Raw genomic sequence first — 57671 nt, forward strand, 5'->3', positions numbered from 1 at the left:
TAAAAAAGCATTTTATCAAAATACCGATTTACGCCTGCATTTGGGTAAATTAAAGACGGGTATTTTTCCTTCATCCATTGGGGTTTATGGTGGTTTCGATTATGGGCGTGTGTGGAATCCCAATGAGGATTCAAATATATGGCATACCTCTTATGGTGGAGGTGTTTTTCTTAATGCCTCAGGTTTAGCCTCCTTGCGAGTGGCGCTTTTTAATAGTGTTGAAGGCCCGCGCTTTTCTTTTGGTTTAGGATTTGGATTTTAGTTAAAGCAGCCATTATTTTAATTTATAAAAGTATAAATTCCCGCCAGTTTTTTTTACCCGCTCATCTGATATGAGAAGGGTTTTGGGATCTTTAAAACATACAGACTCTAGTTGTGAATTTATGCCTAAATCTATTTCGGTGATAGTGTATGCTTTAAAATCACTTAGCGAAAAATCTGTAATCAGTCTTAGTGTTCCACGACTTAAAAGTACTAGAGTTTTGCCATCTGGTGAAATATCAGCCGAGGTGATTTGTGATGTTTTTTTATTAGAAGGCATCTTTATTGTTCCTAAAAGCTTAGCCTCGTGACGCCCTTTAACAGCTGGTATTTTATAGATTAGTGCTTCGCCTGTGTTAGGCTTGGATCGATTTCGAGTTATGATATATAAATGGTTGCTATAATAGAAAAGCGACTCGGCATCATAGAATAAATTCGCCTCACTAGGTGGGAACTCTTTTTGTTCTGGAAACCAAAACTCTATGCGTTCTGAGTTTATAACGTTATTTGAAGTCACCTCATTTGGATTGGGAGTTTTGTATATCACCAAATCTTGACGATCATTATTGTTGTTACCAAAATCGCCAATGTACAGTTGTCCTTGGTTATCTGTAGTTAAATCTTCCCAATCCACATTTTTTGAGTTTCGAACTTTTAATTCTTTTAGGATATTTCCCTTGAAATCAACTTCATAAATACTGTTTTTGTTACCGCTATCTTCAACAAACCAAACAGACTCTTGATTGTAGTAAGCGATACCAGAATTTTCCTTAAGTTTTTTTGGTAGCTCGGTAACAAATTCCAGTTCATGGCTGTTTGGGCAACTTAAAAATAAAAGCATTGAACAGGTGATTATAACTTTGTTGAATGGTATTGTTTTCATTTTAAGTGGGTACTAATTGTTTTATGGTGATTTATGGAGGCGATCTCTATAAGCTTATATTAAATTACAAAATAAGCCTCTTGGTTTGCTTTTTCAAAATGTAAGAGATGAAAAATTTAAGCAAAGCTAATGTTTTTACAGCCCTAAGGCATTTGGCTTATTTGAAATTAAAATTTTATTTCAGTGGTTAAGACAAAATGATATAATGGGTCTTTTTGATGACCTGCTTTTAGAAATGTACCAGGGTAAATAATATTTGATTCTAGTTCAATACTAATAAACTGGTTTACTTTATAGCTTGCAATAGCGCCTATTTGATTTGCAATAAACCGTTTGTTGTTGTTAGATGGGTATTCTAAAATCAAAGCTGGATTGTAAAGGCCGTCGTGCTTCGAAAAACGCCAAAAAGCAACATAGTCTAGCTCAATATCGATAGGACCAATTTTAGAAGTTAAATAGGGGTGTATGTCAATTAAGTTAGATGGGCCAAAACGCGCTACGCGTCCAAAATAAGCGCCTCTAGGGTATAAGGCATCAAAGGTGTTTATCGCGTTGTTATTCGTATTCTTATCGCCACTAATCGCTTCGGTTTTTAGTCCTAAACTGAGATGGTTAAAGGTTTTAAAAGCTTTCTCTATATGGAATGATATGGTCCATGCAGAGATATTTTGATTGCCAAATTTTCCTGCTTGATAGACAAATTCGTTGTTATATGTTAATCCTTTCCATGTTCCAAAATGGCGCAAACCTAGTGATGCTCTTTTATCATGAGCCATTCCAGAGTTCCAAATTTTATTAAGTTCTTTCTTGTACAACACATAAATATCGGTGCTTGTACTTTTGGTCCAATTTTGGGTCCAGTATAAAGCAGATAAGGTCTCAGAGGTGTTGAAGGCATTATTATCCCAAACACCTTGTTGTTGTTGCACAGGTATGGCATAAAAGCCAGTTATTTTAGTGTTGTAATCTTTATACTTTAGTTGTAACATATCGAATGATAAGCGCACATTTGGACCTTCACGCACATCAATTAATCTACCGCTTCCTAAACGCATGTTCTGCCTTCCTATGAGATAACTAAAATGGTTGTTAATTTGATAGTTGACAAATAGTTGATTGATATTTAACGCATCTTTTTGCACTGGACTTATATTTTCTTTACCGGTAATTAAGCTGGAATTTAGTTCACCAAAAAATTCAAATTTAGTGCCTAATTTCAAGTGTGTGTGAAACATGGCACGGCTTAAGAACCAGTAGTCATTTTGGTTTTCTTTGTTATTAAATTGCTCGTTTATATAGGCTTCGGTTTGAAAACGAAAACTACCCCCGAGGCTTAGTTGGTTTTCTTTTCCTAATGCGATTGATTTAAGATTTTGATAGTTGTTTTTAGTTTCAGTAATAGATATACTATCGTTTTGGCGCAGTAAGCTAAACTTTAAAATATTGGGGTTTGATTGCCCGTTTGCAAAAGTAAAAACACTTATAAAACATAGTAATAAATAGATTTTCATGGTGTTCTAAAATTTTCGAATAAGCAGCACTCCACCTATTAAAAAGCCTATACCTAGCAGCCGTTGCCAATTTATTTGTTTAATAGGAAGACCCATTAAACCAAAATGGTCAAGAATTAATGATGCGCTCATTTGTCCTGCAACAACCAATACAAAGGTTAATGCTGTACCTAATTTTGGTGCGAGAATAATAACAGCTGCTACATAGAAAGCACCTAATAAACCTGCTAGCCATACTGCGGGTGAAACGTTTTTAACTTGAATCACCGATAGAAAATCAAGTTTTAAAATAACAAGATAAATGAGCAAGCCAATTGTACCCACTAGAAATGAGGCAAAGGCCGCAAATATGGGTTGTTGCACAGATTTACCTAGTTGTACATTTAGTCCAGCTTGCAAGGGTAAAACAGCTCCAGCCAATACGGCTAAGATTATGAGAGTAAATTGGGTTTTCATTATAAAATCTATGGTTTAGTTAATTGTTTTATGATGCTGAAAAATTAGCCATTAAGTGTTTAGTGAAGTTTATGGAGTGCTTGTCTAACTGACAGCGAAATTGTTTTTGTTGTTTATTTTAACGAAGGCTTTACTTGAATAAGAGAATACACCGCTAGCTTTATTTGAGAATAGAATAAAAATTTAAAATATTGGACTAAAAAATAAAGCTCTGTTATTTCATTTTTAAAAGGGGGGAAACTATTTGAATTCCTGGGGGTTTGTCATGAAAATATTCGGTGTATTTTAAAAATTACACAGTTTATGAGATAATGTCTATTAAATTTAAAAGGCCACCCTTTTAAAGGCAGCCTTTTTGAAAAATGTTTTAGCTTTGTTTTGTAAACTGGGCATCAATTACTAAGGCTACCGTATCAGACACTACTATGCTACCTGCTTCGGTTACGGCATTCCAAGTTAAATTAAAATCTTTACGGTTTATTTTTCCTTGCAGTTCGAAACCCGCTTTTGTTTGTCCGTATGGATCAACTGCAACCCCGTTAAAATCAACATCTAAAACAACTTCTTTGGTAATATCTCTTATGGTTAAATCGCCTGTAAGCTTGTTCCCATCAAAAGACTTAGATTTAAAAGTCATTTCAGGATATTTTTCTGAATTGAAAAAGTCATCAGATTTTAAATGGTTGTCTCTATCGTTATTTTTGGTGTTTATCGAGGCGGTCTTAGCTGAAAAGCTAAATTGTGCATCGATAAAGTCTGCTTTACTGGTTTCAATTGAAGCTTTATAATCTTCGAAATGTCCTTTAACGGTAGAAATCATCATGTGCTTTACTTTAAAGCCTACTTCTGAGTGTGAATGGTCTATGTTCCATTTGGTGTTTACTGTTGTCTCCATGTTTTTAGTATGATAAAATTAATTTTTGATTTATTTGTTTTGATAGCCTCCAAAATATTTCACTGGTGACCATGTTGGTATTACTTCTGGTAATGGCGGGTTCAAGTCTTTATAATCTTCACTGCCATAAACTACTTTGCCATCAACTACGGTAAGTACAGATTTTATATGGCTTATTTTTTCTTCTGGTACTGTAAAATAATCATCAGAAAGTATGGTGAAATCTGCAAACATGCCATTTTCAAGAGTTCCTTTTACATGTTCTTCTTTAGATACCCAAGCGCTGCCTTTTGTATATAAATGCAGGGCTTCTTCTCTGGTTAATTGGTTAGAAGGTTCAGCCAATTGGAAATCGCCAACCGTTTTTCCAGAGATTAACCAGTACAATGCGGGCCATGGGTTGTAACTAGCTACACGTGTACCATCAGTTCCGGCACCTACGGGTATTCCTGCATCAATAATCTTTTTAATAGGTGGGGCTTGTTTGGCTTTATCTGCACCGTAACGCTCAACAAAAAACTCTCCTGCATAAGCCATTCTCGCTTGAATAGCAATACCACCATTTAAAGCTTTAATGCGTTTTAGATCTTCTTCTTTTACGGTTTCTGCGTGGTCAAATAGCCAACGGTTTGCCGTTAGTTTGCCATTGGTTTCTTGGTTTACTTCTTCGATAAGATCTAACATGTGTTTTATGGTCTCTCCATAGGTAGCGTGAATTCTAAATGGCCATCCGTTTTCGGCATGCAGCGTTAAAATTTGTTTCAAGTCTTTTCGCCACGTTGGTCTGTTTTCTAGTAGGGGTTGTGGTGCTAAAAAATTTTCAAAATCTCCTGCGCTCCACGCTAAAAATTCTCCACCACCTTCTAGCTCATAACCGTGATCTAAATGAATTTCACCATTGTGGCCTACTTTATTATTGGCCATCCATTCTTGAAATTCGGCATATTCATTCCCTTTATTTTGTGGGAATAGGTAGTATGATAAACGTAATGGCATTTCACCTTTATCTGCAAGAGCCTTTGTGCCAGTATAGTCTTTAGGGAACTTGTGTCCGCCACCACCAGCGTCAATTCCGCTGGTAATTCCGAAGCTGTTTAATTCTCTATAAAACTGTTTAGTGCCATTTATCATCGCCTCTTCGCTTAGTGGAGGTAAGGCACCAATTCTCGCATATAAAATAGTTGGGTTAGGCTCAGCTAATAGTACACCGGTTAATTTTCCGTCAGGCCCTTTTTCAAAAGTACTACCTTCTGGAGCTTTGGTGTTTTCGTCTATGTTTAAAGCGTTCAAACCTGCTTGGTTTAACCAACCTCTACTGTATAAAAATAATACAAAAGTAGGCACATCTCCGGTGGCTTCATTGATTTCTTCTGGAGTAGGAAATCTTTTTTCTTCAAATTGATACGGACTCCAACCACCAATAACGCGCACCCATTGGCCTTCTGGTGTGCGCTGGGCTTGTTCTTTTAGCATTTCTAGCGCACGCTTTAGTGTTTTTACACCATCCCAACGCAACTCGGCATTATAAAATCGACCGCCTCTTGTAAGGTGTAAATGCGAGTCGTTAAGTCCAGGGATAAGAGTTCTTTTGTTGGCGTCTATAGTCTTTGTGTTTGCGCCTTGAAGTTTAAGAACTTCTTCTGTGGTGCCTGTTTTTAAAACTTTGCCATCTTTTACAGCGATAGCTTCTGTAATTGTTCTGTAGCTATCCATAACAGCAACCTTGGCATTGGTTACTATTAAGTCGGCTGTAACCCCAGATGTCGTCACTTCAGCATTCGACTTTTGTTCCTTTTTACAAGAAACGAAAGTGATAGCCAATGTTAAAAGTAATATAAATCGTTTCATATTGTATGGTATTTAAAGCCCTTCTCTTGTGTTAAGAATGAAGGGCCTTGTTAATGTTATTCTAGTGCTTTAACATTTTACGAGCGTACTGGATTCCTAAACCGTATCCGCCACCAAAACGTATGGCTAATTGGTTTACTGCTTCGTAAGTTTCACTTCTTGCCCAATCGCGTTGTAGCTCTAATAAGTACTGTAGAGATGTGATTGGTTTAGCACCTGCTTGCACCATTCTGTTAACCGCCATATCGTGAGCTTCTTTAGAGATATCTCCAGAGGCGTCTGTGATAATGTACACGTCGTAGCCATCATTAATGGCAGACATTGCTGGGCCAACTACACAAACACTTGTCCAAAGTCCTGCCATAACAATTTTTTTCTTGTTTTTACTTGTAATGGCTTTAAAGGCGTTTTCATCTTCCCAAGTATTCATGGTTGTTCTGTCTATGTATTCTTTATGGTTTGGGAAAAACTCTATAATCTCTGGAAACACAGGGCCGCTAAAAGATTCTTCGGCAACCGTGGTGACAACGGTAGGAATGTCAAAAATTTTGGCTGCTCCAGATATTAAACCTACATTATTACGTAATTCTACGGGGTCTATACTATTTGTGGCAAAAGCCATTTGACCTTCGTGATCTATTAATACTAACGCGTGGTTTGTAGGGTCTAATAATTCTGGACTTGGTTTTTGAGCAAAAGTGCTGAATGTGATGGTTAAAAATAATACGAATGTTAGTTTTATGGTTTTCATTTTTATAATTATTAATTGATTGTTGTTTTTTTTTGATTTTTTATTTAAAGCCCTTCTCTTGTGTTAAGAATGAAGGGCTTTGTTAATGTTATTTTAGTGCTTTAACATTTTACGAGCGTACTGGATTCCTAAACCGTATCCGCCACCAAAACGTATGGCTAATTGGTTTACTGCTTCGTAAGTTTCACTTCTTGCCCAATCGCGTTGTAGCTCTAATAAGTACTGTAGAGATGTGATTGGTTTAGCACCTGCTTGCACCATTCTGTTAACCGCCATATCGTGTGCTTCTTTAGAGATATCTCCAGAGGCGTCTGTGATAATGTACACGTCGTAGCCATCATTAATGGCAGACATTGCTGGGCCAACTACACAAACACTTGTCCAAAGTCCTGCCATAACAATTTTTTTCTTGTTTTTACTTGTAATGGCTTTAAAGGCGTTTTTATCTTCCCAAGTATTCATAGTTGTTCTGTCTATGTACTCTTTATGGTTTGGGAAAAACTCTATAATCTCTGGAAACACAGGGCCGCTAAAAGATTCTTCAGCAACCGTGGTGACAACGGTAGGAATGTCAAAAATTTTAGCTGCTCCAGATATTAAACCTACATTATTACGCAATTCTACGGGGTCTATACTATTTGTAGCAAAAGCCATTTGACCTTCGTGATCTATTAGTACTAACGCGTGGTTTGTAGGGTCTAATAATTCTGGACTTGGTTTTTGAGCAAAAGTGCTGAATGTGATGGTTAAAAATAATACGAATGTTAATTTTATGGTTTTCATTGTTCTTAAATTTTGTCTTTACAGACGGTTATACTTATTGTTGTTTATAATTATTGTTTTACTGGAACTTCCATTAATAAAATTTCGGTATCGCTATCTGCTTTAATATCGAGTGTCTCAATATCCCAGATGCCAAAACCATCTCTTTCGTTTAGTTTTTGGTTGTTAATTGAGGCATCACCTTTTAAGACAAAAGCATAAACACCATTGTTTTTTGGGTCGTTCAGGCTGTATTTAACTTCTTTGTTTTGGTCTAAATTAGTCATGTTAAACCAAGCGTTTTGATGTATCCAAACACCAGAATCATTGGGATTGGGTGATAAAACTTGCTGTAATTTGTTGTTGCGGTCTATCGTGTTTAACGTTATTTGATCGTAGCGCGGTTCGACATCTTGCTTATTTGGGATCACCCAAATTTGTAAAAATTTCACAGGTTTGTCTGGGTTGTTATTGTATTCAGAATGCATGATTCCGGTACCGGCACTCATAACCTGTATATCGCCAGCTTTAATAATAGCTTCGTTACCCATATTGTCGCGATGTTTTAAATCGCCTTCAAGCGGAATGGATACAATTTCCATATCTTTGTGTGGGTGCGTTCCAAAACCCCTACTTTCTGAGACCGTATCATCATTTAGAACTCTTAAAGCTCCAAAGTTCATGCGCTCTGGGTCGTAGTAATTTGCGAAGCTAAAGGTGTGTTTGGAATGCAGCCACCCATGATTAGCATCGCCTCTTGTGTTTGCTTTGTGCAGTATTGTTTTCATAATTTTTCTTTCTTTGGATAAATCTTCCTGTATGAGAGGTCGATGGTTTTATCCTTAGTTGTTATTAATTGTTAATAAATTGCTTGGTTTCTCATGATCTTGCTTTGCTAAGGCAGTAGCACCTAAAAGTGATGCGACAGTAACAAAGTTTCAAGTTTTTTAGAAGTCCTCACATTTCATTGTTTTGTTTTTTAACTCGCAAACTAATAGGCTAATCCTGTGCCAAAGCCATAACGCATTGTTTGTGAGGTATTTACATTGTTGTTAAGAAAAACATATAGTCTATTTTATGAGAAATTTCTAATATTTGAGAAATATTTTATTGTTTTTAACACGTATTAAATAAATGTAATGACCGAAGAAAAAGAAATAGGATTTATTAAAGCGTGGTTAGTCGACGCCTTACCGTATGAAGTGTTTTGGGCTAAAGAAGATGGTAGTCTGGTTTATGGTAATCCAAAGCTTTGTGAACGACTTGGTTATAAAAGAACTGAGCTTACTAAGCTTACTATATTTGATATAAACACTACCGTAACTCCAGAAAGTTGGCAGCGACATTGGGAGGCTTTAAAGCGTAATAAGATTGAAAGTTTTCAAGCTGTCCATAAGAATAAATCTGGTGCTTTTTATGAAGTTGAGGTTTATGCTCAATTTTTCTCAAATAACAGAAAAGAGATGGTATGTGCTATTATGCGCGACATTACATCGTCTAGTTTTTATAAAAATTTGGTTAATAATGTCGAATCCATGGCTAAAGTAGGTGGGTGGGATCTTAATCTTCAAGATGGTTCTATATTAGTAACTCCCGAAGCTTTTAGGATATTTAATACAGAAATTAAGGAAGATTTTCACCCTAGCAAAATTGTCCAGTATTTTAAGGATGGAGAACGTTTTAGAAAACACATTATTGAAACGACTAGAAACGCTGTACCTTTTGATGGAGTTTTTGAGACCAAAGAAACGCCTAGTAGATTTATACGCTCTATTGTAAAGCCCTTATTAAAAGGTGATAAGGTTTATAAGGTAGTGGGTATTTATCAAGATTTAACAGAGCAAGTAAAACGGGAAAATAAGCTTAATTTCTTTAAAGACGTTATCGATAATGCGCAAGATTTGATTTACGTCTATAACAAATCTGGTAAATTGTTAGAATACAGCAACTCGGTTTCAAGCACATTAGGGTTTTCTAAAAAAGAATTAGACCGTGCTACTGTTTTTGATTTAGATACGAGTGTTACAGAGGCATGGTGGGAATCACATTTCTCAGAGATTAAAAAAAACGGCTCATTACAAATGGAATGGTTGCTTACTAAAAAAGATGGTACCAAGTTTCCTGCAGATGTAGTGGCTAACTATATGCATTATGAAGGTCAAGATATAAATTGTGCCGTGGTGCGCGATATTACCACTAGAAAAGAACGAGATGTAAAACTTTTTCAAGCACTTGAAGAGATAAAGTCTTTAAAGGATAAGTTAGAAGTTGAAAACGAGTATTTACAAGAAGAGATAAGTAGTAGCATAAATGCAGGTAATATTAAATGTAAAAGCGAGGTTTATGCCAAGGTTTTAGAACAAGTATACCTTGTTGCTCCAACAGATACTACCGTTTTAATTACTGGCGAATCGGGTACAGGAAAAGAATTGTTAGCCACTGCAGTACATGCTAATAGCTCGCGGAAAAACCGGCCTCTTATAAAAATTAACTGTGCCACCTTGCCAAAAGAGCTTATTGAAAGTGAGTTGTTTGGTCATAAAAAAGGGGCTTTTACTGGAGCTGTGGCCGATAAAGTTGGTAAGTTTACTCTGGCCGATGGCGGCAGCATTTTTCTAGATGAAATTGGTGAAATGCCTATAGATTTGCAATCTAAATTATTACGGGTTCTACAAGAAGGTGAATTTGATGAATTGGGCGGGTCTAAAACCATTAAAGTGGACGTAAGAGTAATTGCTGCAACAAATCGGGATCTTGCAGAAATGATAAAAGAAGGTCGTTTTAGAGAAGATTTATATTACAGATTAAATGTCTTTCCTATTTATAATATACCCCTTCGAGAGCGAAAAGAAGACATCCCGCTTTTAGCCCAATTTTTTTTAGAAAAATTTTCTACAAGAGCAGGTAAAGCATTTAAACGACTATCAAAAAAAACGGTAGCGGCTCTTATGGCGTACGATTTCCCTGGTAATATTAGAGAGCTAGAAAATTTAATAGAGCGCGCCGTAATTATTGAAAATGGCACAATATTAAATACAGGAAGTTGGATGCCCACCGTTTCAAAAAACACAAAAGCCTCTGAGCTGCTCACATTTGAAGAAGCTCAAAGACAACATATTATAGCTGTTTTAAAGCGCACTAAAGGTAAAGTGAGCGGCATAAACGGTGCCGCTGGTATTCTTGATATGAATGCTAAAACCTTATTTGCAAAAATGAAAAAACTAGGTATCGAAAAAGAAACTATTTTTAAAACTTAAAACCGATGCGCTATCATCTTTAAATTTTATTTCATTCATGTTTGATTAAAAATTTTATAATGCTTTCAATCCATTTAAAATAACAAGCTTTGCACATTTTTTTAAATGTCACCTTGCTTATTTCAAACAATTATTAAAATTTAAAGAAAATATGTTGTTCATTAAAGCACTTCTGGCTATCAGTTAGTTAGAATCAAGTCTTTGTTCTTGATTCTAAAAGCGCAGCGGTCTTGTGTCTTTTGTCGGAAATTAATGATTTTATTTAATGCTTAATGCTCCCGAAGGGCATTTAGATACTTGATCTATTAATTCATCGGTTTTAGCATTTTCAGGCTTTACCCATGGTCTTTCTTTTGGATTGTAAACCTTTGGTAATGTTTTTACACAAATTCCCGAATGGGTGCATTTATCTGGTTTCCATAAAATTGTTATTTCACCGTTTGAATATTTTTTAGTCTTCATTTTTTTTGTTTTTTTATGTAATACCAAATTAGCCATGTCATGCCGCATATAATTCGTTTATTCACATCTTTCTATTTTATAAATAGGCTTTCATGATGTGCTTCGCAGTTCTTTTTTGCCCATATTTCGGTATAAAATAAAACCGTAACTCAGGCTATGCTTTAATTTTAGCTCACGCCCATATTACAATAATATAACGAGTTCGTGAATCTGCGATTTCTATCTCGTCTGAACAAAAAATAATTCAAATTAACAATACGACATTTCAAAACTAAATTGGCATAATAGTAAGATAGCTAAATATTTTTTTGGCCTGTAAGACTTTGGTCTCGATATGATTTTTTGTTATTCGTTAATCGTTTTTTCAATTCTACGATCTGGTACTACCCACATTAGTGCTACAACTAAATAGACAATAAGGCTAACAATAGGAAAAAAGAAAGATATTACTACACCAGCAAAATATAAAAATAGAGAAAGATTCATTCTTTTATCTTTTTTATACACTTTGCCAACATTAGATTCTTTCCCCTCGTTTTTTATAACGCAATACACCAGAATTTTGAAGGCTATTGCGGCCATAAATAATACGGTGCCATAGATGGCTGTTGGGTTGTCTTCAAAATGATTTTTTCCCATCCAATCTGTTGCAAAAGGTAGGAGGGAAAGCCAAAACAATAAATTTAAATTGGCCCACAGTATTTTCCCGTTAACTTTGTTAACTGCTTGCAATAAGTGGTGGTGGTTGTTCCAGTAAATACCTAAATAAACGAAACTTAAAACATAAGTTAAAAAAATGGGTAAAATAGGTTTTAATGCCTCGAAGGTATATCCTTCGGGCGCGCTCATACCCAAGACCATGATGGTAATAATAATGGCTAAAACACCATCGCTAAAGGCTTCTAATCGTCCTGTTTTCATATTTTTCTTGGTTTTGGTAAGGGTACGTATTCGTTTTCATCTCCAGGTACTTTAGGAAATGCATTTAGGTTTTGGTTTTCCCAATCTTTCTTAGCTTGTTCAATAATGTTCTTATCAGAATTTACAAAATTCCAATGAATATAGCGCGCTTCATCAAAGGGCATTCCACCAAAGATATATACTGTGGTGTTAGTGTCCATCTCAAAGGCGCACAATTTACTGTCTTTAGCGACTAATATTTGTTTGTTTCCATAAGTATGTCCGTCGGCACTAATGCTTCCTTCAAGAATATACAAGGCGCTTTCGCCATAAAGGTCATTACCAATGTTTATTTGCTGTTTGTCTTTACTTTTTATTTCTATAAAATAAAGTTCGCTATGTACGGGAACTGGCGATGTTTTATGAAATGCTTTTCCAGCAATTAATTTAAAGGCTACACCCTGTGTGTTCCATTTAGGGATGTCTTCTTCCTTAATATGGGCAAAACTTGGCGCCGACTGTTCTAAATGTTTTGGCAAAGCCACCCAAATTTGTAAACCGTGTAGCGTTTTTTCTTTATTTCGTAAATATTGGGGTGTTCGCTCCGAGTGTACCACCCCTTTACCGGCAGTCATCCAATTTACGGCTCCTGGTTTTATTTCGATATTAGAACCCAAGCTATCCTTATGTTGAATAGAACCTTCAAACAAATAGGTTAAGGTGGATAATCCAATATGTGGGTGCGGAGGGACATCAAGATTTTCTTGGGGACTCATTTTTGAAGGCCCCATATGGTCAATAAAAGTAAAAGGTCCAACGGCTCTTTTTTGACGGAAGGGTAATAAACGACCTACCATAAAATTACCAATGTTGGCTGCCCTTTCTTCAATAATTAATTCTGTGTTTGACATTTTTTTTAGGTTTATATTTTTTAGGATAAAGCTTGTTCTTTCAATAAGAGTCGTTTTATGTTCTGGCAAAGGCCGCATTAAACCGTTTTTTAAAGTCATGCCAAATTAGCCATGTCTCCTATATTTGGTTTACTCACATCTTTCTATTTTATAAATAGGCTTTCATGATGTGCTTCTCAGTTCTTTTTTGCCCATATTTCGGTATAAAATAAAACCATAACTCAGGCTATGTTTTGATTTTAGCTCACGCCCATATTTTAGTACAATAACGAGTTCGTGAATCTTCAATTTCTATCTTATTTTAACAAAAAATAATTCAAATTAATCATACGACATTTCAAAATTAAATTGGTAAAAAACGTTCCATAAAATCTTTTTTAAACGCTCTGCCTATTGGAATGCTATTGTTTTTTTCTAAAAATATTTGATTTCCAGAAACTTTTATAATCTTCTTCGTATTTATAATGTATGACTTATGAACGCGTGTAAAGGTATTTTGAGGTAAAAATTCCTCCCAGTAGCGCAAGGACTCCGAAGATAAGTATTTCTTATCATGAACATGTATTTCGGTATAATCAGAATCTGATATGATATATAAAATATCTTCAGTCTTAATGCGTATATGGTCGTAACCGCTTTTTATATAAATATCTTCTACGGTATTTTTTTGATGGATATCTGCATTTGCAATCTTATTGTGTTGCACATGGCTAACCTTTGAAACTGCTTTTACAAAACGCTGAAAAGAAAAAGGTTTTAGAAGATAATCAATTACATTAAGTTCGTAACTTTCAATCGCGTAATCTTGAAAAGCTGTCGTTAAAATGACTTGTGGTGGATGCGATAAGGTTTTTAAAAACTCAATTCCAGATAATTTTGGGAGGTGAATATCTAAGAACATCAAATCTATTCGTTTAGAGTTTAAAACGTTTAAGGCGCTAAGGGCATCAGTGTAACTTCCTACCAAGGTTAACGACCCAATATCTTCTATATATTTTTTTAAAATACGTTGAGCGGGTAATTGGTCTTCTATGATAATGCAATTCATTCTTCTTGGCATTTACTTAAATCTATCTTTAAATCGACTAAATAAAAGTCGTTTTCGGTTCTAATCTCAAGCGTATGGGCCTTAGGATAAATTAATTCTAAACGTTTTTTAACGTTTTTTAAACCTATTCCGCTATCCAAACTAGTGGTATTGCTCTGTTCTAGAAAGTTGTTTTTACATGTAAAATGAAGCATACCATGCGCATCTAGATTGGCTGTTATGCTAATAGCAATGTTATTGGTCTGGCTAGAAGCGCTATGTTTAAAAGCGTTTTCAATAAATACGGTAAGTATTAAAGGTGCTATTCTAAAATTAGAAGGCGGAATTTCTAATTTAAAATCTACCACACCACGCCCTTCAATGTGCAGTTTACTTAAGTTAATATAGTTTTCTATATGCTCCATTTCTTTTTTAAGTGGCACAAAACGCGCTTTGCTTTCGTAAAGCATATAGCGCAGCACAGAGGCAAGTTCGAGAATTATCTCTGGCGTTTTTGGCGATTTTTCCACAGCATAAGCATACATATTATTTAAGTTATTGAATAAAAAATGCGGGTTAATCTGCGATTTTAAAAATTGCAACTCACTTTCTTTTACCGAGTTTCTCAATTTAATAACTTCTTGCTGTTTTTTAAGCGCATCCCAAGCAAATTTAAAACCAACTAATATGGTTACGGTTGGCATCGTACTTAACAAATTATAGAATACACCCATAAATTTTTTACCCCGTGTGTCAGGATAAAACAACTGTTCTAAAATGGCTTCTTCTACATAAATAACAAGCGCTACAATAACTAAGGTATAAATAGAAAATTGTAAATACCGATTTTTATAGAGATAATACGGTAATAACACATAATTAATAATGAGTGCTGCTAAAGCATAGTTAAGAAAAAAGTACACCTGGTGCGATTCTATTCCTGGCAAGCGTCTATCAAATCCAAAAAATATAAACACCATGATATGAAGCAAGATTTGAAAAATAAGCTCTTTTAGATTGACATGCGAGGTGTATATTTTGTTCTGCATGGTATAAAAGTAATTAATTTTTAGAATTATGAGTTCAAAACATGTCTCACCAACACTATTAATACGGCAAACAGCAAGTTAATGACTGTAAAAATATTTGTATTTGAAGGTAAAAGATAAGTCGTTTGCGGGATAATATTTTAATTATATAGATAATCGATAGTTCTTTGCACTATTCCATTTGAAATAAAATTTAGTGAACATTTAAATAAAACAACAGTATGATTAAAAATTCAGTAAAGGCCACTTATCATGATTTTGGTCTATTAATTTTAAGATTGTTTTTAGGTCTTGCCATGTTATTTGCCCACGGTCTAGGGAAATGGGAGCGACTTTTTGGCGAAGAAGTCATTCAATTTGCAGATCCTTTTGGTATTGGGGCGATACCTTCTTTGGCTTTAACTGTTATTGCCGAAGTTATTTGTAGCATATTACTAGTTTTAGGTTTGTTAACGCGATGGGCTTTGCTTCCCCTTATTATAACTATGTTCGTGGCTGCGTTTGTGGTGCATGGCTCAGATGGTTTTGGTGGTATGGAAAAAGCCTTGCTTTTTGGTGTTAGTTATTTGACCTTGTTTTTTACTGGTCCAGGTAAATATTCATTGGATTATGTCTTAAAAAGTAAAAACAAATAGTTAATCAATAAAAAGATTGTAAAAAAAATAGAATGATGAAAAAATATTTGAGTACCCTTATTGGTTTGTGTATTGCCATGGTTTCGTTTAGCCAAAACCCAAACGAAAACAGAAAAGAAGTCACCATAACAGGGAAAATAATTGAAGCTTCTACAGGCGCAGCTTTAGAGTATGCAACCGTGGCCTTTACAAATAAAAAAGGTGAAATTGTAACTGGCGGTATTACAGATTTAGAGGGAAATTATGCCATTAAAGTACCAGCTGGTGTTTACAAAGTCACCTTTGAGTTTATTGGTTTTGCCACAAAAACATTAGAGAATGAAAACCTGACTACAAACACAAGACTACCTACAGTGAAATTAGCTGAAGATTTACAAGCACTTGATGAGGTGGTAATACGCGCTGAGACTACCGAAGTTGTAGTACGGCTAGACAAGAAAATATATAATATTGGTAAAGACCTTACCACCAGTGGTGCCAATGTTGGTGACGCCCTTTCTAATGTGCCTTCTGTTACGGTAGATATGGACGGTGCCATTGCATTAAGAGGGAATGAAAACGTAAGAATTTTAATAAACGGCAAGCCTTCTGCCATTGCAGGTTTTGGATCTACTGATGCTTTACGGGCACTACCTGCAGATGCGATTGATAGGGTAGAAGTTATTACCTCACCATCGGCGCGATATGATGCCGAAGGAACTGCAGGAATTTTAAATATCATACTGCGTAAAGAAAAAACTTTGGGTTTAAACGGCTCTGTACAAACCAATGTAGGAGATCCTTCCAGCGCCAGTATTAGCGGAAATATTAATTTACGCACCGATAAATTCAATATTTTTAATACCACGGGTTGGCGCTATCGCGAGTCGCAAGGATACGCTATTTTTAATAACCAATACCGTTCTAATACTATGGTTAACCCTTTAGTTACAGAAACGAGGGACATGGACCGTATAGGTAGAAATTTTAATACCAATTTAGGTATGGAGTATTTCTTTTCAGAAAAAACATCTCTTACAGCTTCTGGTTTTTACTCGCGTGGTAGTGGTGATGATGAAACGCTTAATATGGCTAGCGAATATGATAGGTTAAATGTATTGGCTATACAAAGAAGCCGTATTGAATACGAGTCTGAAACCGATGAAAACTATCAATTTGCATTAAATTACATCACAAAATTTAATGATGATGGCCATGAACTAAAAGCCGATTTGCAATATGAAAACGGAAAAGAAACAGAAACCTCGCTCATAGAAGAACGCAATACATTTCCGAGTGCACAACTGCTTCCATCAGAATTTATAACCATCGATGAGAACCAAGAAGAATATTTAGCTCAAGTGGATTATGTGCTTCCCATTGGGGAAAACGCACAATTTGAAGCGGGTTATCGCGGAAATTTTTCAGAAACCACAACAGATTACGAGCTTACTGAGCAAGAGATTGCTGGCGGTATTTTTGTACGGGATAATGGCTTGTCTAACATGTTTACTTATAACGAGAATGTGAACGCACTGTATACGCAATATGGCAATAAGTTTGGTAAATTTTCATTTTTGGCAGGTTTGCGGCTAGAACACACCCAATTAAAAGGTGAAGTAGATGCAGTGAATACTGAGACCAGTCAAGATGAGGCACTCAATATCGATTTCGATAAGTCGTATACCGGTTTATTTCCAACCTTAAATTTAACTTATGAGCTTAATGAAAGAGAAAATATTACTTTAGGTTATAACCGACGAATTAACAGACCGAGAGGCCGCTGGATTAACCCGTTTCCTTCGCGTTCTAGTGAAGCTAATATCTTTCAAGGGAACACCAATTTAGATCCCGCCTATTCTAGCACCTTTGATTTGGGGTATTTGAAACGATGGAACAAGCTCACTTTAACCACCTCTGTTTATTACCAGTATGAAACAGATGCTTTTGAACGCATACAGGAAGACACAGGAAACGAAACTCCAAATGGCATACCAATTATTAGAATGTTACCAATTAATTTAAGTACGAATGAACGAATTGGTTTTGAGGCAGGCGTGTTATACAATCCAGCCAAATGGTTAAGATTTAACGGCAGTTTTAATTTCTTTCAGTTTAATACAGAAGGCGCTTTTAATGGCGTAGATTATGGCGCAAAAAACACGAGTTATTTTGCTAGAGGTAGCGCTAAGGTTAGCTTACCATACAAAATAGACTGGCAAACTAGTGCTTTTTACCGTGGCCCATCGAATAATGCACAGACCGAAACAGAAGATATATTGTCTGTTAGCCTAGCTTTTAGTAAAGATATATTTAACGATAATGCCACCATTGGTTTTAATATAAGCGACTTGTTTAATTCGCGTAAAAGAAATTCGCTAACAAACACCGATACGTTTATTAGCGAGAGCGAATTCCAATGGCGTTCACGCTCATTCAATTTGTCTTTTACGTATAGGTTTAACCAACAAAAGCAGAGACGCCAGCAGGGTAATCGAGAAAATGATGATGACGGGGAATTTTAAGCAATTTAACTTTTGAGTAGACAAAAGTTGTGATCTTTTTAAGTTTTCTTAAAACATTGATTTTCATATAATTAGTTTCTAAAGGGGTGTAGGGTAATTTGATGAGTAGCAAAACCCGAAATCAGTAAAAATCATGGTTTTTGATGATTTTAGCACCTCTTACCCTGAAGTTGATAACCCAAAGGTCACAGATTCGAGTGCTGTTCCTCACTATTAAAAAAGATAAGCCTTCACAGCAATGTGAGGGTTTTTTTATGCAGTAAATTTAAGGTTTACTGGACATTTTGAAATTTGTTAATTTTCATATTCTCACAGTTTTTAAATTAGAACCAAAAATTTTTATTAACTTAATCTTGTTTAAAAGGTAAATTAGTTTGCTGAATTTGCTCCCAAAACCATATTAATGCAAAAGTGATTACAATTAATTAAAATCAACATTATGCCTTTAACTAACGTTGAAACAGAATTACCCATCATTAATACGCACACCCATACGTTTACCAAAGATCATACACCAAAATATATTTCTAAGCGTTTTGTTGCTTGGCCTTTGTATTGGATTTTAGAAACTAACTTGGTGTTGGCCTTGATTAAGGCTTATCTGGATAGAGACAAGAATGACTTTACATACAAAGGAAAAAATATGAAGAGGCGGGTTTATGCTTCCATGAAGTTTTTTAGAGATACTCCCGTAATTAATGTCCTTTATCCGCTTTTTAAAACTGCGATTTGGTTGGTTTTTTTTCACTATTTGCTTAATTTACTCAGCTCATTGCTAAAAGGCACCCTACTATTCGGGTGGTTGTGCGATTTAAACAGTCTGTACCTTTATCCGCCCATGCCCAAAATAGATAATACTTGGAATACCATTTTTTTGTTGTTGGGAATTGTTCTTGTTTTTAAGAATATTAGACAACGACTAGGCCGTTATCTCTGGTCGCGTATTCAAAAGATGATTGGTGAGGAACGCCTTGAGTTTTTGTTGCGCTATATCAAAATCATTCGATTTACGGGCAAACTTAATCAAGCTCATGTTTTTAACGATTTAGAACAACAATATCCTGAGGGATCAAAATTTGTCATTCTCCCTATGGATATGGAGTTTATGCATGCTGGACCCGTAAATATTTCTTATCTGGAGCAAATGCAAGAAGTGTTGCGCTTAAAAGCAAATAATCCAAATACGGCTTTACCTTTTATTTTTATAGATCCGCGGCGTGTTAGAGCACAAAATGCAGACGATCCTTTTTTAAGTTTTAATACTTCAAAACCTAACGCTATCACACTAAATGAGTGCAAGGTTGATGCTTATTTTAAAGGCGGTTGTGTTGGTATTAAAATTTATCCGGCCTTGGGTTACTATCCATTTGATAAGGATCTTTTAACACTTTGGCTTTACTGCGCTCAACAAGATATTCCAATCACAACCCATTGCTCTGTCGGGCCCATCTTTTATCGCGGAAAACTTAAAGACTTACACTTGGATATAGGAAAGGAGGTCAACAAAAAATTCGACTACCACCCTGTATTTAATGAAATTATCGACAACGATGCTCATGGAAAACCTATTATTGAGCGTCTGTTATTAAATCAACTCAAGAATAAGGACTTTCAAAGTAATTTTACGCATCCTTTAAATTATTTATGCCTGCTCCATGAGCCTTTTTTAAAAGCCACTCTTGATTATCATAATGATCGAGACCTAAATACATTATTTGGTTATAAAAATGGTAAATTACAACGCAACTTAAGCCGACTTAAAATAAACTTAGCGCATTATGGAGGTTCAGAGTACTGGGATCAATTCCTATCTCAAGACCGCTTTAGGGATGCCAATGCGATAATTAATAAGCCGGAAATTGGTTTAGATCTTACCAACCGCTTAGATAATTTAACCATCCTTTATAATACTTGGCATCATGTGGATTGGTTTTCTATTATTTCGTCTATGATGCTAAATTTTGAAAATGTTTATGCAGATATCAGCTATACTTTACACGATTTGAAATATTTGAATCTGCTCTCTGAAATTATGGACAATCCAAATATTACAGAGCGCATCCTTTTTGGCACCGATTTTTATGTGGTTAGTAATCATAAGACTGAAAAACAATTTTGGATGGATATGCAAAACACGCTTGGGTTAACCAAATGGCAACAAATAGCGCACTATAACCCTAAGCGTTTTTTGAATTTACCATGATTAGATAATACGCTGTTTTCAAACACCTATTATAAACAACTCATCTAGCTACATTTTTAATGTACGTTATTTTCAACATTGAAAGTATCGTATTTTTAAAATAGAACTGTTTTTAAACCGTTATAATTAAGTGTCTTGACTGTGAAATTTTGCTGTAATCACTGAAAATAGCCTTACCTTAGTTTTATTAAATTTAAGAGCTTCAGTAAATTGCTGGTATTTAGGTTTTTTGCAAGACTAATTTTAACAAGAGGTTAATATTGCAGCACAAAAAAGTATGAATATAAAACTTCAAAAAAATGATTGTACTTCTAGATAATGGCCATGGAGGAATAATTAATTCAGATTATCAAACCAAAGGAAAAAGAAGTCCTATATGGAATGATGGTTCGCAACTTTTTGAAGGGGAATTCAATAGAGCTATTGTTAATGGGATAGTTGAAAGATTAACAAAGCTCAAAATTCCCTATGTTAATATAGCTCCAGAATATAGAGATGTGCGTTTAGAAACACGAATTAACAGAGCAAATAAATACGCTTCAGATAGCAGTTTTTTTCTAAGCATCCATTCTAATGCAGGTGGCGGAAGAGGTTCTGAAATTTTCACCTCTCCTGGAAACACAAAAAGCGATAAAATAGCTACGGTTTTTGGAAATGCTTATAAAAATGAATTTCCCAATAGAGTATTACGGACCGATTTTACAGATGGGGATTTGGATAAGGAACGTCGGTTTTATGTTCTAACCAGAACGCAAATGCCAGCGATTTTAACAGAGAATTTCTTTATGGATAATGAGGAAGAATGCAAGACCATTTTAATGACCAAAGAAGGCAGAGAAAGAATTATTAAGTACCATATAGAAGCAATCTTACAAGTAAAATTAAGATTGTTTTAAACATTAAACAAACTAAAACAGACGAATTATGGCAAATTTAAATTGGTTTCCGATTAACCCTTTACGGAAAGAAGACGGCTCTTTTTATGCATTAGCTTTAATGGAAAATGCAGAGGAATTAAAACCTGTTGCATTAGATGCTGATGATGATCCTTTTGCGCAATTTAAAGTTATTCAAAGTACTTTAAATATTCAAACAGCTTTAGATCTGGGTATTGGTATTGGATCTGTTTATGGCAGTTTTAAATCTTTTGTTTTAAGTTATGAAGCCATGTTGTTTACAGAAAAAATAGTAACAAACCCTATTGGAGGAAAGATTTATGGAACGCGTTGGGGCGCAGGCTTAAGAGTTGTTTTGAAAGTAAGTGATATTCAATCGAAAACAAGTTTTAATTTTGGTGCAATAGCTGCTGCTGCTGAATTAGGATTAGCAAAAGTAGAATATGAAATAAACGGCATAGGAATTAACTCTCCCAATATTTTAAAGATACTTCCAGGGCCGGGCGAGTTTAGTTTTGAGAATTACACTAAAATTTTGGAGGCGGCAGAAAAAGTGAAGAAGTATATGGCAGATAACTCCGATAAATTAACGCCGCAACCATTTCAGGTTTTCATGTCTGATGAAATAAATAAAGATGTTTTTAAGGATTCACAATCCGTTCTTTACGCCGCTAAAAATGTTGTGAGCAGAAACACATTAGGTGAGGCTTTGTCTAAGTCTGCAGGAAAATACAGTTCTGATATTATAGAAGGCTTTTACGCCAAAATGGGTATTCTTGACGACCATGTTAAGCCCTCAAGAGACGATAGAAGGGAAGCTTCAGATTTTTTAGACGTGTAAAGCGGCCTTATAAAGCTGACAAAAGATTAAGGTTTTATTTTAGAATTTATAAGCCCAGTCCAAATTTATTGAGGCTAAACTATCTCACAGCATTATGGTTTATGAGCCATGTCGGATCTCAAAATTAAATTGGTGTCAAAACTAAAATAAATTACAAAAACAACGGTAATTCATGTTCAGAAAGAATTTTAGTCAGATTTCAGTTAAACCTTATTGAAGTTGTATGTGCATAATCCTCTTTATAATTTAGAGAACTCTAATTTATTTTGTAATTATGATACACTTCCAAAATTTTAATGTAACGCTTAAATATTTAGTCCGATACTAACGCCTTAACCCCATAATTTTGCTTTAATGAATCTCGCATTCATTTCTGCAATATTGCTCATGGAGATTTCTGCTGGACATTCTATTTCGCAGGCACCAGTAAAGGTGCAACTGCCAAAGTTTTCGAGTTCCATTTGTCTTATCATTTCAATAACACGACGTTGGCCTTCTGGTTCGCCTTGAGGCAATTGGTTAAGATGGTTTATTTTTGCCGAAGTAAATAATACGGCAGAGGCATTTTTACAGGTGGCCACACAAGCACCACAACCAATACAGGCTGAGGCATCCATAGCACGATCTGATATGTCTTTAGAAACAAGAATGGCATTCGCCTCTGGTGCTGTGCCTGTTTTTGCAGTTATGTAGCCGCCTTGCTCTATAATCCTATCGAAGGCTGAGCGGTCTACTATAAGGTCTTTTATAATAGGAAAAGCGGTGGCTCGCCAGGGTTCTACTATAATAGTATCCCCGTCTTTAAAGCTTCGCAGGTGTAATTGGCAGGTGGTTATATTATCGTGTGGGCCGTGTGCTCGTCCATTTATAAACACACCACATTGGCCGCAAATGCCTTCTCTGCAATCATGCTCGAAAGCAATTACTTTTTCATTTTTTAAAACGAGTGTTTCGTTAAGGTGATCTAAAGCTTCTAAAAACGACATGTCTGCATGAAGCGCATCAACCTCATAAGTTTTGAATACACCTTTTGATTCTGGCCCGTCTTGTCTCCAAATTTTAAATGTAACTTTCATGTGTTTATATGTATTGCTTTTTCATTGGGCGCATCCTTCATCCTTTTAATCCTTATTCTTTGGTATCAATTTTTGTTCCGGATGTTTTCATATGCCTATTTATTTGTAATCTCTTACAGTGGGCTGTTCGAACTCAAAATGTAATGGTTCTTTATGCAGATTAAAATTACCATCATTGTATTCCCATGCCGAAACATAGGCGAAATCCTTATCATTACGTTTGGCTTCTCCGTCTTCGGTTTGGTATTCTTCTCTAAAGTGTGCTCCACAAGATTCTTCACGTTGTAAAGCGTCTATACACATTAGTTCTGCTAATTCTAAAAAATCGGCTAGACGTAGGGCTTTTTCTAGTTCAGTGTTCATTTCATTGTCGTTTCCTGTCACTTTTACATCATTCCAAAATGCTTTTCTAATGCTTTTTATTTGCTCAATAGCTCTCTCTAATCCTTTTTTATTGCGGCTCATGGCACATTCTTGCCACATAACCTTACCGAGTTCACGGTGAAAGTCGTCTACGGTTCGGTTTCCGTTTACTACTAATATGTTGTTGATTTGCTGCTTCACTTCATATTCAATTTTAGCAAACTCAGGGTGCTCTGTGCCAGGGTGGTTTTGGTCTAATTCACCCTGCAAATAATTGTTAATGGTATTGGGCAACACAAAATAGCCGTCAATACAGGTTTGTAATAATGAATTAGCACCCAATCGATTCGCACCATGATCGCTGTAATTGCATTCTCCAATGGCGTATAAACCAGGTATGGTAGTCATTAACTCGTAATCTACCCATAGTCCACCCATAGAGAAATGTGCTGCTGGCGAGATTTTCATGGGTTCGTTGTAGGCATTAATACCCGTAATTTTCTGGTACATGGTAAACAGATTTCCGTAGCGGTCTTCTATCACTCTTTTGCCTAGCCTTTCTATGGCGTGCTTAAAATCTAAATACACCGCATTTTTTAACGGGCCAACACCGTAACCATTGTCTATGCGCTCTTTGGCTGCACGCGAGGCAATATCTCTTGGAGCTAGGTTGCCATAGTTGGGGTAACGTCTTTCTAAATAATAATCCCTTTGGTCTTCTGGTATCTCGTTTGGTGCTCTTGTGTCGTTTTGTTTTGTAGGAACCCAAATACGTCCGTCATTGCGCAGGGATTCAGACATTAAAGTGAGTTTAGACTGGGCATCACTAGACTGCGGAAGGGCAGTAGGATGAATTTGAGTAAAGCTAGGCGCTGCAAAATAAGCACCACGCTTATGCGCTTTCCAAATCGCGCTGCCGTTACAGCCAATGGCTAAGGTAGATAGTCTAAAAACGCGGGCATATCCTCCCGTTGCAAGAACCACGGCATCGGCAGCAAAGCGTTTAATAGCTCCAGTTGCCAAATCTCTGGCGATAACACCTTTTGCTTTGCCTTTTATTAGAACGATATCTAGTATTTCATGCCTTGGTAGCATTTCCACCTTTTTAGCTCTAACCATTTTATATAATTGAGAATAGGCTGCTAGTAATAATTGCTGGCCAGTTTGACCTCTGGCATAAAAGGTACGCTGCACTTGTACGCCGCCAAAGCTTCGATTTACCAACACACCGCCGTATTCTCGTGCAAAGGGTACACCTTGCTGCACAAAATGATCTATTAAAGGAGCCGATAGTTCGGCAAGCCTGTAAGTGTTGGCTTCGCGCGACCTAAAATCGCCACCTTTTAGGGTGTCCAAAAACATGCGATAAATACTATCGCCATCATGCTGATAGTTTTTTGCCGCATTTATACCGCCTTGTGCTGCTACCGAGTGCGCTCTTCGAGCAGAATCTTGATAACAAAAGCATTGCACATCGTACCCCAACTCTGCCAATGTCGCGGCTGCTCCTGCACCAGATAATCCAGAGCCTACCACAATAATATTTAATTTCTTTTTATTCGCTGGATTTATTAATTGCGATTTTAGCTGGTAGTTTTTCCATTTATCTTCTAGTCTGCCTTCTGGTATTTTCGAATTTAATTTCATGTAGTAGCTACTTTAATCAAAATGGTAAATTAATGACTCTTAAATCAATCCTCAATAATATTCTAAAAATGGATGAGATTTTTATACCAACATTTTATATTACTTCATTTGTTTTAAAGCGTTATGCACTTCTTTGTCGTTGAGTTTCTCGTCGCTTAAACACCCAAATTATTTGATTAGTTTTGCGGTGTATTGAGGAGTCATTAAGTTTTCTGGACTTAAAATTTTATCAAGTTCTTCTTCAGAAAGCAACTTTTTTTCCAGCACAAGTTCCCTAATGTTTTTTCCTTTTGTAATGGCTTCTTTACCTATAACATCACCCATATGATGACCAATATAAGGGTTTAGAAAGGTTATGATGCCTACAGAATTATAAACCATGTCTTTGGTGCGCTCTGTATTAGCTGTGATGCCAGAAATACATTTTGTAGCCAGGGTTTCAACGGCATTAGAAAGCAATTCGATCGATTCAAAAATACACTGTGCCATAACGGGTTCGTGAACATTAAGTTGTAATTGTCCAGCCTCGGCAGCAAAGGCCACCGTGCTGTCGTTACCAATAACCTTAAAACAGACCTGATTGACAACTTCTGGAATAACAGGATTCACTTTTGCGGGCATAATAGAAGAGCCTGCTTGCATTTCGGGTAGGTTAATTTCATTAAGTCCGCAACGGGGTCCTGAGGATAATAATCTTAAATCATTACATATTTTTGATACTTTAATAGCAGTTCTTTTTAAGGCTCCCGAAATCATTACAAAATCCCCACAGTCTGAAGACGCTTCAATAAGGTCTTCTGCTTCTTCAAAATCTGCTTGGGTGAATTGTTTTAAATACGAAATGGAAAGCTCTGAAAAGCCGTTAGGTGCATTTACTCGTGTTCCAATGGCAGTACCTCCAAGATTTAAAGTGAGAATAAGGTCTCTGGTATGTTTTAAAACTTTAATCTCTTCTTTCATGGTTTCTGCCCAGGAAGAAAACTCGTCTCCTAAAGACATGGGTACGGCATCTTGAAGCTGCGTTCTGCCCATTTTTATAACATTTTTAAATTCGCTGCTTTTTAAATTAAAAGCATTAATAAGTATGTTTATTTTTTCGAGGAGATGTTCAATATAGTTGTATATAGCCACACGAAAACCAGTGGGATAGGCATCGTTTGTCGATTGCGATCGGTTTACATGATCATTTGGGTTAATAATGTCATAACGCCCCTTTGGGTAACCGTTTAATGTTAGAGCCACATTGGCAATAACTTCATTGGTGTTCATGTTTACAGAGGTGCCAGCACCACCTTGAAAAGCATCAACAGGGAAATATGTTAAGTATTTTTCTAAATTATTAAGAATCTCGTCACAGGCCTCAATAATCATATCTGCTTTTTCGCTCGAAACCGTTCCTAATTCCTTGTTTGCACAAGCACATGCTTTTTTAGTAAGCACCATCCCTGTAATAAAAATAGGGTAATCGCTTATTTTGAATTTGGAAATTTGAAAATTGTTAATAGCGCGTTGGGTATGTATACCGTAAAAGGCATCGTTGTTAATATCTAAAAAACCCAATAAATCTTCTTCTTTTCTAGTGCTCATAGGTGATTATTTTTTTATTTTCGGGCCTTGCCCTTGTTGGTCTTAAGTTTGTAAAAGGATATTTTTTATTCATTTATTTCTCCCACTAGCACCAGTTGATAAGGCAAAGAATACCGCCTCTAGTACAAGTGGAGCCGTGCAGATTATGGAATCATATTTAAAATGAGTTTTGATGATTTTAACGCATATTTTAAAAAAATTAAAGCGTAATTGAATACCGCGGTGATTAAGTAATAATGTATATCTACTCAAAAATAAACAAAAGCAGTTATTTTAACTCTATGAAAACAAATATATCTGATGACTATTTGATAAAGGATGATATATGTCATTTAATGTAATTGCTCTTGTAAAGATGGTGTTTTTTTGCGAATTCTGTTTTAAAGGGTGTTAAATTTTAAGTTATTCGAAAAGCCAATACATGATTTAAATATTGTTGTAAGTTAATAGTAACGCTTATTCTAATTTGCAAGCACGCAGCATTTCGCGTTTTCCTGGTGGTCCAGGTAAGCGTTCTACCTTAAAACCTACAGTTTCCATGGCACGTCTAACACTACCTTTTGCCGCATAGGTTACCAAAACCCCATGGGGTAGAAGTGCATTAAACATGCTTTTAAAAATGTCTTCCGTCCATAATTCTGGTTGAACACGCGCACCAAAAGCATCAAAATATATTAAATTATAATGTTCTTTTTCTTTAATATCTGCAAAGAATCGGTTTTGTTTTGTTAAAGAAAAATACGGTGTTATTTTATGGTGCTCCTCCCAAGAAACCTGGTGTAACTGGTTAAAGACGGAAGCTTTATTAGAATTGTGTAATACTTCCGAGTAATTTAACTGATGAATTTCATCTATTAACACAGGATAGCCTTCTACACCGTAATAATTGATAGGAGTTTTAAATTTTTCGGCCTCTAATAAGGTGATAAATGCATTTAAACCCGTGCCAAAACCTATTTCTAATATCGAAAGACATTGAGGTTTTTTGGCCGTATTTAAATCATTTGGTGCTGAGGTGTTTTTGCTTACTGTTGTAGCCTCATGTTTCCCCTCGTAAGTACTAAGCACATGTTGCAATCCGTGCTTAATAAACACGTGATAGGCCTCCTGAATAGCCCCGTGTTTGGAGTGGTATTGCTCGTTCCATTCGGGTATATGAATGGTGGTCGAGCCATCTGCTGTTGTTATAATTTCTCGCTTCAAATTATTGTTTTAAAAGTACACCATCGGCCTCAAAAGACAGGGTGAGTTTTGGTTGGGTAATGCGATCAATGTCTTCTTGAGATTGGCCTTCATCCTCGGCATAATGCCGTTGCTCGTCGACCGAAACTTCAGTCACATAGGCTTTTCCATTTAAAATCACTTCTTTTCCAGCGATGTCTTTAGGCATAAAAATGGCATAATCTTTAAATTTTACCATAACCTCTTCTGTATCATCGCCTAAATCTAGTGTCATCCAACAGCCTTTAGATTGACAAACTTTTTTAATGGTTGCTTTTATTTTTGTATTCACACTATCGCCAACTTTCATGGTTTTATACTGGGTAGCCATAGTTTTAGCCTCTATCGCACCCGATGCCATGATGCTGTCTCCAAAAATGGCGTAAGGGGTCTCCGAAATTTTTTCTGGTTTACCCTCTTTATTTTTGCACGACATCAAAAAGAATAAACAACTAATACTCAATAGGAAATATTTCATATTTTGAAATTTTTAAATGATTGTAACAAATATATAATTTTTATAATAAGGATTTTTAGTTAAATTTGTGTTTAATAAAAAAGCAGATTATGGATACTTTAACCAATAATATTGAGGTTGTAAAAACAAAATCATCTAAAATTGAAGAAGTCGATTTTGATAATTTAACCTTTGGGCAAACCTTTTCAGATCACATGTTAGTGTGTGATTATAAAGACGGTAAATGGCAAGCACCTAAGGTAGTGCCTTACGGTCCTATTAGTCTAGATCCTTCGGCCAAGATTTTTCATTATGGTCAATCTGTTTTTGAAGGTATGAAAGCCTATAAAGATAAAGATGATAACATTTTGTTATTTAGACCTTTAGATAATTTTAAGCGACTAAATATCTCGTCTAAACGACTTGCCATTCCGGAGTTGCCAGAAGCCTATTTTATGGAGGGTTTAAAAACCTTACTGAAAGTTGATAGTGCTTGGATTCCAAAAAAGGAGGGAAGTTCGCTCTACATAAGACCTTTTGTTTTTGCTTCGGGTGAAGGTTTTCATGCTTCACCAGCCGATGAATACAAATTTATAATATCTACAGCGCCTTCTGGGTCTTATTTTGCTGGAAAAATAAAGGTTTTAATTGAAGAAAAATACTCGCGTTCTGCCGATGGGGGTGTTGGTTTTGCCAAAGCGGGAGGAAATTATGCTGGGCAATTTTATCCTACCCAATTAGCAATAGACAGAGGGTACCAGCAGGTGGTATGGACCGATGCTACCACCCATGAGTATATTGAAGAAGCAGGAGCTATGAATGTTTTTGTGCGTATTAACGATACGCTTCTTACGGCACCAGTTAGTGATAGAATCTTAGATGGAATAACGCGTAAAAGTATTATTGAGTTGGCTAAAAGCGAAGGCATTCCAGTGGAGGTTAGAAAAATCTCTGTAACAGAAGTGGTTGAGGCTGCTAAAAACGGAACTTTAAAAGAAATGTTCGGTGCTGGAACCGCCGCTGTGATTTCGCCAATATCTGGATTTGGTTATAAAAACGAAGACTACGATATACCTGAAATTGAACAGCCTTATGCAGATACACTAAAAAAACGCATTACCGATATACAAACCAATAAAAGTGAAGATCCTTTTGGATGGCGTTATAAAGTTTAATTAGTTAACATCACTTGTAAATTTTAAAGAAGGAAGAAGAGCTAGTATCGCTTCCTTTTTTTTTATGTTTTATTGATAAGAGATATTCCAAGCGTAAGAAAAGCTGTTTTTAGTTAAAATCAGTTAAATCTGTTAAACCAAATATAAATGTGTAGCTATTAGACATCACATTTTGTAGATTTAAATAAAAATAAATTATGCGTGTTTTAATAACTGGGGCTACAGGACTTATTGGGCAAGAGATCGTTAAACACTGTCACGAACAGAACATCGCTGTAAACTATTTAACCACGAGTAAATCTAAAATAGAAAACACCGAAAATTACCATGGTTTTTTTTGGAATCCAAGTACTAAAGACATTGATAAAAACTGTTTTAACGGTGTAGATGCTATTATTAATCTTGCAGGGGCTAGTATTTCTAAGCGATGGACGGCAGACTATAAAAAAGTAATTTTATCGAGTAGAATTGAAGGCACACAATTGTTAATTGATTCGCTTAAAGGGGAAACACATAGCATTAATCAAGTGGTTTCGGCTAGTGCGATTGGGGTGTACCCCGATTCTCTGATACATTATTACGATGAAACTTTTAATGATTTTGACGATTCTTTTTTAGCTGAAGTCGTAAAAGCATGGGAGCTTTCCGTTGATGGTTTTTCACAGCTTGGTATCACCGTTTCTAAAGTTCGAATTGGTTTAGTGCTATCCAATAAAGGTGGTGCTTTACAAGAAATGGTAAAACCCATAAAACTTGGTTTAGGTGCACCTTTTGGATCGGGAAAGCAATGGCAATCATGGATTCATTTAAACGATTTAGCTCGTGTGTTTCTTTATGTTTTAAAGCACAAACTTCCTGGGGTTTATAATGGTGTAGCGCCAAATCCAGTAACAAATACAGAGCTAACAAAAACTATAGCGAAGGTATTAGACAAACCTCTACTGCTACCAAATATACCTAGGTTTGCCATGAAACTTGTTTTGGGAGAAATGCATACTTTATTGTTTGATAGCCAAAGGGTGAGCTCAAAGAAAATTGAAGATAAAGGTTTTGAATTTGTCGACTACCATTTGCAGTCTGCCTTGCAGGATTTATTAGCAAACAATTAAGTTGGTTTTATTATATCAAATTAACATTACGGCATTTCAAAATGAAATTGGAAGCATACATAATAGTTTCCAAATTACTTAAACTAAAGGTTATGAGATATAAAATAGCCCTGCAAAGTCGTCTGCTCTGCAGGGCTTAAATTGTTATTTAATAAAATTCCCTATTTTAAAGCCTAAGTAAACGGTCCTCGGATTTAGGGTTCCGTAAGTATATCCAGGATCGCGGTCAATCCCCTTATCGAAATCACTCTGATACGAATTGAAAATATTTTTCATACCTCCATATAATTGAAAAGTAGCACCATTTAATGCAATGTTATATCGGGCTTTTAAACCAAGATCAAAAAAGGACTCTGTGTTTCTTAAAACACCTTGCTCTGGATTTGGTATTTGCAATCCGAAATAAGGAACAAGCATTTTACCTGTATAATTTGCTGTTGACGATATGCCAAAGTTTTGCGTAGTTTGCCAGTCTAGCGTTAAATAACCGTACTCCTCGGGAGTTCTAAAAAAGCTTTTTTCATTAAACTCTTGTGCTTCTTCGTATTCACTTTTTTGAATAGTAAAACCGGCATTAAGTGTTATATTATGGGTTGGTATCACATTTAATTCTAGATTTACCCCTTGTACTTTTGCACCTTTATCGGCATTAATTCGAGTATATACAACTGTACCATTAGCATCGGGTTCGTTGTATTGGTTTGCGAACGGATTATTTAATTTGGTATAAAAACCTTCCATTAAAAAGCCTACAGACACCTTACCTAGTTTTTTATTCAAATTTAACGATGCCATATAGCTGTGGCTGGTTTCTTGTTCTAAATTTGGGCTGTTTTCATGAATTACTTTTCTAGATCCAGAGGTTTCAATATGGAGGTCTTCATCAAAAATTTGTGGAGCACGATAGCCTTGCGAATAACTTATTCTGGCTTGCATATCTTCTTTGATGTCATATTTAAAGGTAAGTCGAGGACTTAAAACATTTCCAGATTTATTAGAATTTAAATGCTCTTTATCATTTACCTCGTAGTGGTCGAAACGAGCACCCGCCGAAACTTGAAAGGCACTCCAAGTTAATTCATATTGGGCAAAAATACCTGTGGTGTTCGTGGTTTGGTCTGCAATGGTTACATTATCGGTATGTGGTATGCTAATAATTGCACTATTTTCAATTATGGCATTATCAATATCTGCGTATCCCAGTTTTTTATCTTTTAACCAAGCACCGTTGTTTTCTATTCCAGCTGTTAAATTCGAATTTTTAAATTCTGCATAGTATTGAACACCTGTGGTATACGAGAAATCTTTTGTGTTTCCGTAGTCGCTTAGCGATTTTTCGGCACTATAATAAGAATCTCTATTGATGCTTTGTCCTGAAACATATACCGATAACAAATCATTTTCTCTTAAATATTGCTCGTATGTTAGTGCACCAGTTGTAAGGTTGTGGTTCACCGCTTCAGCAATATTAGCTTCATGTAATGGATAATCGAAACGGTCTCCGCCGCGACGGTCTTCTTTGATGTTAAAAAAATCGGCGGTTAGTTTATTTCTTGCACCAAATCTATGGAATAATCGAGTACCTATGGTGGTATTTTTTAAAGAGGCGACTTCAGAAAAATCATCGTTATTGGCATCAAAGGGTTTTCTGTCGCGGTAAAAGCCATAAAGAGCCATACCTGTTTTGCTATCAGAAGAAATTAAAGAGGTGTTAAAATTAACCGAATAATCTTCGGCGGTACCACCAGAATTATCCAGACCTACACCGCTTAGCCCTGAGTTAGCACCAAACTCGTAGGTATTGCTAATAGGGTCTTTAAGTATGAGGTTTATGGTGCCTGCAATGGCATTACTGCCGTATAAAGCAGATCCGCCTCCGCGAATTACTTCAACACGTTCTATCATGTTAGAAGGAATTAATTCCAGACCATAAACACCTGCTAAACCACTAAAGATAGGACGACTATTTATCAATATTTGAGAATAAGGTCCCTCCATGCCATTCATTCTAACTTGTGTAAAACCACAGTTTTGACAATTGTTTTCTGTACGTAAACCAGGAATAGAATTTAAACCTTCGCTTAAGGTAATAGACTGTGTATTGGCCAGCATCTTAGAAGTAAGTGTGGTAACAATGGTTGAAGATTTTTTTCGGTTTGTGGCATTTCTGTCTCCAGTAACTACAACTTCTTCAAGTCCCAGAAGATCCTGGTTTAATTCAAAATTTAATTCTATGGTTTCGCCAGCTTTAATTGTAATTGTTTTCTCTTGAGGCTTAAAACCTAAGGATCTTGCAATAACGGTAAGCTCGCCCTCTGGGAGGTTAACTAACTGAAAATGCCCAGTGTCATCGGCCATGATTCCAATAGTTGTTCCTTTAATGCTTATTGTGGCAAAAGGAATGTGCTCACCATGGCTAACCACGTGTCCTACAAGATTTGCATCAGATTTTTTAGTCTGTGCCAAGCTATTTGGTATAATTGAGATTAAAAATAGTACTAGGAAAATATGTATTCTATTCATAAATAGTGTTTTAAGGTTGGTAAATAATTATTTTCTTGGCATTAGAATTTATAACAGTAAATAATGCCGAACCACAGGAATGCTAATAGCTGTCGTTTAATACCAATTTCATTTTGAAATGATGTATTATTAAATTGGTATAAGTTGCGTTGTTAAATATATGGTATGAAATTGGGGGGAGCTCTGCCTCGATGAGAATTAATATCGACGATGTTGTGCTTTATTTCGGTTCTTAACTTAAATGATACTTTATCTGTCTTATCCAATACTATTAATGGAATGGTGATGAAAACTATTGGAAAAAGAAGATTTAAGTTTTGATAAAACAAAAACTCGGCATTAGTATGATGGTGAGACTTGAAAGGTTGAGAATCTTTAGATTTGTCGTAAGGGTGCGCGTGGGTAATAATGCTGCCATTATTTAATTTATGGGCGTGCGAAAAGAATGCTTTATTCGCAATAAGCGCAACCATTATGGCAATCATTAATAACGCGACAAGTTTGTTTACTATTTTATTTACTGAAGATTTCACAAGTAGGTAAAAACAAATAAGTTGTTAAAATAAAGGAAGGGTTTTAGTAGGTTGATTTGGAATTTAACATCGTTATTTAGATTGATTATGAATAATAAATTTCTGCAAACTTATCGTTGTAGAATAACATATGCAAATTATTTATAATAAATCTAAATAAGAAATTCTAAGGGACTGATTGTTTGATGCTAATTGAGGTTTTTTTTTTTAGAAGATGAAAAGCAGTCAGTATAAATAAATTAGCTCGTAGTAATTTTTTTATGAATATATTTTAGGAGATGTGTACACTTTGTTATGGGATGCCCAGTGGGTGCGTTCTAGGAAAACTGCAGATAAATGTTTTGGTTTTAGAAAGCGGCATTTGTAAACTGCTTTATGGGATTTGTGTGGTATAGGGATGTAAATTTTCGGGTTCGTTTAACCGTCTGCGACAACGGTTATTTATGTGCTGAAAATCACTAAACTTTTTGATATAAGAAAAGTAGGCTAAGAGATATAAATTGCCATTAAGATTTCACGGTAATTGTAAATGGTTGTGGGCATTTTTCGTTAATTTTCTATCCTTGTTTTTTACATTTTATGAGATAAAAAGGGTAAACATTAGTTACTTCTGTTATTTCTAATAAACCTGCTTTGCCAAATTCTTCTTGTATAGTTTCCCTGTCGTAAAAGAACATGTTCAAACCACCAAATTTTTCAAATCTATCTTTGCTTATGCAAGTTCCTTGACCGTAAATTTTTGCTTTTTTTGTAATGGTCGTGAAAACCATAAATCCGTTTTCTTCTAATTGGTTGTAGCAGTCTTGTATTAGTTTCTCTCTTTCTTTTTTGTTCAATAAATGAATTAAAGCGTAACAATATATGCCGTCGTACAATTTTTTATCAAAAGGCATTTCAGTTACAGAGCCGTGATAAATAAACAAATCTTTTCCAAAATGTTTTTGGGCTAAATCAATGGCAGTTTTAGAGATTTCAATTCCTGTTACGGTAATTCCATTCTCCCTAAATATTTGAGCATTTCGACCACAACCTATACCGGGAATAAGTATGTTTTTAATGTTTTTCTCAATAAAGAAGTCTTTTGTCAATACAGTTGATTTTGCAGGTTCAAAACCCCACATTTCCCGTTTGTTTTTAAATGCTTCTTCCCAAAACTCCTTCATTGTTAGTATGCTTTTAAATTTTTGGTTACTGCTTTTAATATTGCCGATTATGCAAAGATGAAGTGCGCTGAACAGCACTTCTTTTATGTAGTTATACAAGATTAGTCAATTTTTTAGATTAAGTCCGATTTTAAAAACAGATTACTTTTCAGATAAAACCATGCAGTATTTAAACCATTCCAAGGTATTTGTTAAATTACTTGTTGGCGTGCGTGAATCGTCGAGCGTTTTAAGTTGAATTTTATATGGTATTCATTTCGCTGTTGCTCTTACATTTTAGCACATTAATTTTTTTGATTCGTTAGGTTGATTTTTACACCTGTGATAAATTGAGTTTAACGAAGAGCGTATGCAGAATTTCTTGCACTTCGGAATACATATTACTAGAACAATTATTTGTTAATCTAAATACGATACGTTTTTATGAAATCAGATTTTAAAAAGAATGGCCAGTCAGTACCCGGTAGTAAGTCTTTAATTGTACACTTGTGAGTTATACACGGTAATGAGTCCTAAATTATACATGTTGCCGCAACTCAAGCAGCCTGATAACGGGTAGTGTTTTCAATTTGCCCCGAAAACACACACCCAAAAAAAGGGGCTGGTACTCGCCCCGACCATTCAAAAATTTTATTTATTCTATTAACTCTGTTAACCAATTAATTTCTTGAATTTTACTATCTATTTCCCTAAAAGCTCTACCCGTTTGATCTATTTCGGCTTGTAATTTTTTAATGTCTATGGTCGCCTTTAAATCCTTGTTAAAAGATTGATAATCTACTTGAGCGTATTGGCGTATATGCCTTAGTTTTTCAGATAGCATTTTTAAGGCATCACGTTGGGCTAAAGCTTCCATTAGATTTTTTTCACCATCAAACGATGTCGCATTATTTGTTTTGTTGATTTGAACCATAAGGGCTTCAAGTTTTACAATAGCAGCTCTCAATTTCGCAATAAGTTCAACAGGGTCTTCTTGGGGTTTTTTACCTTTTGTGATTATTAAAACGGGATGAATCCTGTTTTGTAAATGTTCTATTTTTTTTTGAAGGTCGGACCTCAATAGTAATGCTTCAGCGAGTTTCATAATAGATTTTAAATTTATAATTTGTTTTGTGAAAGCGATTAGGTTTCTCTTTTAAAAAAACTAATCTTCTTTAAATGAAAATCCAATCATTCACTGTTCAAAAACAGCCATCTTCAGTTTATTTTTTAAGAGCAGTCAACTCGGCGACTTTACAAATAACTTCGGTAGCTTTTATCATGCTTTCAACAGGGACATATTCGTAGCGCCCATGAAAATTATGTCCACCAGCAAAAATGTTAGGGCATGGTAAGCCCATATAACTTAATTGCGAGCCATCGGTACCACCACGAATAGCTTTTATAATTGGGGTAATGCCTAATTGTTTCATGGCTTCTTCAGCGATGTCTACAATGTGCATTACGGGTTCAATTTTCTCTCTCATGTTGTAATATTGATCTTTGATTTCTACAACAACAGTATTATTATCATACTGAGAGTTTAGCTCGTTAGCTAATTTCTCAAATAAGGCTTTTCTAGCTTCAAACTTTTCTTTATCGTGGTCGCGAATAATATATTCTAAAACCGTTTCTTCAACTTCTCCAGATATTGCCGTTAAATGAAAAAAGCCTTCGTAGCCCTCGGTATGTTCTGGGGTTTCTAGTGTAGGTAGAGAGTTAATAAATTGAGTGGCTATGTACATCGAGTTAATTAGTTTGCCTTTGGCATATCCAGGGTGCACTATTTTGCCTTTTATCTTCACTTTAGCACTAGCTGCATTAAAGTTTTCGTATTCTAACTCACCTATTTGGCTGCCATCCATGGTGTAAGCCCAATCTGCTCCAAATTTTTCAACATCGAATTTATGGGCGCCACGACCAATTTCTTCATCTGGTGTAAAGCCAACACGAATTTTGCCGTGTTTAATTTGTGGGTTGTTAATAAGGTATTCCATGGCCGAAACAATTTCGCAAATACCGGCCTTATCATCGGCACCTAAAAGTGTTGTGCCATCGGTAGTAATTAGTGTTTGCCCAATGTATTGGCGTAAATCATCAAAATAATCTGGCGATAACACAATGTTTTCCTCTTTATTTAATAAAATATCGCCACCGTGGTAATTCTCAATGATTTGCGGTTTTACGTTGGCACCAGTAAAATCGGGGGAGGTATCAAAATGCGCTATAAACCCAATTGTTGGTACGTCGTAATCTACATTACTTGGTAAAGTGGCCATGATATAGGCATTGTCGTCTATAGTAACATCTTCCATACCAATAGTTTTTAATTCCTCGGCTAATTTATTGGCAAGATCCCATTGTTTTTTGGTGCTTGGTGTGCTGTCTGAATTGGGGTTAGATTCTGTATCAATAATAGCGTAACTTATAAATCGTTTAATAATGTCTTCTTTTGAAATCATTTGATATGTTTTTAAAAGCATAAAGTTACAATTTATCCCAGTAAATACGGTCGGATAAGCCTTTAATTTTTTTAGCACGCCTATCTATATTGTAAGGTGAAAACCTTTTTTAGTCCTAACCCTAAGATGCAGGTTATGCCACTTAGAATAATAAAAAATAAGACACAGTTTTTTTGAGATTTTTTTAAGACTTTTAAAATTGTTTAATTTTTTATTTAGCGGTATTTTTGCGCAAACCAATAAAGATGTACAAATTATTACTTCGACCGTTATTTTTTTCATTCGATCCTGAAAAGATTCATCATTTTACTTTCTCATTAATTAAATTTAGTTCTAAAATTCCGGGCTTTACAGCTCTATTTAGAAGCATGTATGTTGTTAATGACAAGCGGTTAGAGCGAAAATTATTTGGCTTAACTTTTAAAAATCCCGTGGGATTAGCAGCGGGTTTTGATAAAAATGCCGAATTGTACAACGAGTTAGCAAACTTTGGTTTTGGCTTTATAGAAATTGGCACAGTAACACCAAAAGCACAAGAAGGCAATCCTAAAAAACGATTGTTTAGACTAAAAGACGACCAAGGTATTATTAACCGTATGGGGTTTAATAATGCGGGTTTAGAGGCTGCCATTTCGCAATTAAAAAAGAATAAAGGAAAAGTGATTATTGGTGGTAATATTGGCAAAAACACTCAAACCAAACCCGAAGATTATACCAAAGATTATCTAGAATGTTTTAATGCTTTGCACCCTTATGTCGATTATTTTGTGCTTAATGTGAGTTGTCCAAATGTGGGCAGCCATGCCAAATTGAATGACAAAGACTATTTGGAAGAACTGATAAATGCCGTAAAAAATGCGAATCACACTTTTGATAAACAAAAGCCTATTTTGCTAAAAATAGCACCAGATTTAAATGATAATCAATTAGATGAAATTATTGAGCTTGTTGCCGATACTAAACTTGACGGTGTAATTGCGAGCAATACCTCGATGGATAGAAGTGGTTTAAAAGCGTCTAAGGCACAACTGGAGGCTATTGGCAATGGCGGATTAAGCGGACAACCTATTAAAGCAAAAAGCACAAGAACGATTAAATATCTATCTGAAAAAAGTAATAAAGCCTTCCCGATTATTGGGGTTGGGGGTGTACACTCTGCTCAAGATGCCCAAGAGAAGCTTCAGGCTGGTGCAGATTTATTGCAAGTTTACACGGGTTTTATTTACGAGGGACCGGGTTTAGTTAAAGCTATAAATAAGGCGATTTTACAAGAAGACTAAGTTTTTTGGCGAGCTCCTCCAGTTTTTGAGATGGAAACTGTTAAATGGAGATAGGAATTTGTTTTTTCTGATGGGACAATACGTTTAAATGGCTTAAAACAAGTTCCAAATGCGGACGCTAAACACCATAAAACAATTAAGGTGCTTTTAATACATATTTTAAGATCCCATTTACTTCGATGCTATACAAAATAATAGTATTTTTATGATCTAATTTTTATGTATTAGATGCCTAAAAACGTTAAAATAATCGAATGTCCGCGCGATGCCATGCAAGGCATAAAAACATTTATTCCTACAGCGCAAAAAGTGCAGTATATACAGTCTTTACTTCGTGTAGGTTTCGATACTATTGATTTTGGCAGCTTTGTATCGCCTAAAGCCATACCACAAATGGCAGACACTGCACAAGTACTCGCGCAGTTAGATTTAAGCACAACGGTAAGTAAGCTGTTGGCAATTGTGGTAAATCAAAGAGGCGCAGAAGAGGCCTCAACGCATAAAGAGATTGACTATTTGGGTTATCCGTTTTCAATTTCAGAGAACTTTCAAATGCGAAATACGCACAAAACTATTGCTGAGTCCATTGTGATTTTAGAGGATATTTTAAATCTAGCCGATAAAACCAATAAAGAAGTAGTGGTTTATATCTCTATGGGATTCGGCAATCCCTATGGTGATCCTTGGGATGTGAATATTGTTGGAGAGTGGACCGAGCGTTTACATAAAATGGGAGTGAAAATTTTATCTTTAAGTGATACTGTTGGGACATCTACCCCAGAAAGCATTAGTTATTTGTTTTCTAATTTAATTCTGCAATACCAGCACATAGAATTTGGTGCCCATCTTCATACTACGCCAACCTCCTGGTTTGAGAAGGTTGATGCGGCTTACAAAGCGGGTTGTTTACGTTTTGATGGCGCTATACAAGGTTTTGGTGGCTGCCCTATGGCAAAAGACGAGCTTACTGGCAATATGCCCACCGAAAAGCTCTTATCATACTTCACCACACAAAAATGCAACAATCTAAATGCTCTTAGTTTTGAAAGTGCTTATAATGAAGCCTCGAAAATTTTCAATACATTTTATTAATGTGCCTCAGGAAGTAGTTGTGCGTCGGTAAAAATTAACGCCATAAAAACTGCTCAAATTATTTTAATCAAAAATTATATTAAATAAAAACCCCTGCTTAAGGAATAGACCTTGCAGGGGTTTAATTAATAAACTTTTAAAATTCTACAAAAAGGTTGCTGGGATGTTCATTCAAATGAATAAATAGCAGTTAACGTGCAAAAACAAACTCAGACAACCACTTAGCAAACTTATTTAATTTTAGTTACCTTTATTTGGTTTGTGTTGGTCTAAAATCTGAATTCAAGACCTCCATAAATACCAAACGGGTGTCCTGGTCTTAAACCAGAAGGCGTTCTTGACACCGCATAAGTATTATCTAATAAATTGATAATATTTGCTGTTAAATTTAATTGCTTAGTGACATAATATTTGCTAGATAAATCTAGAACAAAGTTAGAAGCAACTTTTTCGTTATCTGGTATTGCACCAGTTCCAGATTGAGTTCTAAATTCTCCGTTGTATCTGGCGTTTACATTAACTTCAAATTTAGAATGCTCGAATGACAGCGCAGCATTAAATTGATTTTTTGGTATGTAAGGCATCTCGTCTCCAGCGGTTACAGTACCCCATAATCTGTTTGTACTTCCAAAGTCGTTTAAAAACTCTGTGTTGGTAAAGGTGTAACCAAAAGTAATAGGCAGAGAAAATTTACTATTAGGGTTGGCTAGATTATAGTTTAATAATAATTCGAAGCCGCTTACATTAACTTCACCAGCATTAAATTGATCTAAAGTTCCAGTGCCACCAGAAGCTGCTAAGTCACTACCTAAAAGATTAGAATAATCGTTGAAGAACCCAACAAGCTCGCCACTTAATTTTCCGAATTGAAAACGAGTTCCTAATTCGTAGTTTATGCTTTCTTCTGCTTTTTCGCCTTCTTGATTTCCAGGAGGAGAGAAACCTTTATGTACGCCTCCAAAAACAGAAACATCATTGTTAAATTTATAATTCACACCCACTCCAGGAATAAAAATAGAAACCGTGTTTTCTCTGTTTTTTAAATCAACACCCGTTCTGTTAACATCATTTTTACCAAAGTCTTCTCTTTTTAGAGTGATATTTTCGTATCGCAGACCAGGCGCAAAGGTCCAATTGTTATATTTTAGTTTATAAGTTACAAACGAAGCAAAGGCGTTTGCACTGCTTATTCTGTTGGCATCTGTTCCAGGAGTTCCTGCTGTAGTTAATGTTAGAATACCAGCATCTGAAATACTGTAGTTATCTACCCATTGAAACCTGTCTTCTTCGTCATAGTGGTATCTTAAACCAATTTCAATATCGTGAAAGAGATCTCCTGTATACCAATGGTAATCGAATTTCGTTTGAATCCCTTGAGCATAATATTCTCTGTTGTTTGCTTTTATACCTAAAACATCGGCTGCCGAATTAATGCTGCCTGTTACGGTATTAAAATGCCCTGATAGGGTTGTGGGATTATTTAAAACATTGGCAATAGATTGTTTATCGCCATTAAAAGTAACATCGTTTAACTTGTACCAATTTCTTGCAAAGTTGTTGCGGTATAAGTTGGTTGTTACTCTAAAATTTTCGGAAATATCTAAATTATGGGTGAGCACATATTGAGTATGGTCGGTTTTCATTTTATCATGGTTAGAAGCCGCATATCTAGAAAACGGATTTGCATTAAAATCGGCTTCAGATAAGCCTAAATAGGTTTCGTTTCCATTTTCATCAGAATACTGAAACTTAAATTCTAAATATTGCTTAACAGATGCATTTGGAAACAAATTTGCTCTTACTTTGGCGACCACATCATTTTTGTTAAACCCTGTGTTTTTTCCGCTAGGTAAATTTTTAAATCCGTCCGATCCATAATTTAAATACTCTACCATATAGCCAAATGTTTCATTGGCACCGCCAACTTTTGCATGTACTTGGTTAGAATTAAAACTACCGTAACTTGCTCTTATTTTACCTGAAAATTTGCTTGTTATTTGAGACGAAATCAAATTAATGGCCCCACCACTTGTAAATGGCCCGTATTGTACTTGGCTACTTCCTTTTAAAACTTCAACAGCTTCCATTCTTGCAATGGTTGGAAAGTAGTAAGCCGCAGAGGCGCTGTATGGTGCAGGAGCGGTTAAAATGCCGTCTTCCATAATAGTAATTTTAGAGCTTCTTCCTGGAGATGTACCTCTTAAACTAATATTTGGTCTTAACCCAAAACCGTCTTCCTCATAAATATTAATACCTGGAACAGCGCTTAGAACTTTGTGAATATCTGTAAAATTAAATTTTTCAAGTTCTTTAGGTGATAAATAAAAAGCCGAACCTGTTCTATGTTTGGCAACATACTTATTGCCTAAAATTTTGTTGGCATCGATTATGACTTCATCTAATTTTTGAATGGAGTCTAATTGCCCTTTTTGCATTTCAACCTCTTGTTGTTGAGCTGTTATAGTAGCTGTAAATAGGGAGGTAAGCGCTAATAACTTAATCTTTGTTTTATTTAGATTCATTATAAATAGATTTTTATTTTGGCAAATATAAACCTCAATGCCAAATCAGCAAAACTTATTTAGAATAAATAAAAATAACTTTTTTTAATAGTTTGAAAATCAAAATAATAACTTGAAATTTTTTTTTACGGCGATATGTTTCAATTCTTTAGGGTTAAAAACACTTGCTAACTTTAACTTTTTTCTTGTTTAACTTGGTTAAGTATAGCAAACAACTTCGTTATAAGGTGTTAAATATTGTTTTGTGAATTAAAAAATTACTTCATAAGTATATAATTAATAAAAGTTTAAATAATAAATTGTAAATTTGCACGCAATTATACTTTAATTGCATCATGATAGCACACAACAATAAGATTTTAGGTGAAGGTTTAACGTACGACGACGTTTTATTAGTTCCAGCATTCTCAGAAGTACTTCCGCGCGAAGTAAATATTCAATCAAAATTTACACGAAACATAACCATTAATGTTCCTATTATTTCGGCCGCTATGGATACGGTAACCGAAAGTAAAATGGCTATCGCTATGGCGCAAGAAGGAGGTATAGGTGTCTTGCATAAAAATATGACTATTGAGGATCAAGCCAAAAAGGTAAGACGTGTAAAACGTGCCGAGAGTGGTATGATTATGGATCCTGTAACCTTACCCCTTACCGCAAAAGTGGGCGATGCAAAACAATATATGGCCGAGTATGGTATTGGAGGTATTCCAATTATAGATGACAATCGTACCTTAAAAGGTATTGTTACCAATCGCGATTTGCGTTTTGAGCATGATAACAAACGAGCCATTGTAGACATGATGACTAAGGACAACTTGGTAACCGCTGCTGTGGGTACCTCATTACAAGATGCCGAAGCAATTCTACAAGAACATAAAATTGAAAAACTACTTATTGTAGACGAAAACTATAAATTATCGGGTTTAATAACGTTTAGAGACATTACTAAGCTTACCCAAAAACCAAATTCCAACAAAGATGAGTATGGACGTTTGCGTGTTGCTGCAGCTATTGGTGTTACGGGAGATGCTGTAGATAGAGCCGAAGCTTTGGTAAAAGCAGGTGTTGATGCTGTAGTAATCGATACAGCTCACGGTCATACAAAAGGTGTGGTCACGGTATTAAAACAAGTAAAAGCTAAGTTTCCAAACCTCGATGTTATTGTGGGTAATATTGCCACTGGTGAGGCTGCGAAATATTTAGTTGAGGCGGGTGCCGATGCTGTAAAAGTAGGTATTGGTCCAGGTTCTATTTGTACAACTCGCGTTATTGCAGGTGTGGGTTATCCACAATTTTCTGCGGTTTTAGAAGTGGCAGAAGCTATAAAAGGAAGCGGTGTTCCTGTAATTGCCGATGGTGGTATTCGCTACACAGGTGATATTCCTAAAGCTATTGCAGCGGGAGCAGATACTGTTATGTTGGGCTCGCTTTTAGCTGGAACCAAAGAATCTCCAGGGGAGACCATTATTTACGAAGGACGAAAATTTAAATCTTACCGTGGTATGGGTTCTGTAGAAGCCATGAAGCAAGGCAGTAAAGATCGTTATTTTCAAGATGTTGAAGACGATATTAAAAAATTAGTGCCCGAAGGTATTGTAGGTCGTGTACCCTATAAAGGCTATTTATACGAGAGTATTCACCAGTTTATTGGTGGCTTACGTGCTGGAATGGGCTACTGTGGTGCTAAGGATATTCAAACCTTAAAAGATACAGGGAAATTTGTAAAAATTACAGCGAGCGGGATTAACGAAAGCCACCCGCACGATGTGACTATTACTAATGAGTCTCCTAATTATTCTAGGTAGATTTTTCTTTAAGAATTACGGGCGTTTGGTCTCTTGTAAGCCTTAGATTATGGTTTTGAATATAGCAAGCGATGTGTTCGTTTTTTTAAACTTCAAAAAAGAGACAACTCTTTGGTGCTAATTCAGTTGTTAAAAACCCAAGTTAAGAGCAAGATTCATAATTGATTTGTATCTATCGCCAATAAAGCAATTCTTTTGTTAATATTGTATAGAAAAAAATTACAATACAGAGCTAGCAATAATATTTTAGTTATTGCTAGCTTTTCATTTTAACAGATGTAGTTTGGTTAAGGTTTGTATTTTAAGTCGGCATTTTGTTTCCTCCCCTTATATTTTACAGATGAGTAGTAGGATATGCGCTATGAAAAACTTATTTTGGAAACACTAAGACTATTACTATGCTTGTTAAACAATTGTCCCTTACTGAAGAGAACTGGAAAGAATCCTTAACTAAAATAGATTTTGATGCTAATCTGTTTCTTCTTTTTGTGTCGCCCTATTTTAATTTCAAAAAAGAAATTTTAAAGTCTCTAAAAAAGAAATTTCCAAAAGCGACCCTAATTGGCTGTTCTACTGCTGGCGAAATATCCGGTATAACAGTAAAGGACAAAAGTATATCGCTTACAGTTATTCAGTTTAAAAAAGTGCCTATAAAAAAAGTGTCAACACCAGTAGTAAATTTAGAAGGTAGTTATAAATCTGGCGAAAGAATAGGAGAAGCACTTTATAGTGAAGATTTAAAACACGTGCTCGTATTTAGCGATGGTTTGCATGTTAATGGAGCAGATTTGGTAGATGGGCTAAAATCTAAATTACCAAAGGTGAGCATTACTGGGGGTATGGCAGCAGATGGAAACCATTTTGATAAAACATTTGTAGTTAACGATGGTAATATGGTAGAAAAAACTGTAGTAGGTTTAGGTTTTTATGGTAACCATTTAAATGTGGGTTGTGGATCTAAAGGGGGATGGGATAGCTTTGGTGTAGCAAGATTGGTTACCAAATCTGAAAAAAATGTGTTGTATGAATTGGACGATTTACCTGCTTTAACAGTTTTAGAACAATATAAAAAACCATTTGTAACTGCTAATTCAATTTCTCATTTGTTATATCCTTTAAGCGTGCGTTTAAATGAAAATGTAACCCCAGTTATACGAACTATTTTTGAAGCCAATCAAGAGAATAAAAGTTTAATTTGTAAGGGTAATATTCCCGAGGGTTCAACCGTTCGAATAATGAAATATAACACCGATAGATTAATAATTGGAGCTGAAAATGCGGCTCTTAACGCAAATAAAAATAAAAATGGAGAAGCTCAATTAGCGATATTAATAAGTTGCGCAGGGCGTCGTAATGTATTAAAACAACTCGTTGAAGAAGAAGTAGAGGCTGTAAGAGCGGCAATAGGCGAAAAACCTATGATAACAGGTTTTTATTCTTATGGGGAAATAGCTCCTTTCGACGATTTTTCTCCATGCGAATTGCATAATCAAACCATGACTATCACTATACTATCAGAATGTTAAATAACAACTATCATAGGCTTTTAATGCGTCAATTAAAAAAATCGGGTTTAGATCTTTTAGATAATCCAAAATACACCGATTTTTTAAATATGATAAACGAGGCTTATAAGGATTTTGAAAAAGACCATGAACACTTAGAAAATATCCTAGAGGTAAGCTCAAAAGAACTGTTCATAGCGAACAAAAAACTAAAACAAGAAAGAGATTATACTAAAACGAAATTAGAAAAGATTGTAAACAATGTTGGGGGTGTAATTTTTCAAACAGATGCTGACGGAAATTTTACTTATTTAAACCAGGCTTGGACAAAATATTCAGGATATTCTATTGCGGAGTCTATTGGTAAAAACTATAAAGACTTTTTAAAGCCTAGTTATGTACATAGTAAACTTAAATTTAATGAAATTTTCTTAAATAAAAAAGATGCCATTGAGTTTGTTTTTAAATTAAAAAAGAAATCAAGGGTGTTGTGGTTTGAGGTTAAATGCAAGCAAGATACAGATACATCTGGATTGCCTTCTGGTTATACAGGAACGATAACCAATATTACAAACTTGAAGGAAACTGAAATTAAACTTAAAAAAGCAAGTCAATCTAAAGATGTATTTCTATCTACCATGTCGCATGAAATTAGAACACCCCTAAACGCGGTAACAGGACTAGCAAACATCTTATTAATGGAAGATTTTCTTCCAGAACAAAGTGAAAATTTAAAGGCGTTAAAATATTCTGGAGAACACTTGTTAGGTTTAATTAACGACTTATTAGATTTTGACAAAATTAAATCTGGCAAGCTCAAAATAACTGAAGACGTTTTTAGTCTAAATCAATTGTTAAATGTCACGAAATCCGATCTTGTATTGCGAGCAGAAAATAAAGGATTGGTTTTTAACTTTATAAAAGAAAATGATATTCCAGACAATATCATTGGAGATAAATTAAAACTAAATCAGATTATTAAGAACTTATTAAGTAACGCTTTAAAATTCACAGAAAACGGTAGCATCTCTCTTTATATTAAAAACTTAGGAATAGATAAAAATAAAGTGAAGCTTCGGTTTAAAGTGGTCGATACTGGAATTGGTATATCTAAAGAAGACCAAAAGACCATCTTCGAAAGTTTTATGCAAGCAAATCCAGAGGCATCTATAAAATATGGAGGTACAGGTTTAGGTTTACCAATAAGTAAAAAGCTTTTAAATATTCAAAATAGTGATTTGACTGTAGAAAGTAAATTGGGTGAAGGTGCAACCTTTTCTTTCGAAATCACTTTTAAAATTAGTAATAGACTTAGTACTTTTTCTCCAGAAATGATCGAAATGCAGCCAGATTATTTACCCATAGATTTAAAAGTTTTGGTTGCAGAAGACAATAAAATGAATGCTTTAATTTTAAAGCGATTATTTTTAAAATGGAAAGTAAATTATGAAATCGCAGAGAATGGAAAAGAACTTCTCGACAGGTATATTAAATCGAATTTCGATTTAATATTAATGGATTTACAAATGCCATTGTTAAACGGTTACGAAGCTACAACGGCTATTAGAAATTTACCCAATAAAAAAAAATCGCAAATCCCAATTATAGCGTTAACAGCTTTTGCGCAAACCGATATTAAAGAAAAAACAAGGCAATATAAAATGGATGGTTTTATGAGTAAACCTTTTAGCCCCGAAAAACTTTATAATTTGCTAAAATCGCATAGTAAACAAAAGCAATAGCAAGAATAACTAAGCGGTTTTGTAATAAAGTTCTATAAAAGTTAGATAGAACTCTTGCAAATTTGTATTTTCATCTTGCCAATATTATCCAAGTTGCATGCAAGAAGATTTTCTACATTATATATGGAGGTATAAAAAGTTTAATATGGCGGCTATTAAAACTACAAATAATGAGGTGGTTACCATAGTCTCTGTCGGTCAACATAACCAAAACTCTGGACCCGATTTTTTTAATGCACAATTAAAAATAGGTAATCAGCTTTGGGCTGGAAATGTAGAAATTCATAAAAAATCTTCCGATTGGTTTTTGCATAACCATGAACAAGATAAGGCTTACGACACTGTTATTCTGCATGTTGTTTGGGAGCACGATACCCCAGTTTTTAGAAAAAATAATTCAGAAATCCCCACACTAGAGTTAAAAAGCTATATCTCGAAATGCGCTCTAAATAATTATCAGCAATTATTTTCTAAAACTAAAAAGTGGATTAATTGTGAACAAGATTTTGAAAGTGTCGATAGTTTTATTGTTAAAAATTGGTTGGAACGTTTATATGTTGAACGTTTAGAGCAAAAGGCAGCAATAATAAATAGATTTTTAGATGCTTCTAAAAACGATTGGGAAGCTGTTCTTTTTAAAATGTTGGCTAAAAATTTCGGACTAAAAGTAAATGCCGATGCGTTTTTAAGTATGGCAAACAGTATCGACTACGCTGTTGTTAGAAAGCAGCAGCATAGTCAAAACAATTTAGAAGCTTTGTTTTTTGGGCAATCTGGTTTGTTAAATACAGCTTCGGAAGATGCTTATTTTCAAAATCTACTTAGTCAATACCAATTTTTAAAACAAAAATTTAAATTATCTAATAGCAATATCGTGCCTGTACAGTTTTTTAGGCTGCGACCTTCAAACTTCCCGACTATTCGTTTGTCGCAACTGGCAAGTTTATACGGAAAGGAGAGCAATTTATTTTCAAAAATTAATAAGGTTAATACATTAGACGAATTTTACACCCTTTTTTCAGTAAAGGCCTCATCGTTTTGGGAGTCGCATTACACATTCGATAAAGTCTCAAAAAAGTCTAAAAAGCAACTCAGCAAAGCCTTTATAGACTTGTTAATGATTAATACCATAATCCCCATTAAATTTGCTTTCGCAAAGCAACAAGGTAAACATATTGAAGGTCGTCTTATGGAATTAATACAACAAATAAGCCCAGAAAAAAACGGTATTATAAACAAGTTTAATGCCTTAAAAAACCTGACATCTTCAGCGTTAGAATCGCAGGGGCTGTTACAGTTAAAGCGGGAGTATTGCGATAAAAATAAATGTTTACATTGCGCTATAGGCACTTTACTTTTAAACAAGAATTGATTAACTTGCGTTATGAATATATTTTACAGAGCATTATTGTATTTTCAAAAAAGAGGCTTTTACGTGTGTCAGCGCATAGCAGACAGGCTTGGTATTCGGGCCAAGGTTGTACGCATTTCATTTATGTATTTAACCTTTGTAACTGTGGGATTTGGTTTTGCACTGTATCTGTTTATGGCTTTTTGGATGCGTATAAAAGATCTTATTTATACGAAACGTTCGTCTGTTTTTGATTTATGAAAATAAATAATAATTTCTTTTTAACGAAGCAGTATATAGCTGTTTTCTTGTTGGTTTTTCTGGTAAGTGTTGGTGTTTTGGGCTATAGATTATTATCTAGTTACACTTGGATTGATGCGCTTTACATGACCGTAATAACCATTTCGACAGTGGGTTTTAAGGAGGTACAGCCTTTGGACGACGCCACTAAAATATTTACGATATTTTTAATTCTTACTAGTGTTTTTATTTTAGGATACGTGATTACTGTAATTACAGCATATATAATAAGCAAGAGTAATTTAGAAGATTCAAAACAAAAAAAAATGCAAAAGAAAATAAATGCTTTTAAAAATCATATTATAATTTGTGGCTACGGAAGAAATGGTAAACAAGCTGCAACTAAACTGTTGGCTTACAATAAAACTTTTGTAATCATTGAGCAGGATAAAGAACTTGTAGATAAATATAAAAATGAATTGGTGCCCTTTGTATTGGGAGATGCCAGCGAAGACGAGGTGCTATTACAAGCAGGTGTAGATCGGGCATCTTGTTTAATTACGGCATTGCCTAACGATGCAGATAATTTGTTTATCGTGCTTTCTGCAAGGCAGTTAAATAATAAAATAAATATTATAAGCCGAGCTTCTCAAGAAACGTCACGGCATAAATTAAAATTAGCTGGTGCTAATAATGTGATACTTCCAGATGTCATTGGAGGCGATCATATGGCATCGTTGGTAGTTGTGCCTGGGTTAATGGAGTTTGTTGATAATTTATCTATTGTTGGTAAAACCAATATAAATATTGAAGAGGTAGCAGTGGCAAAATTAACCAGAGAAGTTAAAACAATTAGAGATTTAGATCTAAGAAAAAGAACAGGATGTACAGTTATTGGTTATAAAGACGAAAACGGAGAGTATCTGGTAAACCCAGAGGCCGATTTAGATTTAGATCCAAAATCTAAAATTGTGGTTATAGGGCGCCCAGAACAAATAGAATTGCTTAATAATACCTACAATATAAGTTAATGAAATCGTTTTTTAACAAGTATTTGTTTTTAAAAATCAATTATTTTTAGCATCTTGCTAGCCTTAATGCCATTTCCTTAATCAAACTAACTAATAACCATCATTTATGAAGAAGGCCCTTCTTTCGATTTTCACTTTACTACTACCTTTTTTATCTTTTACTCAAGAAGCTACCGAAAAAGGAATCGATCAAATTATTGATGAACGATTTGGTGACGCAACAGGTTGGTTTGTGAGTGCTGTTTTTTATCAAATTCCTTTTTCTGAGAATGTGAGAGTTTTTTGGGTTTTATTTCCCTTGATTTTAGGAGCCCTTTACTTTACAATATATTTTAAGTTTATAAACTTTAGAGGTTTTTCTACCTCGCTAAATATTGTTAGAGGTCGATATGACGATTTGGAGGGCCGAGAAGATCATAAAGTTGAAATTCAAAAATCTGAATTTACTAACGATGAAGACAATCCAGATACTATTAGAGTGGAAGGCCACGAAGGCGAGGTGTCGCATTTTCAAGCATTAACAGCAGCCTTATCTGCAACCGTAGGTTTGGGTAATATTGCTGGTGTTGCTATTGCAGTTTCCATTGGTGGTGCTGGCGCAACATTTTGGATGATTGTTGCTGGTTTTCTTGGGATGGCTTCAAAATTTGTAGAGTGTACACTTGGTGTTAAGTATAGAGATATTGAAGACGATGGTACTGTTTACGGTGGTCCTATGTATTATTTAACCAAAGGCCTAAAGTCTAAAGGTCTGGGTGGTCTGGGTAAAGTATTAGCCGTATTATTTGCTATTTTTGTTATTGGTGGCTCCTTTGGTGGAGGAAATATGTTTCAGGTAAATCAAGCTTTTCAGCTTGTGGAAAATATTACAGGAGGCGAGAATTCTATTCTTCATGGCAATGGCTGGGCATTCGGTCTAGTAATGTCTGTTTTAGTTGGTATTGTAATTATAGGGGGTATTAAAAAAATAGCCAAAGTAACCGATAAGATTGTGCCTTTTATGGTGGTTATTTATGTGGCAGCTGCCTTATATGTAATCTTCTCAAACTTAAACATGGTAGGCGATGCTTTTGTTCAAATCTTTAATGGTGCATTTAATCCAGAAGGTATTGCCGGTGGAGTTGTAGGGGTATTGGTTCAAGGGTTTAGGCGTGCAGCATTTTCAAACGAAGCCGGTATTGGGTCGTCTTCAATTGCCCATTCTGCCGTAAAAACAAAATACGCAGCTAGCGAAGGCATGGTCGCCTTACTAGAGCCTTTTATCGATACGGTTATAGTTTGTACCATGACCGCATTAGTTTTAATAATTACAGGGAATGTAACAGCTGAAAATGCCACATTAAACGATACTCAAGCTATTTTGTTAACTTCTGGAGCTTTTGAGTCTGCTATTTCTTGGTTCCCCTATGTTTTGGCTGTTGCCGTAGTTTTATTTGCATTTAGTACCATGATATCCTGGTCTTATTACGGTTTCCAGGGGTGGTCTTATTTATTTGGAAGAACTAAAAAAGCAGAGTATATCTACAAAACATTATTTTGCATATTTGTTATTATTGGAGCAGCGGCAAGCTTAGGCTCTGTTATCGGATTTTCAGACGCGATGATTTTTGCTATGATGGTTCCCAATATGGTTGGTTTAGTTATTCTGGCTCCTAGAGTTAAGGAAGAATTAAATAAATATATGAAAGCTATAAAGGATAGAACTTAAAGCATAAAAAAATGCAACATCTTAAATCCCATTTCAAGTTTACAAGAAAACAGCGAAAAGGGATTTTTCTTTTACTGTGTTTAATCATATTGTTACAAGTGGCCTTTTTTTTTGGTGCACCTTTAGTTTTTAACAGTGAAATAAAAGGGGGTTCAGAAAATCAAAAGCAATTAGACAAGGTTATTCAGGAAATAGATTCCCTTAAATTGTTGGAAATTGAGAACAGGAAACCAAAAGTGATTCCATTCAATCCCAATTTTATAAGCGATTATAAAGGTGCGTCTTTAGGAATGTCGAATCTAGAAATAGATAGGTTGCATCATTTTAGAAAGCAAAACCAATGGGTGTACTCTGCAAAGGAGTTTCAGCAAGTCACTAAAATATCCGATTCGCTCTTAAATTCTATAGCACCGTATTTTAAATTTCCAGAATGGGTTACACATCCTAAACCTAAAGCTAATGCAACCGCATATTATCATACGCAAAAAACTTTTGCTCAAAAGGATGACTTAAACACCGCTACGGCAAAGCAGTTACAAGAAGTTAACGGTGTAGGGGCTTATTATTCAGAGCAAATTTTAAGGTATAGGAATAAATTTATTGGGGGTTTTATTGATGATGTTCAGCTTACGGATATTCCAGGATTAACCCCAGAAGTTATTAAAAACATAACCGATCGGTTTACCGTTAAAACACCTAGAATAATAAAAAGGCTGGATATTAATAAAGCTCAAATTGAAGAGCTTGTAACGGTTCAGTTTATCGATTACGATTTAGCCTACGAAATCGTTGAACAAAGAGACTTAAGAGGTGGTTATAGAAGCTTAGACGAATTAACAAAAGTTAAAGGCTTTCCGGTAAATAAATTAGAGATTATTAAATTATATTTGCTAATTGAAAAAGAAAATATATGAATACAATGTACTTTACCGAAGAGCATGTGCTTTTTAGAGAAAGTTTGCAGGATTTTTTAAAAAAAGAAGTCGTTCCACATATCGATAAATGGGAGAGAGATGGAAAAATTGAGCGTTTTATTTGGAAGAAGTTTGGCGATATGGGCTTTTTTGGTATAAATTACCCAGAGACCTATGGCGGACTAAATTTAGATCTATTTTATACCGTAATATTTTTAGAAGAGCTTCAAAAAGTAAATTCCGGTGGTTTTGCAGCGGCTATTTGGGCACATTGTTATTTAGCCATGACGCATCTTAATGCCGAGGGCGATCAAACGATTAAAACCCGTTACTTAACTCCAAGTATCTCTGGCGACAAAATTGGCTGTTTGTGTATAACCGAACCTTTTGGGGGTAGTGATGTAGCAGGCATGCGCACCACAGCAGTTAAAGACGGAGAGCACTATATTATAAACGGATCTAAAACCTTTATTACAAACGGTGTAGAAAGTGATTATTTAATAGTAGCTGCCAAGACCAAACCAGAATTAGGTAACAAAGGTATTAGTATTTTTGTAATCGATAGAGAAACACCGGGTATATCGGCAACTAAGCTCGACAAACTGGGTTGGCGTGCATCCGATACTGGTGAAATTGCTTTCGATCAGGTAAAGATTCCATCAGCAAATTTATTAGGTGAGGAAAACAAAGGATTCGCTTACATTATGCAGCATTTCTCTTTAGAACGTTTAATTATGGGGGTTAATGCACATGCGCGAGCCGAATTTGCTTTAGAGTATGCCTTGCAATACATGTCTGAACGTACTGCGTTCGGAAAAACCATTGATAAATTTCAAGCCTTACGCCATACCGTAGCAGAATTATATACCGATATGGAAATCTGTAAAGCTTTTAATTATTCTGTAGCCTACAGACTAAATAAAGGTGAATATGTGGTGAAAGAAGCGACCATGTCTAAGCTAAAATCTACCAAAATGGCAGATGAGGTGATCTATGAATGCTTACAGTTTTTGGGCGGTTATGGTTATATGGAAGACTATCCAATGGCCAGACTTTTTCGCGATAGTAGATTAGGACCAATAGGAGGTGGCACCTCTGAAATCTTAAAAGAGATTATCGCAAAAATCGTTATTGATAAACGCGATTATAAACCCATAACCTAAATTTTTATTATTGATTTTGCGAAAATGGTTTTCCGATTCGCAAAAATCGTTATTGATAAACGCGATTATAAACTAGGTGCTTAGCTTAGTATGAAGTTGTATTACGGAATAACGATATGTTTTGCCTTGGGTGTTAACTACAGGTTTTTTTAATTAACGTCCATTCTTGCTGAAATAGTAAAAAAACTTGCAATTATTTTTAAATATAGGGAGTTTAATCATGCGGGTTTAAAAGAATTATCCCGCAGATTCCACCGATTTAGGCAGAATGAAACAACTATTTGTTTCCGTCATGCGATAAAATGTTATTTCAAGATCTCAATTTATAGATTCTTGATATTTTGCGAATGATCCTTTTGATGTAAATTGTTCTTTTGTTTAGCTTTTTTAATTATATTTTTCTTAATGTTCTGAAAGGTATAATCTTTTGCTTCAGCATAAGAAATATTATATTTTCTATCGAAGTCTAAAAATTCTGAGGGGTAGGCTGTAAATAGACTGTTGTAATAGGTGTCTAGTTGATCTTTTGTTGGCGATTCATAAGAGAGTTTAAGTTGAAATCTTCGTAAAAGTGCTGTATCAATAGCTTCTAAATAATTTGTAGCGCCAATTAATATGGTGTTTTTGTCTAAGGCGTCTATTTGTTGCAAAAGCGCATTTACCAATCGCCTCATTTCTCCAGAATCCTTATCACTGTCATCTCTCGATCTCCCAACAAAATCAAATTCATCGATAAATAAAACAGCATTTTCAAGTCGAGCCTCTCTAAAAATGGCTGTAATATTTTTTGCTGTTTCCCCTAATCTCGAAGACACAAACCCACCGAGATGTAGAGTGATTATTTTTTTGTTTAAACGTTTAGCGATCGCATGGGCTGTGGCTGTTTTTCCGCAACCTGTACTACCGTGCAATAGTATTTTATTATCCACTGGGAGGTTAAAAGATTTTATAGCCTCAAGATATTCAAATTCTTCAATTAATTGATTGATTTTTGCACGGTTCTCTTCCGAGAGATGTATATCGTCTAAATTTATGGTTGGATGATTTTTATGGGTAGCTAGTTGACTTGAACTCATGGAATTTTTTTGGGCAAAGTTACTAAGACTTAATTGTAAAAAAAATTAAATAACTGGAGTTTGGGGGGTAAAAATTCTGGAATTTATAAGGGTATATGTGTGTTATCGTGAAATTGCATTAGCAATATCAGTGATGAAAAAAATGAGATTTATAAAACTCTAAAAAAATACGATACTATTTTTTTAAGTTTAAAAGACTTGTGTATATTTGCGCCCTGAAAAATCTAAAAGAGAGGAGGTTAAGACACTATGTTAATAATACCAGTAAAAGAAGGAGAAAATATAGATCGAGCGCTAAAACAGTATAAGCGTAAGTTTGTAAAAACGACGGTTAAAAACCAGTTGCAAGAACGTAAAGAATTTACAAAGCCTTCTGTTGTGCGCCGAGCCAGTAAGCAAAAAGCACAATATATTCAAAGTTTAAGAGATGCAGAAAACATCTAGATTTTGCAGCTTTGTTAAAAATATAAGTCCCGCAATTTGCGGGACTTTTGTTTACAACGAATACTAAAAAGACTTCTAATATATTAGATAAAAAAGAGGAACCGAATTTAGATTAATCCCAATTAGAATCTCTGGCTAATTGTTGTCCATGACTTTAAGACCGTTTTAAGTGTATTACTAATAATACCCGGCCAAGGCTTCGAGTCTTCAAATTCAATAAAACATTGTATCTTCATACTTTAAACTATAAGTATGTTATTTAAGCCATTCGCAGACTATTTATTATTAGAAAAAAATTATTCAAAATTAACTGTAAAGGCCTATCAGCGGGATTTGGAGAGGTTTTTAGAATTCATTAAAAATGAATACGAGACCTCTAATATCGATCAAGTTAATTATAGCCAAATAAGGAGTTGGATAGTTTCTATGGTAGAAAACGGGTTGTCCAACCGAAGTATCAACCGAAAACTATCAGCATTAAATACCTACTATAAGTTTCTTCTAAAAATAGAAGTCATTTCGCTAAACCCATTAGCTAAGCACAAAGCCTTAAAAACAAATAAAACAGTACAGATTCCGTTTTCTGAGAAAGAGGTTATGGCCGTTTTAAACGAGCTGTATTTTGAAAGTGATTTCGAGGGTATTCGCAATAAGTTGATAATCGAATTATTTTATAGCACAGGTATACGTCGTATAGAGTTGGTAGAATTAAAGTTATTAAATGTTGATTTAGAAGAAAAAACCTTAAAAGTGTTAGGTAAAAGAAATAAAGAGCGTATCCTTCCGTTATTAGATTCTTTAGTCCCTACGTTTAAAAAATATTTAATATTAAGAGGGGAGTTAGAAAGCATTACAGATAGAGATGTTTTGTTTCTCACTAAAAAAGGAGTTAAAATTTACGAAACACTTGTATACAGAATAATAAATGAGTATTTTAGTTTGGTGTCTGCTAAAGTTAAAAAAAGCCCACATATTTTAAGGCATTCTTTTGCAACGCATTTGCTTAATCAAGGTGCCGATATCAATGCGGTAAAAGAACTTTTAGGGCATTCAAGCCTTGCAGCAACACAAGTGTATACACATAATAGTATTGCCGAGCTAAAAAAAGTACATGTTAATGCTCACCCCAGAAGTGAGAAATAAAAGAATTGTTATTCAATTAAAACGGATAAGAGAATTTCGAATTAACCTAGTTATTACAAAAAAAATATTTAGCAAAATATATTTTATCGATTTAATAACTTAAAACCAATAACAGATGAAAGTAAACACGCAATCAATTAATTTTACTGCAGACCAAAAGTTAATAGACTTTATACAAAAGCGTATGGATAAACTTGATATGTATTACGATAAGGTCATAAAATCTGACGTGTATTTAAAGGTAGAAAACACAAGTGAAAGGGAAAACAAAATATTTGAGGCTAAGTTAAGTGTACCAGGCGATAGTTTCGTTGTAAAAAAACAATGTAAAACTTTTGAAGAAGGGGTAGATATGGCTGTTTCGTCTCTAGAAAGACAGTTAAAAAAGCGAAAAGAGAAATTAAGACCACATTTATAGTAAAAATTATTAAAAAAATGTTTTGATTAAAAAAAATAATCTATACATTTGCAGTCCGTTAGAAATAGCGGGCTTTTTTTTACGCGTAAAAAGTGTTAAAAAGCCGATGTAGCTCAGCTGGCTAGAGCAGCTGATTTGTAATCAGCAGGTCGTGGGTTCGAGTCCCTCCATCGGCTCTAAAATAATGAAAGGCGAACAGGAAGTCAGAAAAATGTAAAGCGCATTTTTTTAGCTTGGGGACAAGAAGTTTATTCTGAGCGCAGTCGAAGGGCGTCCCTCCATCGACGCAAGTTCTTTAAAGGATTGAAATTAAGTTAAATGGGGAGATACTCAAGCGGCCAACGAGGGCAGACTGTAAATCTGCTGACTACGTCTTCGCAGGTTCGAATCCTGCTCTCCCCACTAAGCTTTTAAATAAGCTACTGTCAAAAGCTTGCTTTTGTAAAGTAGTGTTTTAAAAGCGCAAGTAAGGGGTCACTCTTACGGATCACCAACGTAGTTGGTAATCCTACAAAATATGAATCTTTGAAAAACGATTTTATGCAGTGAGTTTAAAAGCTTGCTTTTGTAAAGTAGTGTTTTAAAAGCGCAAGTAAGGGGTTACCCTTACGGGTCACCAACGTAGTTGGTAATCCTACAAAATATGAATCTTTGAAAAATGATTTTATGCAGTGAGTTTAAAAGCTTGCTTTTGTAAAGTGATATTTTAAAAGTTAAAAATTTCAAAACACGTTTTTTGAAATTTCGTAAAAGTTCGCTTTTACAGGATTATGAAAGTGATCTATAATTGAAATAATAAAACACCTTTTGAGTATTGAGAAATATTCAAAGAAATGCGAGAGTAGCTCAGTTGGTAGAGCGTCAGCCTTCCAAGCTGAATGTCGCCG

At 35.1% G+C, this 57671-nt stretch carries 48 protein-coding genes and 3 tRNA genes (2 of these 51 only partly in view); 26 read left to right on the forward strand and 25 right to left on the reverse strand.

Translation table 11 applies throughout. The annotated features are described in order from the left end of the window. On the forward strand, positions 1-262 hold the end of the coding sequence (locus FEZ18_RS09210) for a metallophosphoesterase (protein WP_153268035.1). Its footprint begins 3449 nt before the window's first position; only the last 262 of its 3711 coding nucleotides appear in the window; the start codon falls outside the window, past its left edge; its stop codon occupies positions 260-262. A gap of 12 nt (positions 263-274) precedes the next feature. Here the strand turns inward: FEZ18_RS09210 and FEZ18_RS09215 are convergent, their stop codons facing one another. From FEZ18_RS09215 to FEZ18_RS09250, 8 genes are all read right to left on the reverse strand, one after another. Then, positions 275-1144 carry a hypothetical protein gene (locus FEZ18_RS09215; protein ID WP_228122699.1) on the reverse strand — a complete coding sequence of 290 codons (870 nt, stop codon included), beginning with the start codon at positions 1142-1144 and terminating at the stop codon, positions 275-277. 167 nt (positions 1145-1311) lie between these two features. Further along, positions 1312-2655: an alginate export family protein gene (locus tag FEZ18_RS09220; protein ID WP_153268036.1), complete on the reverse strand. Its 1344-nt coding sequence runs from the start codon at positions 2653-2655 to the stop codon at positions 1312-1314. 6 nt (positions 2656-2661) lie between these two features. Beyond that, a complete protein-coding gene (locus tag FEZ18_RS09225) occupies positions 2662-3111 on the reverse strand; it encodes a DMT family transporter (RefSeq protein WP_153268037.1) in 450 nt (149 codons plus the stop codon). Positions 3112-3478: 367 nt separating this feature from the next. Next, the gene (locus FEZ18_RS09230) at positions 3479-4006 is read right to left on the reverse strand and encodes a YceI family protein (RefSeq protein WP_153268038.1); all 528 of its coding nucleotides are present in this window, start codon (positions 4004-4006) and stop codon (positions 3479-3481) included. Between the two features lie 30 nt (positions 4007-4036). After that, positions 4037-5854: an amidohydrolase gene (locus FEZ18_RS09235; protein WP_153268039.1), complete on the reverse strand. Its 1818-nt coding sequence runs from the start codon at positions 5852-5854 to the stop codon at positions 4037-4039. Between the two features lie 61 nt (positions 5855-5915). Further along, complete coding sequence (locus FEZ18_RS09240) at positions 5916-6605, reverse strand: hydrolase (RefSeq protein ID WP_153268040.1); 690 nt, start codon at positions 6603-6605, stop codon at positions 5916-5918. A gap of 93 nt (positions 6606-6698) precedes the next feature. Further along, positions 6699-7388, reverse strand: a complete 690-nt coding sequence (locus FEZ18_RS09245) for a hydrolase (RefSeq protein WP_153268041.1) — start codon at positions 7386-7388, stop codon at positions 6699-6701. 50 nt (positions 7389-7438) lie between these two features. Further along, on the reverse strand, positions 7439-8155 hold the full coding sequence (locus FEZ18_RS09250; RefSeq protein ID WP_153268042.1) for a pirin family protein: 717 nt from the start codon (positions 8153-8155) through the stop codon (positions 7439-7441). Between the two features lie 351 nt (positions 8156-8506). Between FEZ18_RS09250 and FEZ18_RS09255 the strand changes: the two genes are divergently transcribed. After that, a complete protein-coding gene (locus FEZ18_RS09255; protein ID WP_153268043.1) occupies positions 8507-10624 on the forward strand; it encodes a sigma 54-interacting transcriptional regulator in 2118 nt (705 codons plus the stop codon). 258 nt (positions 10625-10882) lie between these two features. Here the strand turns inward: FEZ18_RS09255 and FEZ18_RS09260 are convergent, their stop codons facing one another. The 5 genes from FEZ18_RS09260 to FEZ18_RS09280 form a co-directional block, all read right to left on the reverse strand. After that, positions 10883-11086 (reverse strand): (4Fe-4S)-binding protein, encoded by a 204-nt coding sequence (locus tag FEZ18_RS09260; protein WP_153268044.1) that lies wholly within the window; start codon positions 11084-11086, stop codon positions 10883-10885. A gap of 345 nt (positions 11087-11431) precedes the next feature. Further along, a complete protein-coding gene (locus FEZ18_RS09265; RefSeq protein ID WP_153268045.1) occupies positions 11432-12007 on the reverse strand; it encodes a TMEM175 family protein in 576 nt (191 codons plus the stop codon). Then, the gene (locus FEZ18_RS09270) at positions 12004-12897 is read right to left on the reverse strand and encodes a pirin family protein (protein ID WP_153268046.1); all 894 of its coding nucleotides are present in this window, start codon (positions 12895-12897) and stop codon (positions 12004-12006) included. The genes FEZ18_RS09265 and FEZ18_RS09270 overlap by 4 nt, the downstream gene beginning before the upstream one ends. A 343-nt stretch (positions 12898-13240) precedes the next feature. Then, the gene (locus FEZ18_RS09275; protein ID WP_153268047.1) at positions 13241-13945 is read right to left on the reverse strand and encodes a LytR/AlgR family response regulator transcription factor; all 705 of its coding nucleotides are present in this window, start codon (positions 13943-13945) and stop codon (positions 13241-13243) included. Then, positions 13942-14973 (reverse strand): sensor histidine kinase, encoded by a 1032-nt coding sequence (locus FEZ18_RS09280; protein ID WP_153268048.1) that lies wholly within the window; start codon positions 14971-14973, stop codon positions 13942-13944. Before FEZ18_RS09280 ends, FEZ18_RS09275 begins: the two co-directional genes overlap by 4 nt. A 221-nt stretch (positions 14974-15194) precedes the next feature. Here FEZ18_RS09280 and FEZ18_RS09285 point away from each other — a divergent pair, with 221 nt between their 5' ends. The 5 genes from FEZ18_RS09285 (at position 15195) to FEZ18_RS09305 (ending at position 22052) form a co-directional block, all read left to right on the forward strand. Further along, positions 15195-15608 carry a DoxX family protein gene (locus tag FEZ18_RS09285; protein ID WP_153268049.1) on the forward strand — a complete coding sequence of 138 codons (414 nt, stop codon included), beginning with the start codon at positions 15195-15197 and terminating at the stop codon, positions 15606-15608. Positions 15609-15640: 32 nt separating this feature from the next. Then, positions 15641-18112, forward strand: coding sequence for a TonB-dependent receptor domain-containing protein (locus FEZ18_RS09290; protein ID WP_317164433.1), 2472 nt, complete (start codon positions 15641-15643; stop codon positions 18110-18112). 439 nt (positions 18113-18551) lie between these two features. Continuing rightward, positions 18552-20315, forward strand: coding sequence for an amidohydrolase family protein (locus tag FEZ18_RS09295; RefSeq protein ID WP_153268050.1), 1764 nt, complete (start codon positions 18552-18554; stop codon positions 20313-20315). A gap of 299 nt (positions 20316-20614) precedes the next feature. Continuing rightward, entirely contained in the window at positions 20615-21211 is a 597-nt protein-coding gene (locus tag FEZ18_RS09300) for an N-acetylmuramoyl-L-alanine amidase (protein WP_153268051.1), read from the forward strand. 28 nt (positions 21212-21239) lie between these two features. Further along, positions 21240-22052, forward strand: a complete 813-nt coding sequence (locus tag FEZ18_RS09305) for a hypothetical protein (RefSeq protein ID WP_153268052.1) — start codon at positions 21240-21242, stop codon at positions 22050-22052. Positions 22053-22384: 332 nt separating this feature from the next. On the opposite strand, the gene FEZ18_RS09310 is transcribed toward FEZ18_RS09305, so the two are convergent. From FEZ18_RS09310 to FEZ18_RS09330, 5 genes are all read right to left on the reverse strand, one after another. Continuing rightward, positions 22385-23128: a succinate dehydrogenase/fumarate reductase iron-sulfur subunit gene (locus FEZ18_RS09310; RefSeq protein ID WP_153268053.1), complete on the reverse strand. Its 744-nt coding sequence runs from the start codon at positions 23126-23128 to the stop codon at positions 22385-22387. Positions 23129-23227: 99 nt separating this feature from the next. Beyond that, complete coding sequence (locus FEZ18_RS09315; protein ID WP_153268054.1) at positions 23228-25138, reverse strand: fumarate reductase/succinate dehydrogenase flavoprotein subunit; 1911 nt, start codon at positions 25136-25138, stop codon at positions 23228-23230. Between the two features lie 168 nt (positions 25139-25306). Beyond that, positions 25307-26725 (reverse strand): aspartate ammonia-lyase, encoded by a 1419-nt coding sequence (gene aspA, locus FEZ18_RS09320; RefSeq protein ID WP_153268055.1) that lies wholly within the window; start codon positions 26723-26725, stop codon positions 25307-25309. 456 nt (positions 26726-27181) lie between these two features. Continuing rightward, on the reverse strand, positions 27182-27928 hold the full coding sequence (mnmD, locus tag FEZ18_RS09325) for a tRNA (5-methylaminomethyl-2-thiouridine)(34)-methyltransferase MnmD (RefSeq protein ID WP_153268056.1): 747 nt from the start codon (positions 27926-27928) through the stop codon (positions 27182-27184). Position 27929: 1 nt separating this feature from the next. Next, on the reverse strand, positions 27930-28424 hold the full coding sequence (locus FEZ18_RS09330; RefSeq protein ID WP_153268057.1) for a DUF4920 domain-containing protein: 495 nt from the start codon (positions 28422-28424) through the stop codon (positions 27930-27932). Between the two features lie 89 nt (positions 28425-28513). Between FEZ18_RS09330 and FEZ18_RS09335 the strand changes: the two genes are divergently transcribed. Further along, the gene (locus tag FEZ18_RS09335; RefSeq protein ID WP_153268058.1) at positions 28514-29578 is read left to right on the forward strand and encodes a branched-chain amino acid aminotransferase; all 1065 of its coding nucleotides are present in this window, start codon (positions 28514-28516) and stop codon (positions 29576-29578) included. A gap of 197 nt (positions 29579-29775) precedes the next feature. After that, complete coding sequence (locus FEZ18_RS09340) at positions 29776-30687, forward strand: TIGR01777 family oxidoreductase (RefSeq protein ID WP_153268059.1); 912 nt, start codon at positions 29776-29778, stop codon at positions 30685-30687. A gap of 144 nt (positions 30688-30831) precedes the next feature. On the opposite strand, the gene FEZ18_RS09345 is transcribed toward FEZ18_RS09340, so the two are convergent. The 5 genes from FEZ18_RS09345 to pepT form a co-directional block, all read right to left on the reverse strand. Then, positions 30832-33210, reverse strand: a complete 2379-nt coding sequence (locus FEZ18_RS09345) for a TonB-dependent receptor (protein WP_153268060.1) — start codon at positions 33208-33210, stop codon at positions 30832-30834. Positions 33211-33362: 152 nt separating this feature from the next. Then, positions 33363-33743, reverse strand: coding sequence for a hypothetical protein (locus FEZ18_RS09350; protein ID WP_194269467.1), 381 nt, complete (start codon positions 33741-33743; stop codon positions 33363-33365). A 557-nt stretch (positions 33744-34300) separates the two neighbouring features. Continuing rightward, entirely contained in the window at positions 34301-34906 is a 606-nt protein-coding gene (locus tag FEZ18_RS09355; RefSeq protein ID WP_153268062.1) for a class I SAM-dependent methyltransferase, read from the reverse strand. Positions 34907-35540: 634 nt separating this feature from the next. Then, positions 35541-35990, reverse strand: a complete 450-nt coding sequence (locus FEZ18_RS09360; protein ID WP_153268063.1) for a DIP1984 family protein — start codon at positions 35988-35990, stop codon at positions 35541-35543. A 118-nt stretch (positions 35991-36108) separates the two neighbouring features. Further along, on the reverse strand, positions 36109-37347 hold the full coding sequence (gene pepT, locus FEZ18_RS09365) for a peptidase T (protein WP_153269096.1): 1239 nt from the start codon (positions 37345-37347) through the stop codon (positions 36109-36111). 245 nt (positions 37348-37592) lie between these two features. Here pepT and FEZ18_RS09370 point away from each other — a divergent pair, with 245 nt between their 5' ends. Together FEZ18_RS09370 and FEZ18_RS09375 are read left to right on the forward strand one after the other, a co-directional pair. Beyond that, entirely contained in the window at positions 37593-38627 is a 1035-nt protein-coding gene (locus FEZ18_RS09370; protein WP_153268064.1) for a quinone-dependent dihydroorotate dehydrogenase, read from the forward strand. Between the two features lie 228 nt (positions 38628-38855). Beyond that, positions 38856-39719 (forward strand): hydroxymethylglutaryl-CoA lyase, encoded by an 864-nt coding sequence (locus tag FEZ18_RS09375; protein WP_153268065.1) that lies wholly within the window; start codon positions 38856-38858, stop codon positions 39717-39719. A 269-nt stretch (positions 39720-39988) separates the two neighbouring features. Here FEZ18_RS09375 and FEZ18_RS09380 read toward each other — a convergent pair whose 3' ends face one another. Next, positions 39989-42241: a TonB-dependent receptor family protein gene (locus FEZ18_RS09380; RefSeq protein ID WP_194269468.1), complete on the reverse strand. Its 2253-nt coding sequence runs from the start codon at positions 42239-42241 to the stop codon at positions 39989-39991. 335 nt (positions 42242-42576) lie between these two features. Between FEZ18_RS09380 and guaB the strand changes: the two genes are divergently transcribed. The 9 genes from guaB (at position 42577) to FEZ18_RS09420 (ending at position 53703) form a co-directional block, all read left to right on the forward strand. Continuing rightward, positions 42577-44049 (forward strand): IMP dehydrogenase, encoded by a 1473-nt coding sequence (gene guaB / locus FEZ18_RS09385; RefSeq protein WP_153268066.1) that lies wholly within the window; start codon positions 42577-42579, stop codon positions 44047-44049. A 398-nt stretch (positions 44050-44447) separates the two neighbouring features. Then, positions 44448-45575 (forward strand): FIST signal transduction protein, encoded by a 1128-nt coding sequence (locus tag FEZ18_RS09390; protein WP_153268067.1) that lies wholly within the window; start codon positions 44448-44450, stop codon positions 45573-45575. 23 nt (positions 45576-45598) lie between these two features. Next, on the forward strand, positions 45599-47296 hold the full coding sequence (locus FEZ18_RS09395; protein ID WP_194269469.1) for a PAS domain-containing hybrid sensor histidine kinase/response regulator: 1698 nt from the start codon (positions 45599-45601) through the stop codon (positions 47294-47296). 97 nt (positions 47297-47393) lie between these two features. Beyond that, complete coding sequence (locus tag FEZ18_RS09400; RefSeq protein WP_153268069.1) at positions 47394-48668, forward strand: DUF2851 family protein; 1275 nt, start codon at positions 47394-47396, stop codon at positions 48666-48668. Between the two features lie 12 nt (positions 48669-48680). Continuing rightward, positions 48681-48908 carry a PspC domain-containing protein gene (locus FEZ18_RS14700; RefSeq protein ID WP_228122702.1) on the forward strand — a complete coding sequence of 76 codons (228 nt, stop codon included), beginning with the start codon at positions 48681-48683 and terminating at the stop codon, positions 48906-48908. After that, positions 48905-49918: a potassium channel family protein gene (locus tag FEZ18_RS09405; protein ID WP_153268070.1), complete on the forward strand. Its 1014-nt coding sequence runs from the start codon at positions 48905-48907 to the stop codon at positions 49916-49918. Before FEZ18_RS14700 ends, FEZ18_RS09405 begins: the two co-directional genes overlap by 4 nt. A 106-nt stretch (positions 49919-50024) precedes the next feature. Further along, complete coding sequence (locus tag FEZ18_RS09410) at positions 50025-51626, forward strand: alanine/glycine:cation symporter family protein (protein ID WP_153268071.1); 1602 nt, start codon at positions 50025-50027, stop codon at positions 51624-51626. A gap of 11 nt (positions 51627-51637) precedes the next feature. Further along, positions 51638-52540, forward strand: a complete 903-nt coding sequence (locus tag FEZ18_RS09415) for a ComEA family DNA-binding protein (protein ID WP_153268072.1) — start codon at positions 51638-51640, stop codon at positions 52538-52540. Then, positions 52537-53703 carry an acyl-CoA dehydrogenase family protein gene (locus tag FEZ18_RS09420; RefSeq protein WP_153268073.1) on the forward strand — a complete coding sequence of 389 codons (1167 nt, stop codon included), beginning with the start codon at positions 52537-52539 and terminating at the stop codon, positions 53701-53703. Before FEZ18_RS09415 ends, FEZ18_RS09420 begins: the two co-directional genes overlap by 4 nt. Positions 53704-54026: 323 nt before the next feature. On the opposite strand, the gene FEZ18_RS09425 is transcribed toward FEZ18_RS09420, so the two are convergent. After that, the gene (locus tag FEZ18_RS09425; protein ID WP_153268074.1) at positions 54027-54779 is read right to left on the reverse strand and encodes an AAA family ATPase; all 753 of its coding nucleotides are present in this window, start codon (positions 54777-54779) and stop codon (positions 54027-54029) included. Positions 54780-55028: 249 nt separating this feature from the next. Between FEZ18_RS09425 and rpsU the strand changes: the two genes are divergently transcribed. The 6 genes from rpsU to FEZ18_RS09455 form a co-directional block, all read left to right on the forward strand. Then, on the forward strand, positions 55029-55223 hold the full coding sequence (gene rpsU / locus FEZ18_RS09430) for a 30S ribosomal protein S21 (protein ID WP_153268075.1): 195 nt from the start codon (positions 55029-55031) through the stop codon (positions 55221-55223). 252 nt (positions 55224-55475) lie between these two features. Further along, on the forward strand, positions 55476-56366 hold the full coding sequence (locus FEZ18_RS09435) for a tyrosine-type recombinase/integrase (RefSeq protein ID WP_153268076.1): 891 nt from the start codon (positions 55476-55478) through the stop codon (positions 56364-56366). A gap of 115 nt (positions 56367-56481) precedes the next feature. Next, the gene (gene hpf, locus FEZ18_RS09440) at positions 56482-56784 is read left to right on the forward strand and encodes a ribosome hibernation-promoting factor, HPF/YfiA family (RefSeq protein WP_153268077.1); all 303 of its coding nucleotides are present in this window, start codon (positions 56482-56484) and stop codon (positions 56782-56784) included. 102 nt (positions 56785-56886) lie between these two features. After that, positions 56887-56960 (forward strand) — tRNA-Thr (locus FEZ18_RS09445). A 144-nt stretch (positions 56961-57104) separates the two neighbouring features. Beyond that, positions 57105-57186, forward strand: a tRNA-Tyr gene (locus FEZ18_RS09450). A 433-nt stretch (positions 57187-57619) separates the two neighbouring features. Further along, a tRNA-Gly gene (locus tag FEZ18_RS09455) sits at positions 57620-57671 on the forward strand; it runs 21 nt beyond the window's last position.

Origin of the sequence: Oceanihabitans sp. IOP_32 (assembly GCF_009498295.1) — a bacterium.
Classification (GTDB): domain Bacteria; phylum Bacteroidota; class Bacteroidia; order Flavobacteriales; family Flavobacteriaceae; genus Wocania; species Wocania indica.

Excerpts from the sequence above, each read along its gene's own strand:
- FEZ18_RS09250 (WP_153268042.1), bottom strand. The coding sequence starts at position 8,155 with ATGAAAACAATACTGCACAAAGCAAACACAAGAGGCGATGCTAATCAT.
- FEZ18_RS09340 (WP_153268059.1), top strand. The coding sequence starts at position 29,776 with ATGCGTGTTTTAATAACTGGGGCTACAGGACTTATTGGGCAAGAGATC.
- FEZ18_RS09330 (WP_153268057.1), bottom strand. The coding sequence starts at position 28,424 with ATGAAATATTTCCTATTGAGTATTAGTTGTTTATTCTTTTTGATGTCG.
- FEZ18_RS09240 (WP_153268040.1), bottom strand. The coding sequence starts at position 6,605 with ATGAAAACCATAAAACTAACATTCGTATTATTTTTAACCATCACATTC.
- FEZ18_RS09395 (WP_194269469.1), top strand. The coding sequence starts at position 45,599 with ATGCGTCAATTAAAAAAATCGGGTTTAGATCTTTTAGATAATCCAAAA.
- FEZ18_RS09280 (WP_153268048.1), bottom strand. The coding sequence starts at position 14,973 with ATGCAGAACAAAATATACACCTCGCATGTCAATCTAAAAGAGCTTATT.
- rpsU (WP_153268075.1), top strand. The coding sequence starts at position 55,029 with ATGTTAATAATACCAGTAAAAGAAGGAGAAAATATAGATCGAGCGCTA.
- FEZ18_RS09435 (WP_153268076.1), top strand. The coding sequence starts at position 55,476 with ATGTTATTTAAGCCATTCGCAGACTATTTATTATTAGAAAAAAATTAT.
- FEZ18_RS09260 (WP_153268044.1), bottom strand. The coding sequence starts at position 11,086 with ATGAAGACTAAAAAATATTCAAACGGTGAAATAACAATTTTATGGAAA.
- FEZ18_RS09390 (WP_153268067.1), top strand. The coding sequence starts at position 44,448 with ATGCTTGTTAAACAATTGTCCCTTACTGAAGAGAACTGGAAAGAATCC.
- FEZ18_RS09225 (WP_153268037.1), bottom strand. The coding sequence starts at position 3,111 with ATGAAAACCCAATTTACTCTCATAATCTTAGCCGTATTGGCTGGAGCT.
- FEZ18_RS09215 (WP_228122699.1), bottom strand. The coding sequence starts at position 1,144 with ATGAAAACAATACCATTCAACAAAGTTATAATCACCTGTTCAATGCTT.
- FEZ18_RS09370 (WP_153268064.1), top strand. The coding sequence starts at position 37,593 with ATGTACAAATTATTACTTCGACCGTTATTTTTTTCATTCGATCCTGAA.
- FEZ18_RS09305 (WP_153268052.1), top strand. The coding sequence starts at position 21,240 with ATGGCAAATTTAAATTGGTTTCCGATTAACCCTTTACGGAAAGAAGAC.
- FEZ18_RS09400 (WP_153268069.1), top strand. The coding sequence starts at position 47,394 with ATGCAAGAAGATTTTCTACATTATATATGGAGGTATAAAAAGTTTAAT.
- FEZ18_RS09285 (WP_153268049.1), top strand. The coding sequence starts at position 15,195 with ATGATTAAAAATTCAGTAAAGGCCACTTATCATGATTTTGGTCTATTA.
- FEZ18_RS09425 (WP_153268074.1), bottom strand. The coding sequence starts at position 54,779 with ATGAGTTCAAGTCAACTAGCTACCCATAAAAATCATCCAACCATAAAT.
- FEZ18_RS09355 (WP_153268062.1), bottom strand. The coding sequence starts at position 34,906 with ATGAAGGAGTTTTGGGAAGAAGCATTTAAAAACAAACGGGAAATGTGG.
- guaB (WP_153268066.1), top strand. The coding sequence starts at position 42,577 with ATGATAGCACACAACAATAAGATTTTAGGTGAAGGTTTAACGTACGAC.
- FEZ18_RS09245 (WP_153268041.1), bottom strand. The coding sequence starts at position 7,388 with ATGAAAACCATAAAATTAACATTCGTATTATTTTTAACCATCACATTC.
- FEZ18_RS09380 (WP_194269468.1), bottom strand. The coding sequence starts at position 42,241 with ATGAATCTAAATAAAACAAAGATTAAGTTATTAGCGCTTACCTCCCTA.
- FEZ18_RS09420 (WP_153268073.1), top strand. The coding sequence starts at position 52,537 with ATGAATACAATGTACTTTACCGAAGAGCATGTGCTTTTTAGAGAAAGT.
- FEZ18_RS09310 (WP_153268053.1), bottom strand. The coding sequence starts at position 23,128 with ATGAAAGTTACATTTAAAATTTGGAGACAAGACGGGCCAGAATCAAAA.
- FEZ18_RS09415 (WP_153268072.1), top strand. The coding sequence starts at position 51,638 with ATGCAACATCTTAAATCCCATTTCAAGTTTACAAGAAAACAGCGAAAA.
- FEZ18_RS09345 (WP_153268060.1), bottom strand. The coding sequence starts at position 33,210 with ATGAATAGAATACATATTTTCCTAGTACTATTTTTAATCTCAATTATA.
- FEZ18_RS09230 (WP_153268038.1), bottom strand. The coding sequence starts at position 4,006 with ATGGAGACAACAGTAAACACCAAATGGAACATAGACCATTCACACTCA.
- FEZ18_RS09405 (WP_153268070.1), top strand. The coding sequence starts at position 48,905 with ATGAAAATAAATAATAATTTCTTTTTAACGAAGCAGTATATAGCTGTT.
- FEZ18_RS09235 (WP_153268039.1), bottom strand. The coding sequence starts at position 5,854 with ATGAAACGATTTATATTACTTTTAACATTGGCTATCACTTTCGTTTCT.
- FEZ18_RS09290 (WP_317164433.1), top strand. The coding sequence starts at position 15,641 with ATGATGAAAAAATATTTGAGTACCCTTATTGGTTTGTGTATTGCCATG.
- hpf (WP_153268077.1), top strand. The coding sequence starts at position 56,482 with ATGAAAGTAAACACGCAATCAATTAATTTTACTGCAGACCAAAAGTTA.
- FEZ18_RS09275 (WP_153268047.1), bottom strand. The coding sequence starts at position 13,945 with ATGAATTGCATTATCATAGAAGACCAATTACCCGCTCAACGTATTTTA.
- FEZ18_RS09255 (WP_153268043.1), top strand. The coding sequence starts at position 8,507 with ATGACCGAAGAAAAAGAAATAGGATTTATTAAAGCGTGGTTAGTCGAC.
- FEZ18_RS09265 (WP_153268045.1), bottom strand. The coding sequence starts at position 12,007 with ATGAAAACAGGACGATTAGAAGCCTTTAGCGATGGTGTTTTAGCCATT.
- FEZ18_RS09300 (WP_153268051.1), top strand. The coding sequence starts at position 20,615 with ATGATTGTACTTCTAGATAATGGCCATGGAGGAATAATTAATTCAGAT.
- FEZ18_RS09375 (WP_153268065.1), top strand. The coding sequence starts at position 38,856 with ATGCCTAAAAACGTTAAAATAATCGAATGTCCGCGCGATGCCATGCAA.
- FEZ18_RS09220 (WP_153268036.1), bottom strand. The coding sequence starts at position 2,655 with ATGAAAATCTATTTATTACTATGTTTTATAAGTGTTTTTACTTTTGCA.
- FEZ18_RS09295 (WP_153268050.1), top strand. The coding sequence starts at position 18,552 with ATGCCTTTAACTAACGTTGAAACAGAATTACCCATCATTAATACGCAC.
- FEZ18_RS14700 (WP_228122702.1), top strand. The coding sequence starts at position 48,681 with ATGAATATATTTTACAGAGCATTATTGTATTTTCAAAAAAGAGGCTTT.
- FEZ18_RS09360 (WP_153268063.1), bottom strand. The coding sequence starts at position 35,990 with ATGAAACTCGCTGAAGCATTACTATTGAGGTCCGACCTTCAAAAAAAA.
- pepT (WP_153269096.1), bottom strand. The coding sequence starts at position 37,347 with ATGATTTCAAAAGAAGACATTATTAAACGATTTATAAGTTACGCTATT.
- FEZ18_RS09315 (WP_153268054.1), bottom strand. The coding sequence starts at position 25,138 with ATGAAATTAAATTCGAAAATACCAGAAGGCAGACTAGAAGATAAATGG.
- FEZ18_RS09335 (WP_153268058.1), top strand. The coding sequence starts at position 28,514 with ATGGATACTTTAACCAATAATATTGAGGTTGTAAAAACAAAATCATCT.
- FEZ18_RS09270 (WP_153268046.1), bottom strand. The coding sequence starts at position 12,897 with ATGTCAAACACAGAATTAATTATTGAAGAAAGGGCAGCCAACATTGGT.
- FEZ18_RS09410 (WP_153268071.1), top strand. The coding sequence starts at position 50,025 with ATGAAGAAGGCCCTTCTTTCGATTTTCACTTTACTACTACCTTTTTTA.
- aspA (WP_153268055.1), bottom strand. The coding sequence starts at position 26,725 with ATGAGCACTAGAAAAGAAGAAGATTTATTGGGTTTTTTAGATATTAAC.